This window comes from Enterococcus sp. DIV2449a (assembly GCF_051711225.1).
GTDB classification, from domain to species: domain Bacteria; phylum Bacillota; class Bacilli; order Lactobacillales; family Enterococcaceae; genus Enterococcus_D; species Enterococcus_D casseliflavus.
In genome coordinates this window covers 1,311,823-1,369,037 of record NZ_JBIOME010000001.1, presented here as the reverse complement: position 1 = coordinate 1,369,037, position 57,215 = coordinate 1,311,823, and the positions used below count along the sequence as shown (strand labels likewise).

The following is a 57,215-nucleotide window of genomic DNA, read 5'->3' as shown; positions in this document are numbered from 1 at the left end:
GGCTTTTGCCTCACGAACGATCGTTTCATAGGCATGTTGGGTAACATTACTTGTAAAATGCAGCTTTTCATTCGATAACCCGCGGGTCTCAGCTGCGACCGGTGTCCTTAATTGCTGCTGCACCGCTTGGAGTACCTGCTTCATCTCGGTGGTCCCCCTTTGGCTGTAGCAATTTTCAAGGATGATCGTCAAGGTTTCCCTTTGATGGTCCAGAACGAGAAAGGTTTCAAAAAGCCAAAAGGCCATATCAGGCACCTGCAATTCATCTGTTGGCAGTTGTCCAATATCTTCATAGCAAGCGGCGATATCATAGCCCGCATACCCGATCGCCCCACTTTGCAACGGCAGATTCGGTAAAGCGGTGGTTTCTTTTTTGACTACATACCGTTCCATTTCTTTTAAAGGGTCCTGACAGGGATACTTGTTGACCGTTTTTTCCAAAAGATCCTCTACTTGAAAAACACCATCTTTAAAGGTCAGTTTCTGAACAGGATCAAAAGTGAGGATCGAATAGCGTCCCGTATCTTCTTCTCTGGGAATACTTTCTAGTAAACATTTATGCGCCCCTTGAATCCGTAAAAACACTGAGACAGGTGTCAAACAATCGCTGTTGATTCGTTCCATTCGATACATAAGCTGCTCCTTTCTTTGTAAACAAAAAGCCCTCAAGCAAACATCATAAAAACGTCTGCTTGAGGGCGAATGACCGCGGTACCACCTCAATTGAAAGTTGCCTAAAAAAACAACTTTTTCTCTATCAACCGTCTAACAACGGTCTTCCTCTATAACGGGAGTTCCCGCATTTTCCTACTGCCAAAAAAGGGTTCAAAAAATGATCGGCTAAGGCCATTTCCTTGATTTCTTGGTATCGGACTCTCATCACCGCCGACTTTCTGTAACCAAAAAAGACTCAAGTACTTCTCTTAGTTTGATTTTACGTTTATTTTTCTATTGGTTGAAGGGCAAGAAAAACAAAAAAGCCCTCATGCAAACAAACTCGTCTGCATGAGGGCGATTACTCACGGTGCCACCTCAATTGGTTCTCTAGATCGTCTATCAACGATCGTTCTCTGTAACGGGAGATCCCGAAAAAAGCCTACTGATTTCAGCCTTTCGACACAAAAGTCCATTTCTGAAGCGTCAATCTGCTGATTTACACCACCATCAGCTCTCTGCAAGACGAACGTCCTCATACTTCTCTTTTGTTTGGTCTTTACTAGTTATTGGTAGCTATATTACGTGGCTTTTGCTGATCTGTCAACAGAAAAAAGCGAATTTTATTTTTTTGACTCCTTTTGACAATACAAGAAAACAACCTACAATGGGTTGCCTTAACCAAAATAAAAAGACATTCTTTAGGACAAAAATCTCCTTCACTTCTTTCAGCGTACTTTATTATAGCTGCCACTCTATTTAAATAATATTTGTTTTTTTATAACCCTTGCGTGAAGATCAAAGAGTGAAAACTTTGCTATAATTTTGCCAAAAAATCGACATTTATCCAAAATTTTCATAACATCATGAAAAAACAAAATTGTTATTTGAAATATTCTTCTATATGATTGAACCGAATGTAAGAAAGGGTGATTAAATGCACATAGACAAATTATATTTTTCCACCTTTATTTATAAGATGAGCTGCTTAGAATTTACTTACTCTCTCATTCAATCCAATGAGAAAAAAGTCGAATTATCCGAGGAAGAACAAGCAGAAATTGAATGGATCATCAATTCTGCGCTCCATCGAAAACTCTACGCCTCTCGCAAAAAGAGTCTTTTTTCCTCAAAAATAAAATTGTCAAAAGAAAGTTATTCTATGTATTTGCGAATGAAGAAATACGAACATATGATAGATCTCTAACCGTTAAAACACATAAAACAAACGCATTCCTTTAGACAGTTACTCAGAAGGTTGCCGATCCCATCTTTTTTAATAAAAAAAACATCCTCCAGTGAATTGGAAATAGCAAAACTTGCCTTTTTCGTATAAAATCAAAAAGAACACGAAAGAGTTGTCTTTCATCAAAACAGTCAATGTGACTCTTTTGACCTTCAAGACTCGGAAAGGAAGTTTTTGTCATGGATGGGATGATGAAAAAAATCATTACGGAGAAGGATTTATTACGTCAGATCCTTCTCTTGGAACAACTGGCGAATCACAAAATGATCACTGCCAAGCAACTAGCAAAATTGATCGATACGACGGAGCGAACCGTTTTTTCCGATCTAACCTATATTCGCCAACAATTGCCTGATGGTTGGCAGATCGAAGCTGCCAGTAGTGGCTTTGCTCTGACCCATGATGGGCCATTGTTGATGAGTCAGCTCTGGGAAACGTTTTTCCCTCAATCGATCGGTGTTTCTTTGATGAAAGCATTGCTTTTTTCCAGCGAACTCCGTACGCAAGATATTCTTAGCCAAACAGGGACATCTTATGAGACCTTGCGACGACATGTGACAAAATTAAACAAAAGCCTTACTGATTTTTCGTTGCGGATTCGGATCACCAATCGCATGATCCGCTTTGAAGGAAGTGAGATCAACATCCGTGTTTTTTTTCATCGCCTGTTACTGCCATACACCCATAACAATTACTTTTTTGAGGAATATACGATTCATGAGTCCCACTATTATCATTTCTTGGATCGCTTAGCAAAAGCCAAGCTGCAGATCGAGGTGGAACAAATCTACGGTACCTGCTGGTTTTTTATCAATACGATCCGCATCAAAGCCAATTGCCGTATCGATTCCTTTGAATTTCAGGGGGACGATCCCCTTTATAGCCTTTTCCAACAGCCATTAAGCCAGCTGTATCAAAAAGAAGGCGTTTATTTAGAACGCAGCGAACACTTCTTTAGCTTCTACTGCTTCTTAGAAAGTTGGAACTACAATAACGACTGGTCCGCAACGATCCAAGCAACCCTTGAATCCTACCAAACCATTTATCAGAAAACGACCCATTTTGTTGGAAAACTAGACCGCTTGTTGCAGTTGTCTTTAGCTAGTGATACACAACTGATTGAGAATCTACTGTTGCTTTTGATCAAATCGCAAGAGTCAGCCAAGCTCTCAGAATTGTTCGGGCTTGAATTTCACGAGATCCAACGGTTAAATCAACCCTATTCGCTACCGATCGAAGCAACGATCCATGACTTTTTAGAAGAACAAACAGCCAGTCAATCGGAAATGAGTTTTCCATTATGGTCAACCACCACCTTACTGATCCAACAAGCGATTTTACAAATCAATCCCATTCGCGCAAAAGGATATTTTGTTTTCCAAGGTGAGCCTGCCTGGAAAGCTTATCTCCTGCAAGAATTGAATGACTTCCTCGGTGCCCGCATCCTTTTATCGGCGATCGAGCCTGGTCAACTAGAAGCGTTGGCGAAAATCGAGGTTGATTTTATTCTCTCAAATTTCCCTTTAGAGGAAGTATCTGTTCCAGTCTTTTATTTATCGATGGTACCAACGAAAAATGAGCTCAATCAAGTGACTGAGCTCATTCAAACCTATTATTTAAGCTATCGCTAGAATAATCAAGCTGCCGCTACTGCTTCACTGGAGCGGCTTTTTGCCGTCCTTGCAGCTTGTTCGTAATAAATTTCTCACCCTCAACGACTGCGAAAAGGAGTGCGCCGTTAGCAGCGATACTCAACTGCTGCATCAAGGTCAAAGAACCGATCCCTAAAAGCTGGTGTCCAAGAGGGGTTAGGAAAATCGCTGCCTGTAATACGATCAGCAGTGAAAGAGAAACTAATAGCGCTCGGTTGGCAAACAGTTGGCGATTCAAGGCTGGCTTGACCAGCTCCCGACAGTTCAACAAGTAAACCGCTTGGGCAAAGACGATACTTTGCAGTAGCATGCTTTGCTGAAGGACCGTTCCCTCAAATTGAACCGCTAAGACGTAAGAAGGAATCATGATCAACAGCGAGACGTAGAAGATGCGGAACAGACTGTACAAAGATAAGATACCTTCTTTGATTGGCCGTGGTGGTCGATTCATGACATCCGCACTTGCCTTTTCAAAACCGAGTGCGTAAGAAAGCGTGATGGTTGTCACCATATTTACCCATAAAATTTGGACAGGTGTTAGTGGCAGTGGTCGGTTCAACAAGAGTGCCGCAATAACGATCAATCCTTGGGCAACCGCAGTTGGTAAGAAGAAGTTGATGGTTTTCTTCAAATTATCGTAGATTCGACGACCCACTCGGACGGCATTGGCGATCGTATGAAAATTATCGTCTGCCAAAACCATATCGGCTGCTTGCTTGGTTACTTCACTGCCTTTGATCCCCATAGCGATCCCAATGTCGGCTTTTTTCAGCGCTGGTGCATCGTTTACACCATCGCCGGTCATTCCGACAATCTCTTCATTCGCCTGCAAAGCACTAACGATCCGCAATTTATGCTCTGGGGTCGTTCGAGCAAAGATATCTGTCTTTTGGACTGCTTGCTGCAACTCCTCCTCAGACAGCAGATCGATTTCCAGCCCTTCCAACACGTGATTCGTGTGCTTCAATCCAATTTGCTTGCCGATAGCTTGAGCGGTCTTGCCATGATCTCCTGTGATCATTTTGACTTGGATGCCCGCTTGCAAGCACTCTTTTACTGCTTTGATGGCACTGTCTTTCGGAGGATCAATGATGCCAGCGATCCCAACAAAGGTTAAATTGATGAGTGCTTCGTGGGACAAGGACTCCTGTGCCGACAGCGTCAGATGCGCAAAGCCGATCAGCCGCTGCCCTTTCGCTGCTAATTTTGCACTTTCATCTAACCACCATTGCTTTTGATCTGAAGTCAGTTGGCTTTTCTCAAGCAACACTTCGGGCGCACCTTTGACAAACACTACCGAGGCATTCGGCTCTTCTTGATTTTGATGGCGTGTTGCCATGTACTTGTAAGAGGAACTAAAAGGAATTTTATCGACTGTTTTACGCAATGGTTGCTGCGCTGATTCTGCGTATTGTAACAAGGCTTTTTCGGTTGGATTTCCAACGAGTTCAGCCGCCTTTTGTCCTTCGTCTTGCTTCAAATCTTGACAATTTGCCATGATATCAAGCACCGTTGCTTTATCCACGTTTGACTCAACTAAGACATCGACGACCGTCATTTCATTTTTGGTCAAGGTTCCTGTTTTGTCTGAACAAATCACCGTCATGGCACCTAGTGTCTCTACTGATGGCATCGTTTTGATGATTGCTTGCTCCTCAGACATTTCCTTGACACCCATCGATAAAATCATGGTCAGCACGGCTGGCAAGCCCTCAGGAATCATCGCTACCACTAAGGCGATACCTGATGAGAACAAGAGATCAAGATCAAAGCCGTAGCGGAAGGTAGTAAAGAAGATCAAGAAAACCACTAATCCGATAATGCCTTTAAAGATTTGGTGATTCAATTGCTTCATTTTTTTGATCAACGGGGTTTCTTGCGCTTTCACAGACTGAATCGCTTGATTGATCTGGCCGATTTGCGTATCGTCGCCTGTTTCAACGACGATCCCGCTGGCAGTTCCGCTTTCTACATGGGTACCAGAAAACGCCATGTTCCGCTGGTCACCAATCGTACTTTCTTGAGTAATAGGCTCGGTCATTTTTTGAACAGGCTCAGATTCGCCAGTTAAGATAGACTCTTCAATCACAAGATCATGGGTTTCGATCAAGCGCATATCTGCTGGTACGACATCTCCTGGTCCTAAAACGACTAAATCTCCGTTTACTAAGGAAGAAACAGCAGTTTTCTTCTTGCGGCCATGAACATAAATTGTTGCTTCTTGCCCCATGAATTGCTTCAACCCATCCAGTGACTCTTGGGCTTTACGCTCTTGCCAGTAGCCGACTAATCCATTGATGACGACGACCGCCATAATAATGCCGCTTTCGATATAATCACCCGAAACCCCTTTTAAGACGGCTGCGACGATTAAGACCAACATCAGTAAGTCTGTAAAATGCTTGCCGACTTTCTTCCATGTAGGGATCTGCGCTGCCTCAGTAATTTTATTTTCACCTTGCTTTGCTAAACGCTGGTTGCGTTCTTCGGAGGAAAGGCCCTGCCGTGTTGTTTGCAACGTATGTAATAGTTCTTCTGTTGTGTTTTTGTACCAATTCATATTTTTTTCCTCCTTGTTTATTTATTTGATCTGAACATAGTATAAGACATTAAAACCATAAAATTCTGGCGATAATTTCAGTGGAGCCTGAAAAAAATGAGTGTTTTTATTAAAGGGGAAGGGCGGCTTCGTCCCGTGGTTTCACAAAACCAACAGAAAACGTTTGTTGATTGTTTTTGCAGGTGTAATCAAGTAAACTAAGACACACCCAATCAATTGCTATCTGTCCCCATCATCCAAAGGTAAGATAGAAGAAAGGAGCCAAATAAATGGCAATCTATACCGATACAAAAATCGCTCAAGGACCTTTTCTTTTCATTTCTGGTCAAACGCCGTCGCAAGACGGAGCCACACCTGAGGACCCGCAAGAGCAAACAACCATCGTTTTGAAAAAGATCGAACAGCTACTATCAGCCAATCAGTTGACTTGGTCATCAGTGGTCAAAATGACCGTCTTTTTAACAGATGCTGCCTACTTAGCTGCTGTCCGTACGGCGTTTACAACTATTTTGGCAGAAAACAAACCAGCCATGAGTCTTGTCATCGTTGCCGGCTTGGTTGCCCCTGAATTTAAAGTAGAGATTGAAGCACAAGCTACCTTGGCTTAAGCACAGAGAGAAACACCAAAAAAACTTCGTACAAAAGGCAGTAGCCAATACGAAGTTTTTTTGGTGTTATCTTCTTATTCAGTCCTATTTGAAGCGTCTGATTCAGTCTTTTTTTGCCACTGTTCCACAAAACCAGCGATGGCTTGAGCAGTCTGTTGAGCATTCACTAAGGTCCGCTTTTTCTCCATCGCTTCTGTCAACGAAATCGGACCTTGCTGGATACAAAAGACGGCAGATAGTAGTTGCGGCAGTTTTCCTAGATCGTCGCTTCGGGAGCCGCAGATGGCAACAACCGGGACCTGATGTTTGTGGGCGAGCAACGCGACGCCATAGGGTACTTTTCCCCCAGCGGTTTGCCCATCGATGCGTCCTTCACCCGTGATCAACAAATCTGCTTCTTTGATTTTTTCCTCAAATCCAATCAATGAAGCGATCGTCGCAAATCCTGGAACCAATTGACCACCTGCCAAACGAACAGCACCACCAAGCCCACCTGCCGCACCAGCACCAGGGACGTCCAGATCGATCCCCGTGGTCCGCTTGATGTGCTCAGCCAAACGCTTTGCCTGCTGATCCAACTGCTGGATCGTTTCTTGGGATGCCCCTTTTTGCGGACCAAAAACCGGCGCAAATCCCTGATTGCCAAAATAGGGATTCGTTACATCGGCCAATGCAAACAGGTCAATTTGTGCAAGCAGAGGGTTCAACTGGCTGAGCGCCAGAGATTCTGCTTGCAGCAAAGGATTGTTTTCCATCCGCTCGTTTCTTTGAATGGTTGCTCCTAGCGCAAGTAAAAAGCCTACGCCCCCATCAGAAGTGCCGCTACCGCCAAGGGTCAGGTAAATTTTTTTCACACCTTGCCTGCAAGCTGCTAAGACCATTTGGCCTAAACCAAAAGAAGAGCTATTGCGGGTGGTCTCGTCACTAGGTTCCACGAGTTGCAACCCAATCACTTCTGCAGATTCAATCAGGGCAATTTTTTCTTCCTTGATTTTGGTGACCAACATACGGGCTTGCAACTTACCGCCTAATGGAGCGGTCACTGAAACCGTTTCGTAATTGCCTCCCAGCGCAGCAATGACTGCTGCCATTGACCCTTCTCCCCCATCAGCGATTGGGATACTGCGTTTTTCCCACTGGTCTGAAAACCCGCTTAAGACGGCTTGATTTAGTTCTGCGGAAGTGGCACTTCCTTTGAAGGAATCGATCGCTGCTACAACTTTCATTTTTCTACCTCTCATTTACGATCATCTCTTTCCCAAAGATTGGAATACTTCGCCTTATAATCAACTTTTAGTTAATTAAATCAACCAAAAATTAACTAGCAATCCATTGTAAGTCATCCCTTCTCCTCTTATGATAGAAGTATACCAAACAAACCTATCGGAGGTGCACTATGGACTTACCAATTGGCGAGGAAATCGCTCGGAGAAGAAAACAACGAGGTATTACCCAGCAAGAATTAGCAGTGTTTATGAATGTGTCCAAAGCATCCGTTTCGAAATGGGAAACGGGGCAGTCTTATCCAGATATCACCTCGCTGCCCTTATTAGCAGCGTATTTTGATTGCAGCGTCGATGAATTATTGATTTTGGACTCGCAGCTATCCCCTAAAGAGATCCAGCGAATCTACCAATTACTAAAAGACGCCTTTCAAACAAAAACACCAACGGAAGTTCTCGCACTTGCTCAAAGTTTTACCAAGCGCTATTACTCTTGTTATCCATTCTTATTACAAATGGGGTCCTTTTACTTGAATCATTGGGATCTGCTGCCAGATGTCCCCGTAGAAGGCGTCCCGAAAGGGCAAACTTACGAAGACGCTTTGATGGAAGCAAAGAAAAATACCTATTTGAAGGAAGCAGAAACCCTGTACCAACGCATCATGGACCAAGGCGACAGTGAGCTGGCACAACAAGCGAAACAGATCGATGCTTATTGTCTTCTGATGAGAAACAAGCCAGAAGAAGTCTTGGCGATCCTTGGCACGAAAACTCTCTCGTTTTTACCCAGCGAACCGTTGATTGCCGCAGCATTTCAGCAAAACAATCAGTTGCAACAAGCTGAGCTCGTTACGCAAAGTGCGATTTACCAGTACTTAATTATTTTTATGAGTTTGCTAACGAATTATTTAGCAATGCTCACACAAGACGAGGAGCAACTGGAAAAAACCTTTGCACGTGGGCTGGCACTCAGCGAGAGCTTCCAACTGGCCCAGCTGCATCCTATTTCTTTACTGAATTTTCTAGCCGCTGGGATGGTTTCGTTTGCGGCTTTAGGAAAGGAAAGCTTATTGCTGCAAGCATTAACACTGTATATCAAAACATTAGCAGACACGCCTGAGGAAATCGTTTTGAAAGGAGACGATTATTTCAACAGCATCGATGAGTGGATCAGCGAATTAGAATTAGGCAGTCAGATCCCGCGGAACTCAGGTAGTGTCAAAAAACAATTTCTTGCAGTAGCACAGCTGACACCCTTGTTTGAACCGTATCAAGAAAAACCCCCATTTAAAGAGTTGTTTCAGCGCTTGAGCAATCTGGCTGAACAAGTATCTAATTCTCAAAGGAGTGACTCACATGAATAGTTTTTCACTAAATATACCAGAAAATATGTCTGATTATTTGCCCGTACTGATCCCCTTGATTGTTTTGCAATTGGTCCTGATCATCTTGGCGGTTCGCGATATTTTAAAACAAGAACAGTTTAAATTCGGCTCCCGCCTTCTTTGGCTTTTCATCGCCTGTTTTGTTAGCCTGATCGGTCCTATCCTTTATTTTGCTTTCGGAAAAGAGGGCCAACAATGAAGATGATCGAGATCAACCATTTATCCAAGCGTTTTGGGCGCAAACAAGTGCTGCAAGACCTAACCTTTTCGGTTCCAAAGGGCAGCGTTGTGGGGTTTGTCGGGGAAAATGGTGCTGGCAAAACAACGACCATGAAGGCGATTTTAGGATTGCTCCCCATTGATGAAGGCGAAATCACCGTTTGCGGCGAAGTGGTGCAATTCGGCTCAGCCAAGACCAATCGCTGGATCGGCTATTTACCAGATGTACCGCAGTTTTACTCGTTTATGACAGCTGTAGAATATTTGACTTTTTGCGGAAAGATCCAGCCCAATCAAGAACCTTTTCAGCCTCAGCGGGTGATGGAAGTTTTAGCGTTGGTAGGCCTGGAAGCTTCGAAACAAAAAATCGCTGGCTTTTCTCGAGGCATGAAGCAGCGTCTTGGATTAGCTCAAGCATTGATCAACCGACCAGCTATCTTGATTTGTGATGAGCCGACCTCTGCACTCGATCCTTTAGGTCGCAAGGCCTTTCTTGATGTATTGGCTAAAATCAAAGAAGAAACGACAGTTCTTTTTTCATCCCATATTCTCGCAGATGTCGAGCAGCTGTCAGATTACATTGCGATTTTGCACAAAGGCCAGATCCAGGCGTTTGAACCGATGGATTCCTTAAAAAACCGTTATCGAAAAACCGCCTTTGGGATTGTCTTTACCAACGAAGGTGACCATTCGAAATTTGCCAATCTGTTAGCATCCCACGGCATTGCGGCAGAAAGAAAGAACAATCAATTACTGATCGACGAAACTGCCGACACGAATGTTGGAAAGCAGTTGCTGCGATTGCTCAATGAACAACAGATAGTACCTGAATCCTTTCAACGGATCGAACCGACTTTAGAGGCGATTTATTTGGAGGTGATCAAATGAAGGTGTTTCTTGTTTTCTTAAAAAAAGAATTTCTCGGTGGTCTTCGCAGCAAAAAACTGCTGATTTGTTTGATTCTGTTTGCGCTGATTGGTATGCTCTCTCCCTTTACCGCGAAAATCATGCCCGATTTGATGGCCAGTATGATGCCAGAATCGATTGAGGTCACGATTGCTGATCCGATTGCGATCGATGCATGGCTGCAGTTTTACAGCAATATTGGAACGATTGGTCTGCTAGTATTTGTGGTTCTTTTTACCGATACGCTCTCTGCCGAAATCGCCCAAGGGACCTTTATTCAGCTGATTACGAAAGGATTACCGAAAACGACGATCGTCTGTGCCAAAGCTGGCTATTTAACGATTCTTTGGTCTTTGAGTTACCTCCTAAGTGCCAGTGTCAGTGCTTTTTATACCTTGATCTATTTCGATGATTCCAGCGCTGCTCAAGTCCCTAGCGCATTGTTCAGCTATTGGCTGTTTGGTTTACTAGCGATCAGCATCCTGCTGCTAGGCTCCAGCTTTGCCAAAAGCATCTATCAAGGACTGTTGTTTATTGGCGTCTGTTATCTGATGGGCATGTTAGGCAATCTGTGGAGCCAATTAACAAATTGGAATCCTTATTCCCTATCTAGCCAATTTCCTAATTACTTAACCAACCAAATCAAACTAGGAGAACTGCTGCCAGCACTGTTGTTAAGTTGCTTTTTGATCATCGCTTGTTTGACTGGTTCCATAGCTGTTCTAAGAAAAAGAAAATATTAAAAAACATCGGTGCAGATTTTTTGCACCGATGTTTTGCTTCTGATATGTTACTCTATTTTGCTGTTCCTTGGACTTTCACAGATTTCTTGGCCTGCATTTTTTGTTCGATTCTCATGAAGAGCCGCATGAAGAAGGCAATCAAGTAGATTGAAAAGGCAGAAATAAGTGCTTCTTGCCAAGAAAAGATCAGGAGGTTCAATAAGATGATGATCAAATTGGTCAAGAAAACCCCACTGGACCTGCGAATGCCATAGTATTTTTCCAAAATTAGTGGCGGAATTGTCACGCCGCCATTAGACGCGCCGATTTTGTAGAGGGAAAAGATACCAAAGCTAAAGAAGAAACTACCTAAAATCAATGAGATGGAATAAAAGCGCAGCAGCATAATTTCTGGTAAAAGCGCCAGAAGAACGGGAAATGCCAGACTGCCGATAACCGTATTGACAAAGACCTCTCGCTTTAAAAGCAAAAATGCCAACGCCAGCATCAATAAATTAATCCCCCAGACAACGATATGACGATTGATCGACCAGCCGGTTTCGATCAGATAGCCGATCGACCCGACACCAGCAGAAGCAATACTGTGAGGCAAAAGGAAAAAGTTTAATGCGATGCAGATCCACAGCACCCCAAGCAATAAAGCAAGATTTTTTTTGATAAGTGATTCCATCAACGTTCTCCTTTCAATCTGGCAACTAATTTTATGGATAAAAGCTTCTGTCTATTCTATCAAAAAAAGCTCAAAAGAAAGAACCATTTTTTTCATGAAAACATGAAAAAAATGATTCTGAACTTCAAGAAAGCATGTTGGTTTTCATCACAAATGCACAGGCTTTAGGCTGTATAGCAGTGATACATCGCAAGCATTTCTTCTGCGACTGCTTCTTGCCATCCCCCTGGCTGTAACATGCATTCTTCCATTGATGGCAAATGAACAAAGCGAACAGCCAACTCTGAGCCTACAATCAATTGGTAGGACATCAAGCGATTTTTTTGCTGCAAGAGCAGCTGATGCTTTTTCGGGGAAAGGGAAAGATCAGTTGCGGACACCAATTGCTTTAATGCCTCTGGATGACAAAGGTTTCTTTCTGGTGCGACACTGATCAATTGGCTGACCTCTGCTAATTTCATCGCCTCGATCACCCGCAGCGTTGCCCGCGGATCATGGATATCCGTCAAAAAAACCGACTGGCAACCTTGCAATGCTCGAACGAGTCGTCCTAAATCGAGAAAGTCACCATCAATGATCGTCTCACGCGCAGCATCAACCTGTTGCAAACGCTCCGTTGCCTGGCGGGCATAGAGTACTAGGGAGAAATTGGTTCTTTCTAAAAGTGTTTGGCGTGTCAGCTGCCCAATCGTTCCAGCAGCACCTAAAATCGCAAGTCGTTTCATAAGCTTCCTTTCTATTGGATTCCATTGAGCAGAACGTTTCAATTTCCATAGTAGCGAATTCAGACATTAAGACTTAGTGACCAAATTGGCTTTGCGTTGACGCAGTCGTTCTTCAGTCGGCAGAACATGCTCGTCGTAATGTTCCAGTTTGTATTCTAAACGTTCAACAGCTTCCGTCATATCTGAGATTTTCTCCCGCAAAACTGCAATTTGTTCGGCTAACAGCTGCTTGCGCTCAGGAACCGTCCCTCGACCTTCTTCAAATAAAGCCAGGTAATGACTCAGCCCATCAATCGATAGTCCAGCGTTGCGCATTTGCCTAGTAAAGGTGATCCATTTTAAGTCGTCATCATCAAATTCACGAACACCGTTTTTATTGCGTTTGACCGGCGGAATCAGCCCAATCTTTTCATAGTAACGGATGGTATCAGCTGAGACACCGCTCAGTTCACTGACTTTTTTGATATTCATGGCTTCACTTCCTTGTTTTACATTTTTTCCTAGATCGTTTTGTATGCTACGAGCCAGAAGCCCTTTTGTTACTCGTTATTCCGCTCCTACCACTGCATGAGGCAAGTAAGGCTCTTCCAAATACGCAATCTCTTCGGCAGTCAGCTTTAGATCAAGGGCAGGTAAAGCATCCAATAAATGGCTTTCTTTTGTTGCGCCAATAATTGGTGCGACCACTTGTTCTTTTTGTAATAACCAAGCCAAGGCGATTTGCGCCCGTTTGCTTTGGTGTTTGTCAGCAATCTGAGCGACCCGTGCCACGATCTCCCGGTCTTGTTCCATCGTTTTGTCGTACTTTTGATTGGCGGTTTTATCCGTTAAGTACCGTTTGGTCTCTGCACCCCAATCTCTTGTTAAACGTCCAGCAGCCAATGGACTATACGGCGTAACAGCAATTTTTTGATCGGCACACAAGGGCATCATTTCTCGCTCTTCTTCTCGATAAAGCAAGTTCAAGTGATTTTGCATCGAAACAAATTTGGTCCAGCCATTTTTTTCAGCGACTGCTTGTGCTTTGGCAAATTGCCAAGCGTACATCGCAGATGCGCCGATATAGCGTACTTTTCCAGAAACCACCAAATCATGTAAGGCCTTCATGGTTTCTTCAATTGGCGTGTGGTAATCCCAACGATGGATGATATACAAATCAATGTAGTCCATTTGCAGGCGTTTTAAGCTTTGTTCGACTTGATAAAAAATCGCTTTTCGAGACAAGCCTCCACTGTTTGGTCGCTGTTTCATTTTAGAATATAGTTTTGTGGCAACCACGATCTCATCCCGGGGCGCAAAATCATTCAATGCTCGACCGACGATTTCTTCGCTCGCTCCATAAGAATAGACATTTGCCGTATCAAAAAAGTTGATGCCCAGATCCAAGGCTTTTTTGATGACTTCACGACTGTCGTCTTCTTCTAACACCCACTCATGAAACCCGCTGTTGGGATCGCCAAATCCCATTGTCCCTAAACACAAAGGTGACACATCAAGTCCTGTATTGCCAAATTTTACATAGTCCATTTTTACGTCCTCCTGTTTTTTTAAGTTACACTAAGCATACAGGTTGAAGTGCACTCTAAGTCAAGCGAATCTATAAACTTTTTTTTATTTTACTGTCAATTGACTCAAAAGGACATGCTTTTTGTCGTGCGTTTCATTTCAAATCAGCTTTTGGTACACTAAGATCAGATATTGATACGCTTTTTAGCTGAAAAAAAGGAGTGGAAAATTTTGACTTGTATTTTTTGTACTGCCTCAAAACATGCGATCATTGAAAACGAACGCTTTTATGCGATCCCTGATAAGTACCCCGTCACCCCTGGACACTTGCTATTGATCCCCAAAGCGCATCGCAGGGATTATTTTGCTCTCACCCAAGAGGAATTACAAGACTTGCAGGCTTTGTTGCAGGAAGGCAAAGCTTATTTATTGGAAACCTATCGACCAGACGGCTTCAACATCGGCTTCAATTGCGGGGAGGCTGCTGGACAGACGGTCTTTCATTGCCATTGTCATTTGATCCCACGCTACCAAGGCGACGTGGAGCAGCCAAAAGGTGGCGTTCGAGGCGTGATTCCTAACAAGCAAGCCTACTAAACACAAACAAGCCGTTTCTCCAGCAAAGGAAAACGGCTTGATTATGTTTGTTAAAATGAGGACGCTTAGGAATTGATCGCTGAATGATTCATCAATCGATTGATATGAACGCCTAGATAGACGATTTCATTGACAGGGATCTTCGTTTGGTATTCTTTATCGATATAGACTTTGACTTTTGTCGCAATCTCCATAGCATTCGGATAAAGAGCCCACATTTGACGGTATAGTCCTTCATCTTCTTCTTGCAGCAGACCATCCAAAAAGAATCGGTCAACGAAGAAACGCACGTGGGTGATAAAGCGATTGTAATGGATCGAATTGGTGTTGACGTCTTGCTGGATCGAGTAGCGCACCATATTGACGATCAACCCGATCAATTTGGCCTTTTTCAACCCATCTTGATTTTCCTCGGTGTTCGACTGGGCATTGATCAAATGAAACGCGATATTGGAGGCTTCTTCTTCTGGCAGCTCAATCTGATACTTCTCTTTCAACAAGCGCAGTGCCTGTTCGGCGGCTCGAAATTCCTCTGTATAGTAATTCTTGATTTCCCAATAGAGCCGATTGGTCACACTCAAGCCTTTTTGCTGACGTTCTACAGCAAAGTGCAAGTGATCCGATAAGGTGAGGTAAATCGTTGAATTTAGCGGATATGGCAGCATTTTTTGCGCCAGCTGGACGATTTCTTTGGTCATTTCAAAATAGTACAACGGAATCTCATCCACTAAATCGGCAAACTGACCTGATTTTTTTTCATCGATTGGCAGAAAAACTTGATCGATCTGGGTATCGGCTATGCTGTCGCCGACTTTCTTTCCATAGCCGATGCCTTTCCCAAGTGCAATCATTTCTTGGCCTTCCTTATCAACAAGTACGACACTTGAATTTAAGACTTTCTTGATGTAAATCATGCACTCTCGCTCCTCACTGTTTATTCTGCCAAACTTGCGCCATTGGTGGCGATCACTTCTTTGTACCAGTCGAAGGAATCTTTTTTCAAACGGTCATAACTGCCGTTTCCTTCATCATCGGCATCCACATAAATGAAGCCATAGCGTTTCGTCACTTGTGACGTCCCAGCACTGACCAGATCGATCGGTGCCCAAGAAGTATAACCAATCAAATCGACCCCTTCATCGATAGCTTCCTTCATTTGTTTGAAGTGTGCCTTGAAATAATCGACCCGATACGGATCATGCACTTGGCCGTCTTCAAGGACATCCACGGCGCCCATACCATTTTCAACGATCATTAATGGCACTTGATACCGATCATACAATGAAAGCAAGGAGATTTTCAAGCCTTTAGGATCGATCTGCCAGCCCCATTCGGTTGATGGCAGCTTGGGATTTTTTACCCCTAAAACCGTATTGCCCGGTGTCCGTTCGGCATTTGGATCACCTGATTCGGCCATAGACATATAATAACTAAAGGAAAGAAAATCAACGGTGTGATCTTTTAAGATTTGGCGGTCTTCTGGTGCCATTTCAATTTTGATGCCGCGTTTTTCCAGATCTTTTTCAATCATTCGGGGATAAGCCCCCTTGACTTGAACGTCCGCATAAAAATCATTTTCCAAGTTTTTCTTTAAGGTCAATTCAACATCCAATGGGTCACAAGTCAATGGGTATGTCATTAGCTTCGTTAACATGCAGCCAACTTTATTGTTTGGGTTTTTCTCATGAGCGATTTTGGTCACTAATGAGCTGGCAACAAATTGGTGATGGAGCGCTTGATACACCTCTTGCTCTTCTTTGCCTGCTTCTGATTGTTCTGGAATGATGCCTGCTGTTGTAAAGGGATGACGATGGATACTGTCGATTTCGTTAAAGGTCAGCCAATATTCCACATACTCCCCAAATTCTTCGAAACAGACGGTTGCAAAGCGTACAAAGTCATCGATCACTTTGCGTTCCACCCAGCCATTGTACTTCAAGCTAAGCGCTAGCGGCATTTCATAGTGAGACAACGTTACGATCGGTTTGATCCCCAAGTGCTGCATTTCTTGAAAGACATTGCGGTAAAAAGCGATCCCTTCTTGATTGGGTGTCGTTTCTTCCCCGGTTGGGAACAAACGGGTCCACGCAATCGACAATCGCAACACTTTAAAGCCCATCTCCGCAAACAAAGCCAAATCTTCTGGATAGCGGTGATAGAAATCGATTCCTCGCCGTTTTGGATAGATGGTATCTGTTGGATCTGCCATCGCTTCTTTGACGGCTTCTACGGTCACGCTCATGTGCGCCGCATAATCTTTGTTATCGACATGAGGTTTGTAGGTCGCCACATCTGCCACCGACAAACCTTTGCCGCCAAGATTCCAACCTCCTTCTACTTGATTTGCGGCGATTGCGCCACCCCATAAGAAGTCCTTTGGAAAAGTTGTTTCAGTCATTTTTTCAATCCCCTTTTACATTGTTTTTGTTGCATTGCTCATTTGTTTAGACGAGCGGTGCGATCGATAGGACACCTTGGTCGCTTTGCTCATCGGTTGATTCGATCGTTTTGACCATAAAGTTTTCTTGATTGGTGACCACACAGATCACGATTGGATCAAAACCAGCTGCTTTGATGGCATCTAGATCGAATTGGATCAGCGGTTGCCCTTGTTTCACTTGATCCCCCGCTTTTACGTAAGGGGTAAAGTGTTTGCCTTCTAATTGGACGGTATCCAAGCCGATATGAAAGAGCAGTTCTGCGCCATTACGGGTTTTTAACCCGATCGCATGGTTGGTTTCAAACAACATCGTGATCTCGCCATCTTCAGGTGCGATCAATTCGCCAGACGTCGGAATGATCCCGAACCCTTCTCCGATCATGCCGCTTGAAAAGACTTCATCGTTGACTTCAGATAAAGCTACCACTTGCCCATCTACTGGTTTGCTCAATACTTCGGCTTTGGGATCGGCAACAGTCGTCTTATTTTCTACCACTTTGTCTTTGAATAAGAAAAGGACAAGGACAAAAGAAACAGCAAAGGATACCCCTAACGTGACCAATGCCCACACAAGATTCATCGGGTTGGCTTCATCCACGAACATAGTGATACTTGCAAGTCCAGGGCCAACTAATGCGAAGGCCTTGATGGCAAACAAACCAGCCACCGCACCACCAACTAGGCTGGAAGCCATCACGCCGTAAAGCACTCGTTTATGCAGGATCGTCACCCCATACAAAGCAGGCTCGGTGATGCCAAAAAGGGCGGAGATGCCTGCAGAAACAGCGGTTGAACGAAGTTTTTGGTCTTTGGTCCGAACACTCACCGCAAAACAAGCACCAGCTTCTGCAATGTTATGTGCCAATGAGGCAGGCAAGTATAACAGCTCTGCCCCCATCTCACTCATGGACGAAACAGCATAGGGAATCATGGCTTTGTGCATACCAGTAACCACCATCAATGGTAAAACAGCGGCTAAAATCCCTGTTGCCACCCAACCTAAATGGGCATACAGCCAAATGATCGCTGCTGAAAAAATCGTTCCGACTTCAAAGCCTAATGGGCCTAAAATCAATAAAGCAACTGGAACCGTAATAACTAAGCTCATCATCGGAACAAAGAAGATACGGATCGGTTTTGGTGAGATTCGGGTAAACAGCTTTTCAATTTGAGCGTAAAATAAAACCGTTAAAATTGCTGGAAATACTTGTGACGCATAGGCGATATTTTGTAAACCGAAGCCCATGAACGTTGCGCCATCTGTCAATAGTGTTGTTAGTTCAGGCAAAATCAAGGCACCGACAGCGGAAACCGCCACCAATTGGTTGACCTTTAATTTATTTGCCGTGGTGATCGCCACTAAAATCGGTAAGAAATACAATGGTGCGCCACCGATCAGATTCAAAATTTGATACGTCTGGCTCGTATTGTCCATCAATCCAGTGACAGAAGCAAGTAACAGTAAGGATTTCAAAACGCCCCCACCAGCGACCGCTGGAATCAACGGTTGAAAAATCGAGATAATAAAATCAAGCAGGACCGCACCCCACGATTGTTTTTGTTTCGCTTCACTTCCTCCATCAGCTGTTAGCTCATGACCTAACACGTTTATAACCTCATCATACACTTCAACGACATCATTGCCGATGATGACTTGGCATTGAACATTTTGTCGCACCCCAATCACGCCATCGACTTTTTCCAGGGCATCTTTTTGTACGAGGCTATTGTCTTTTAAGGTAAAGCGCAAGCGTGTGGAGCAATGTTCCAAATGTGCGATATTTTCTTTTCCGCCAATCAACTCAACGATGGCAGTTGCCGTTTCTTTTACATTCATAATTTTCTTCTCCTTTAATTAGTTTTCCTTTGTTGGCCAAACAAAGAAAAAAGCAGGCAGCACCTACAAAAACATTGAACGGAATCCAACGATCCCTTCCATGTTTTTTATAGGTCCTGCCTGCATTACCAGTCACATGCCTGTTTTATTACTTGCATAATACCATGCTTTATTTGAAAACGCAACCACCGTTTTAAAAATATTTTGCTAAGCCTTTTGCTGAAACGAGAAGTTTGCTACACTTAGTGGATAATCAGTTGTTTCGTCTTCCTTGGCTTGCACCAGAAGCAAGAAGAACATCGCTGGCTAAACGTATCACAAGAAAGGATGAATCGGATGACTCCATTAAATCACTCACTGCATGTTGCCGTCCCAACAGCATTTGATCATGCAGAAAGACTTGACACGAAAAGGACGATCGCTCATATCTTGCAACTGCAAGAGCAAGGGATCAAATCGGTTTTGGTGTGCGGCTCCACCGGTGAACAGCACTCATTGACCTTAACAGAAAAAAAACAGCTTCTACATGACTTAGCGCAAGAAACCAGCTGGGCAGCCGATTTCGAAGTCCTCTTCGGTTTAGCTGGCATCGTATTTCATGAAACGCTCGCGTTGGCAGAAGCAATCAGCAAAAATCCCCGAATCGATGGTGTGGTTTTAGGCTTTCCCCCTTATCTTTGCCTGACGCAAAAGGAAGCCGTCCTCTATGCTCAGGGATTGATCCATACTTGCGAAAAACCAGTTATTTTATACAACAATCCCCGCCGCACGGGCTTTGATTTATCTGCAGAAAGTCTCTTGACCCTGATCGCTAACCCTCGGGTGATCGGCTTAAAAGAAGCTGGCAGGAAGGAGCGAGTGCCTCAACTAAAAACAAAGACGGCTGCCGATTTTCGCTTTTATGCTGGTGGTGAAGCGGACTTGGCGGAAAAGGTCGCACTAGGGTTTAACGGGCTGTCATCAATGGCAGGCAACCTTTGTCCCAAGGAGATCCAGGTGATTTGGCAGGGCTTATTGAAAGATGATGCAACGATTTCTACGTCGAATGAATGGCAGAAAATGGAACAAGCAGCTGCTGGCGATCCAACAGATACCATCAGTTACCTTCCGTGGCTCAAGCAGCAAATCACCATTGATGGACAGCCCTTTGGCTTTTGTCGTCAGCCGCTAGGTCTAGAAACAATTGATCGGTTTGGCACTGGCTCAATTCCCCCTCATCTAGCACAAGAAAGGCAGGAGAACCAGACAAATGAAGATTGATGCACCGATTGATCCACAACTAAAGCACTATATTGAAAGCTCCATCATCCCGCAATACAACCAATTGGATAGCAGTCACTCCCCAGCGCACGTCCACCAAGTGATCCAAAATAGTTTTGAGATTGCTGAAACATTGCCCGTTGACCTAAATATCGTCTATACGGTAGCTGCCTACCATGATATCGGCTTGCTCTATGGCCGCAAAAACCACGAAAGCAATTCCCGCAAGATCGTTGAACAAGATGCTGTGTTGCCACGCTTTTTCTCTCCTCCAGTCATTTCAATGATCGGCGAAGCTGTAGAAGATCATCGCGCCTCGCTGCCCTATGAGCCTCGCTCGCTTTATGGCAAAATTATTTCCGAAGCCGATCGCGATTTAAATTTTGAGCGAATCCTCAAGCGTACCTTGCTTTTTGCTTATGAGAAAAAGCAGCTGACAGATTTAGAACAATTGCATCATGAAGCGTATCAGTACATTTCAAAGAAATACGGTCCTCAAAGTGAGCTGAAGGTTTGGTTGGATTATCGCAAAAACCAAGACGGTTTGGCGATCATCTATCAAAAATTAGCACAACCTGAAAGCTTCCGTCACTCCTTTGAAAAAATCGTGCCGTTAGTTATCGCTACAAGCAAAGAAACTGACGATTGACACTTTGATCCAGCACCAGACTTCAAATAGGAACCCTCTGATTCAGCGCCGCAGTTGTGTCTGCACTGAATCAGAGGGCTTTTACTGTTATCCTAAACGTTCTTTCTCCACTAAAATCCCCCGCTCCTTCGCTGCTCCTACGCGCCTATTCAAATCAAAGGGCAGCAAGTGGTTTTTTTCGATCAACAGACGCCCCTTCTAAATAACCTCCTTTTTTTAACCGAATTTACTCTTTGTAAGCAAGATAGTTTGCTGAAAATAAAAAAAATGGTATTTTTATTTTATCAAGTGATAAAATATTAGGAGGAATCGTTATGTTTTTGGCAATCAATGAAATACGCCATTCCAAATTGCGTTACGCCCTAGTCACAGGGGTCATGTTTTTAATCGCCTATTTGGTCTTTTTTTTAACTGGGTTAGCTTATGGGTTGGCTCAAGATAATCGGATGGCGGTCGACAAATGGGAGGCAGATCAAATTTTGTTGACCGAAGAAGCAAATGATAATTTAAACATGTCGATGCTTCCTCGCAGTCTTTATGATGAAGTCGATGCACCAGAAAAAGCAGTTTTGGCGCAAACCGCTGGAGTTGTGACCAAAGAAGACAACGGTGAAAAAGTCGATGTCACCTTTTTCGGCATTGATCCAGATCAATTTTTAGCACCCAATATTACCGATGGCGAGATGTTTGCTTCAGATGATGAAGCGGTCGCCGACAGCAGTATTGAGGAAGAATACGGGATTTCCATTGGTGACACCATCAAATTAGCAGGCAGTGACAAAAAATTGAAAATCGTCGGTTTTACAGATAACGCCCGCTTCAGTGTCGCTCCGGTCCTCTACACCTCGATCGGTGCCTATCAAGAAATTCGTTTTGAAAAAGAAGATGATTCAGAAAATGCCCGTATCAACGCGATCGTGACTCGTGGCAAAATCAAAGAAGTGCCAGATGATCTAGTCGCTACGGATATCAGCAAATTTATTAATGAATTGCCTGGTTACAACGCACAAGTGCTGACCTTTGGCTTTATGATCGGGTTCTTGATCGTGATCGCTGCCATCGTTATCGGAATTTTCATCTATGTGCTAACGATGCAAAAATCAGAAATTTTTGGTGTCATGAAAGCTCAAGGGATCTCTAGCCGCTACATTGCTTTTTCGGTGATCGCCCAAACGTTCTTATTGGCAACCTCGGGTGTTTTGATCGGTGGTTTGGCAACGATCGGTACCGCCCTCGTGTTACCTGCGGCAGTGCCATTCCAAATCAATCTATTATTCTTTGCTAGTATCAGTGTCATGATGATTCTGATCGCGATGCTAGGTGCTTTCTTCTCGGTGCGAACGATTGTAAAAATCGACCCATTGAAAGCAATCGGATAGGAGGAAAAAACATGAGTGCCATTGAATTCAAACAAGTCAAAAAATCATTTAAAGATGGGGACGCGACAATTGAAGCCTTGAAAGAAACCAACTTTTCGGTAGAAAAAGGCGAATTTGTCGCCATCATCGGTCCTTCTGGCTCTGGAAAAAGTACCTTTCTAACGATCGCCGGTGGTCTGCAAGCCCCCTCTGAAGGCGAAGTGTTTATCAATGATGAACCCTTCAGTAAACAAAAAGAAAAGCAACGGGCAAAAACTCGTTTCAAAAAGATCGGTTTTATATTACAAGCTTCCAACCTTGTCCCTTTTTTGACGGTCAAAAAGCAACTCCAATTGGTGGATAAGGTCAGCAAAGAAACCCAAGAGCAATCAGCAACTGAATTGTTTGAACAACTTGGGATCGAAAAGCTGCAGAACAAATACCCCGATGAACTTTCTGGTGGCGAAAGACAGCGTGTGGCTATTGCCCGAGCGCTCTATCATGATCCCACCATCATATTGGCAGATGAACCAACGGCGAGTCTTGATTCAAAAAAAGCCGTCGAAGTCGTCAAAATCTTAGCAAAAGAAACCAAAGAAAAACAAAAAGCCACCATTATGGTGACCCATGATACCCGTTTAACAGATTATTGTGATCGGGTTCTCGTCATGAAAGATGGCGTTTTAGAAGAAAAAGAACACACGAAAAAAGAAGCCGAATCAGATGATTCGCAGAAGGAGCAAGCATGAAAAAAATTATTGTTGTCGGTGCGGGCGTGTCAGGATTAGCTGCTGCTGTCCGTTTGCAAAAACTTGGCTATGACGTCACCCTCTACGAAAAAGAAGGTCAACCTGGGGGCAAAATGAATCAGATCAAGGAAAACGGCTTTACCTTTGATGTGGGCCCCACCATCGTGATGATGCCTGAAATTTATCGTGAAGTGTTTGAATTTGCTGGCGTTGATCCGAATGACTATATTCCTATGGAGAAAGTCGATCCGATGCTGCAGCTGTATTTTGCCCAAGACGAACCGCTGACCTTCTCAAATGACTTAGTAGAATTGACCAAAACGCTAGAAGCGATCTCAGAAGAAGATGCTCAAGGCTATTTTGCCTTTTTAGCAGATATTTACAAACGCTATGTGATCGCCAAAGAGTCCTTCATCACCAAGTCGTTTCGGACATGGCGAGATTTTTACAATCCCAAATCATTATGGGCAGGGTTAAAGCTGCGAACGTTTAGTGACGCCTACTCTTCCATTTCTAAATTTGTCAAAGATGATCGCCTGCGTAAATCATTGGCGTTTCAAACCTTGTATATCGGTGTCTCCCCTTACCAAGGGCCGTCCCTTTATACGATCATCCCTATGATCGAGTTGATGTATGGGGTCTATTTCATCAAAGGCGGCATGTATACGTTAGCCACTGGTATGGCACGTTTGTTCCAAGAATTAGGCGGTACGATCCATTACAATACGCCGATCGATGAATTATTGATCGAAAACAAGCAAACCAAAGGCGTTCGTGTCAATGGAGAAACGATCACCGCAGATGCCGTGATTTGTGCGGCTGATTTTCCTTATGCTATGGAAAGCTTGATTCCTGATGAATCAAAACGCGGCAAATACACCAATCAAAAAATCGCTTCGATGGATTATTCTTGTTCTTGTTTCTTGCTTTATTTAGGTCTGGACAAAAAATATGAGGATAGCGCACTCCACAGCATTTATTTTGCCAATGATTTCAAACGCAATGTAGATGATCTTTTCGAGGCTGGTAAGCTGCCAGAAGATCCTTCCTTCTACTTGTATCGCCCAACCCTGAAAGATGCTTCCTTAGCACCTGATGGTCAAGAAGGTCTTTATGTTTTAGTCCCAGTACCTGAATTATCTAAATTTGATCAATGGACGGATGAAACGATCCAAAGCTACCGCCAGCAGATCATTGGATTATTAAAAGAAAAAACGATCTTTACGGATATCGATGAACACATCGTGTATGAAAAAATGTATACGCCAGATACGTTCAATGATCGGTTCAATGCCTACAACGGTGCGACATTTGGCTTGAAACCGACCTTAGCCCAAAGCAATTACTATCGTCCCCATAATAAATTTGATTATGCAGAAGGCCTATACTTCTGCGGCAGCAGTACGCATCCAGGAGCGGGTGTGCCAATCGTGATACAAAGTGCCAAGTTAGCTGTGGAGGAGTTGTTAAAAGATGACCGTTAAATCATTAAGCGTCTTTGATGAATACGACAACGATTTTTTATACTGTGAGGCCATCATAAAAAAGCATTCGAAAAATTTTCATACCGCCTTTTCTCAATTGCCAAAAGACAAAGCCCGCGCCGTCTATGCCGTCTACGCCTTTTGCCGACGTGCCGATGATGCCGTCGATGAAAAGCAAGACCCATTGTTGATCGAAGCCATGAAAAAACGCTTGGAAGAAATGCAAAAACAAGTATCAGACGATACGATCGACTTGCCGCAAGCCGTCAAGGAAGAAGATCCTGATGAAGCCATTTGGCGGGCATTGACCCTTTCTTTCCAACAGTTTGATCTGCAATTTCAACCCTTTTTCGATCTATTGGTGGGGCAAAAACAAGACCTTGACTTCCAGCAGCCCACCTCTGAAAAAGAGCTTTCTGACTATAGTTACTACGTAGCTGGCAGTGTAGGTCTGATGCTCTTGCCGATTCTCTCGCAAGCAGCCGCTGCGATTCAAGAGCCTGCCATCAAATTGGGTGAAGCGATGCAGCGCACCAATATTTTACGTGATATTGGCGAGGATCTGCGGATGGGCCGCATCTATTTGCCGCAAACGGTCTTGGCGCAATACAACCTTTCGCGAGAGGCTTTAGCAGCTGGCAATCAAAACCCGCAGTTTATCGAGATGTGGGAACACGGAGCGCAACTGGCAGAGACGCTTTATCAAGAATCTTTTGTCATGATGCCGCAAATCGATGAAGATTGCCGTGAAGCTCTATTAGCAGCTGCTTTGATCTATCGGGAAATCTTGACTGTGATTCGCAAAAACAACTATCAAGTATTTGCTGAAAAAACAGCGGTACCGAAACAACGGAAAATCCAACTTTTGTTTACCGCGAAAAAAATGCTTCGTCAGGAACGTTGGGAGGGCTGACTTTGAACTTGCGAGAAAAAATATTACGAGTGGCAGAGAACCTGTTTATGCAGCAGGGGTATCAAGCAACTTCTACTAGACAGATCGCAGAAGCCGTCGGCATCACCCAACCCAATCTTTATTATCACTTCAAAGGCAAAGAAGCCATCTATTATGAAGTGATGGTCTCTTTGGCACAAGAGGTTTCTGGAAAGCTAAATCAGACCGTTGAAGATACTTCCTTGACGATCTCTGAAAAAATCTTGAACATGTTTCTTTTTTTAAGAAGTCGGCATCGGATCAATTTTTATATGATGATGCACGACATTCAGCATACCGTTTCTGAGGACACTTCTAAAAAACTGTACTTGCTTTGGCGGAAAAATTACAAAGAACCGTTTCTTGACTTGTTTCGTCGCAGTGATTCCAATCTCCGTTCGGATGTCGACCCGGAATTTGTCACCAGTCAATTGTTAGTACTGATGGCGGCTCATTTGGACTCACCAGAAAAAGAAGACAAGATGCCAGAAGCGATCGATTTGTTTTTATTCGGTGCACTAGGCAATGGGCCAATTGCGAAATAGCTGGAACGTTGGCTTTTGTCCCGAGAATAATCATTCGACGAATTTCTGACAATCGCGTACACTGATCCAGTAAACAGAAACTTAAAAGGATGGATGTACATGTCAAAAAATCGAATCGAAGCCTTTACCGATGCGGTCATTGCGATCGTAATGACCTTATTAGTATTGGAATTGCACCAGCCCGAAGGCGATACCTTTGCTTCTTTTTTAGGAGTGGAACAGCAATTTATTATTTATTTGATCAGCTTTGTGATGTTAGCGATCTACTGGAACAATCACCATCATCTATTTCAAGTAGTGTCTAAAATCGACGGTTGGACCTTGTGGGCGAATCATTTATTGATCCTGGCACTGACCCTCTTTCCTTTTGTAACGTCATGGGTCAGTCGTTATCCAGTCGCTCTTGCCCCTCAGCTGCTATACGGGGCTGTCATTTTATTGACGGATTTCAGCTATTTCCTTGTAGGAAAGTCCTTGGTTCGTGCCAATCCTGACAATCAAGCCATCGTAGAACTGTTTCGCGGATACAAGAAACTCTACTTTACGTTGTTTATCAACGTGCTGGCATTGCTCCTCGGCTGGCTGATCCATCCCCTATTCATCATCACTCTGGATAGTCTCGTGCTATTGTTGTGGGTGATCCCTGAGAAAAAAGTAGAAGCCTTTTTAAAACAATAAAAACACTTGCGTCCTTCTCCTAAAAGCGGTGAATGATTGCGCAAAAGCAGCCGATTGGTCTACTTTTGCACAGTCATCCATCAAGAGAAGGACGCAAGTGTTTTTTCTAGCGAATCAAGTCTTTCCCAGGTGCCCGTAAGACTTGTTCCACTTGTTCTTTGGTGGTTAAGGGGACATCTCCCAGCATCGTATGAGCCAATACTGCATTCGTGATAGCAAAATCAGCGGTGCGTTGGAGTGACCATTTTTCGGCGTAGCCTAATAATACGCCAGCAGCATAGGCATCCCCTGCCCCGATCCGATCCAATACTTGCAGCAGCTGCGGTGCCGTTTCGTAGGTATCTTGTGCCGTAATGATCCTTCCACTGATAAACTGCTTGTCTTCCACGGCTAGACGCCGTGTCCCGCAGAACCATTCGAGTTGATACTGGTCAATAAAGGATTGGATCAACGCAAGCTCTGCGCCTTCTGTTTCCTCTAAGGGATAAGCCAATAGCTCCTCCAAGTCACGGACAGAGCCGAAAACTAGGTCACAATAGGGTAGGATCGTTTCATACCGTTGTTTCAGTACCTCCCGATTTAATTCTTCATTCAAGCTTGGACGGAAGTTGAAATCAAAGCAGACGCGAATCTGCTTGGCATGGGCCTGTTTCGCCAAAGCCAAAGCTGTTTGCCAGGTTTTCTCAGTCAAACTAAGAGAGATCCCGCAAATATGAATGAGATCGACCGTTTCTAAAAATCCATCGATAGCGTATTCTTCTGGACCAGAAACGCCAAAGGAACTATGATGGCGATTTTGATACGTCACATAGGTCGGACGAGCGCCGTAGCCGATCTCGGCGAAATAACTGCCGATATGACTGTATTTTTTGCCAACAAATGCCGTCTGGATTCCATAGGAACGCAAGCTGGCTTTTGCCGTATCTCCTAATCGGTTGGCTGGCACCTGTGTCAGCATCGACGTCGTCAAGCCGAAATGCGCCAAATTACCTAACAGATTGACCCCTGTTCCCGTAAAATCCATTCGCAAAGAGTGAGTCTGTTCCAATGTTCGATATTCTGGTGGCGTCAACCGCATCATTACCTCACCGTAAGCACCGATCCGCATCATTGATCCCCCCTATTTGGCTGCTGCCAACACCTTTTTCGTCATTTCTGCTAATGTCTGTACATCTCCAGGGCGTGTGTCCCCTGTTTCTCCATCGATGATCGAGCTGTAAATATGCGGAATGATTTTTTTCACGCCTGCATCAACAGCGATCTGCAAGATTTCTTCGAAGTTTTCTAAATCGATACCGCCGGTCGGTTCCAAATAAAAATCATTCGCAGCACAAGCCTCGGCTACCGCTTGATATTCTGCTTTATGAGCCAACCCTTTCATTGGAAAATACTTGATAGAACTAGCGCCCATGTCTTTTAATAAAGCGATCGCTGTTTCGACTGGGACTTCTGCAGCTGGAGTTTGTGAACTCAATGGACCAGTCGCAATATTGACATAGCCGACTTTTCCCGTTGGTGAAACCAGGGCATTGACGATCGTTTCAGATTGTCCTAGCAAAGCTCGTGAGGTCCCCGCTCCCGTGAACACTTGGTTAACATGCTGTGGTTGAAGAACAGCGGAAATTCGGGAGACCATTTCACTTTGATTGGGGTCGCCAGCACCAAGCCCTACAGAAAGGGCATTATTTGTTGCCGCTTGATAGTTCTTCATGTCAGCGATAGCCGCCTCGTCACTATCATAGTTTTTTGATAAAACACCTAGGACGATGTTGCCCTCTGCTGCTTCGTAACAAGCTTTCGCATTGTCGATGGAGTTTGCTAACACATTTAGACAGACACGGTCAGCGAAATAATTGGGTGAAGTTTTCATTTTTGGGTTGCTCCTAACATAATTTCTTGTAAGCGATCAGTGATCACTGCCATTTCTTGTTCATTGACTGCTCGGATATCAAATTCAATAATGCCGTTATTGGCTTGGTACTCACGGGTATAAATCGCTGGTTCTCCTACTTTTAGCGCGTCGATCACTGCTTTGGCACTTGGTTCTTTCACTTTAACACTCGCCCGATAAATGTCTCTGCCCGCGCTGTCTTGAACGATTTTTGCTTCGAAACCAGTGATTTCATTGATTGCCGCAATAAATGGTTGCAGACGCTCTTGCATCGAAGCGCCAGATTCTGTTCCCTCCGCTAGATAATCCGTCACGGCTTGGGTAAATCCGAGAATATTGTCTTTACCGATTTTCATTGCTCGACCTATCCCTTTGGATTGCAGGCGCACCCAAGAGACATAGGGCTGCTTGCCGATCACTAAGCCAGCACTCGGTCCTGACAGTGCTTTCGCACCTGAATAGATCACTAAATCAGCACCAGCTTGGGTATAGGCAAACAAATCTTCCTCAGCAGCCGCATCAACGATCAATGGAAGATCGTGTGCCTTGGCAACTTGGGCCGTTTCTGCTACCGTCAGCATACTTTTTTGAACGGTGTGATGACTCTTTATGTAGAGGATCCCCGCCGTTTCGGGCGTAATCATCTCTTCAATGTGCTCGGGTGTACACATATTGGCATAGCCTGCTTCCACGACCTTCCCACCGCCTTGTGCCACCATCACTTCCACTGGTGTGCCATAATCTACGTTGTGGCCTTTGGGCAAAATAATCTCCCGCTTACTGATTTTCTCACTATATGGATGATACAAATGATAGCTGTCGCCTTGACCAATGAGCGCCGCCACTGATTGGGCGATCCCCGCTGAAGCGGAAGAAACGATCTGTGCATCTTCCGTGTTCAACAATTCTGCTAAATAGGCTCCGGTTTTTTCTGCTAGATCTGCCATTTCAAAGAAATGCTCCCCGCCATAGCGCTGGGCTGCAAGCACACTTTCGCTGACTTTCGAGACACCTAGAATCGTCATTTTGCCAGAAGCATTGATGACTTCTTTCAAGCCTAATTCTTCAATATTCAGTGTCAAAAAGTTCCCCTCCTATCACCGCTTTTTGCGGCACGATCTGTTGTCTCGTGATTCGACGATTGCCGTTAGAATCCGTCAATTCCTTTTCGCCCGCTTCAAAGCGGAAAATCGTAAAATCAGCATCATACCCCAATGCGATTTCGCCTTTGTTTTGTAAATGAAATTGCTTCGCAGGGGCACTGGTCACCTTCTCGATGATCTCACGCCAATCATACCCTACGACCGCTAATTTTTCCATAGTCGTCGCTAAATCAAAGACTGGTCCATTGGTACGATTGCGGATGTAGATATCCGTACTAATGGAAGAAGACTTCAGCTGATTGGCAAAGGCCGTCTCCGCCACGTCAAAATTGAAACTGTCTGTCCCATGACCAATATCAAAGACCAAGCCTTTTTCATAGGCGTCAAAGACGAAAGGCTTGATGGTTTGGTTCGTCTGATCCAAAATCCCATTGGCTTTGCCGTTAAAGCAATGGGTCACCACATCGCCTGCTTCCAATTCAGCGAGAATCTCTGCTAAATTCGGTGGTGCTGAACCAATATGGACCATCAGAGGCAGCGGTTGATTTTCAGCTTGGATCGCTTTGGCTAATTTCAACGGCGTGATGCCATTTTCGCCGATCACCGTTTTGCTCATTCGGGCTTTGATCCCAACGATAAAGTCAGGAAACTTCTGCAGCGCTTCTTTGACCAATTCTTTTTTGACTTTTGACAGATCCGCAAGTTCATCCTGCTCTACGATCCCCCATTTGGAAATGTTGACTAAAGCAAAGACATTGGTTTTGGCTTCTTTGGCTAAATCATAAAACCGATGGATATTTTCGGCGCCAGTCGTCCCCGCATCGATAACGGTCGTGACGCCTTGTTTGACACCAATCTCGTCTGGATAATCATAATAGAGCGTCATTTCCTCGAAACAATGGACATGGTCATCGATCCAACCAGCTGACAAGAACTCCCCTTCTACTAAGGTCAGCTCTTGTTTTGCCGGCTCCTGCAACGTGGGTGCCAAAGCAGTGATTTTCCCGTTTTGAATCCCAATATCAAATACTTTTTCATCGATTGTGCGAGCTTGACGAATAATCAAATCAAACATCTTGCTACACCTTCCTCTCTGTGAAAGTGAATTTCGACCAAGGATGGATAAAGGGCAGCAGAACTAACTCTTGTTCGACGATCGAACCGATTTTATTTTTTCGTGGATCTGAGTGAGGCTCCAGCACGACTTGCAGCTCGTTTTTGTACTTGCCAAAATGATCGTTGCCGATCACAACGTCCCCTCGTTGAAAGACGCCTTCGTGGTCATGGACAGGATTGTCATGGTTCTTATACTTTTTACGAACTTCTGTGGAACGGATCATCCGATCGGTGATGTCGCCTCGACGATAATGCTGCTCGTCCAGGGCGATTTGGCGTTCAACTTCATTGATTTCAGGCACAAATCCAATAGCAAATGCAGTCTGGTAGCGATCAATCGCTCCTAGCGCTGCCAATTCTGCTTCAGAAGCATAAGCATTTCCGATAATGACATCGTCGATCAAGCCTGTGGCAAACAAATGCTTTGCGGCAGTTTCTACAGGGATTTTCCGGTGCATTTCTAAGGTCGGTAAGCCATCATTGATATCCCAAGGACCGATCGTTCCCGTTTGAGAAGAGATAAATGCGGCGGTTCGAATGCCTTTTTCCTTGAAACGACGACTGCATTTTTCAAAGAAATCATAGGGCAAGGCAGTCCCTTCTTGCGGATAGAAATTGTGGCAGCCATATAAGTAAGGAATGTTGGCTTGATAGGTCAAAATATTGTCTAAATACGCCACATCATTGCTCATATTCAATTCAACAGCTAAGCCAAAGGGATTGTAGGTCAACATCGCTTCTTTATTGCCGTCAAAGCCTAAATCTAAACGAATCCCATCGGCACCTAGTTCATGGAAAAAGGTCAAGTCATCATAGGAGATGCCTAGTTCAGAAAAGATGGCTGGTGCCACGTCTAAAATCGTTTCATAGCCTAATCCTTTGGCAAAATCAATCAACGCTTTAAATTTTTTCTGTACGTTTTCTTTGCCGTCACTCACTTCCAGCATACTCATAAAAATGCGGCTAAAGCCATATTCATGGGCTAATTGCAGATAGGCTTTGTCTGTTTCAAAATCACTGTGATCGGGATACACCGATACTCCTAGTTGTCTTTTCAACTTATCTCATCCTCATTTCTTCATAAAAAGCAGTAAAACGTGTCAGTAAAAGCGAACTGCAAACAATCGTCGCCGTCATCGTCAAAAATGGTCCCCACGGAAACTGACGGCTCAGTAGGATCGCTGCAGCAACGCCAAGAATCCCAAACAAAAGCATCCGCCAAAACGGCACTTCTTGAATTTTTTTCCTTTGTGCTGATTTTGTTAACCAAATTTGACAACCAAAAAATAAACAAATGGCATAAATCCCCATGTTTGCACCTCACTCTTTTTTTTCTTGCTTAAGCGGCTGTTTCTTCTTCTTGTTCGCGGGCAATCTGCTGTTTCTCAAAGACTTTAAAGAATGGGTAGTAGATTGCGAGTGTGATAAAGAAGTTGACGATTACTAAAATCGCTGCTGCGATACTCCAGTCCGTACTCATCCAGGCGGCGATTGGTGCTGGAATGGCAAACCCAAGTCTGGCAGCCATCATAGGTACGACACCCGTAATAGTCGCGAAGTAAGAAATCGTTGTCGTAATCAATGGTGCCACCAAGAACGGAATGCCTAAGATTGGGTTCATTACGATCGGTGCACCAAAAATCACTGGTTCATTGATATTGAATAGGCCTGGCAAGATGGACAAACGGCCCAATTGTTTCAAGTATTTTGATTTGGAGAAGAAGAACAAAACGACCAACGCTAAGGTCGTACCGGCTCCACCGATCCAGACGAACCATTGTAAAAATTGTTCCGTAAAAATATTAGGCAATTCATGCGCATTGCCAGATGCTTGGAACGCTTCCATATTTTCAGCAATGGAAATATCCCAGAATGGACGAATGACAGGACCCATGATGGCTGGTCCATGAATTCCCAGTACCCAGAAGAAACAGATCAAGAAGACAGTCAATAAACCACCAAACAAGCTGTTACCAGCTAGCACGTCTTTTAACGGCATCAACAAGTTACTTAAAAAGCCATTGATGTCAAAGCCTAACATATGACGGATCACCCAGAACAAAATCAAGATCGCTCCTCCAGGAATCAACGCCATGAATGAATTGGTCACTTCTGGTGGCACGCCATCTGGCATTTTGATGGTAATGTTTTTTACGATAAAGAAATGATAGATTTCAACGGACAAGATTGCCGTGACGATCGCGCCAAACAAAGAGCCTGACCCTAAATTTGCCACATTGATATAACGTCCCGCATCAATGATGCCTTCCACAGAATCAAAGACTCGCAATGGTGGTGCAGCGGTTACAAGAAAGGACATCGTTGCTAAGATACCCGCAGTCAATGAATCCAGCTTGTAGCTTTTGGCTAGCGATGAAGCAATCCCATATGTTGCATACAATGCCAATAATCCGACTGTATAACGAAAGGGAATATCCAAAACTTCCCGATACGGTTCGATCACCGCAGCGACTGATTCGATGGGAAAATTCAGCAAGATCGTGAAGAAAGACCCAACGATCGTTAACGGTAACGTAGCGATGATCCCCTTACGAATCGCTACCATGTGCCGTTGCATCCCCACTTTATTTGCAATCGGCATCAACTTCTGTTCAATAAATTCTACAAACCCTTTCATAATTGCCTCCTTAGTTTATAACATTATAATGTTTATACAAGGATAATAGCACAGAGGATCTGGGTTCGTAAATAGTTTTTTAAACAGTAGATAGAATAATCTTTTCGCAATATCATTTCCTACAGTAACCATCAAGCGTCCTATCGTTGTCTTTTCGGTCGATACTGATACATAAAACGATTTTGGATGACGGTACAATTGATAATAAGTAACAAAATGAAAACTGGTGCCAAAGGAGTGCGGATCAACAAGAAAAACAAACTGAGTAAGAAAAGTAAGGAAACAAGTAACAGTTTCCAAAAAGCCAGCGTGATTTTGGCATTATTTTTTTCTAAAAGAAGATGGGTCAGAAAAATCAAGAGCAAACAACTCACTACTAGAACCATTCTACTCACCTTCTTTAGCTGTTTCTAGCTCTTGCGCCACTTGAAGTTTCTCAAATGCTTTAAAGAATGGATAGTAAATCGCTAATGAAACGAAGAAACAGACGAAGACCATCAAACAAGCAACCCAATTCCAATTTGAGGTAATCAATGCGCCAAGAGGTGCGGGAATCGAAAATGGTGGTTTGACCATCATCTTAGGCATCCAATCTAAAGCGGTAACGATATAGACTAAGATAGTATTAGCGATTGGCACAAGAATAAACGGAATTGCCAACAGTGGATTCATCACAATTGGCGTCCCAAAGATCATCGGTTCATTAATATTAAAAATCCCTGGTAAAATGGAAAGACGACCCAATTGTTTTAAATAGTTTGAACGAGAGAACATAAACAAAACAACCAATGCAAGCGTTGATCCAGTACCACCCATTTGCGCATACCATTGATAAAATTGTTCGGTAAAAAGATTTGGTAGATCAAAGGCAGACATACCGTTTTGGAATAATTCCGCATTTTCTAAAATTGCTTGATCCCAAAATGGACGAATGATGGGTCCTAAAACGGCATGGCCATGAATACCCAATACCCAGAAAACGCAGATAACAAATTGTGTGATGATTCCGCCTATCAAATTATTACCTGTTAAGAAACCTTTTAAAGGAGAGATGGCGATCGTCAGCAATCCATTTAAATCAAAGCCGAAAAAGTGGCGCGGAATCCAAAAGACTAAGATAACCAGCAAGGTTGGTAGGAGTGCCGCAAAGGATTCGCCTACAACAGGCGGTACGCCTTCTGGCATCTTGATTTCCAAGTTTTTTGCTTTTGTAAAATGATAAATCTCTACTGAAACTAGCGCCGCAATGATCGCACCGAATAATCCTTGGGATCCAAGGGAAGCGATGGGTAAATACCTTCCTGCAAGTACGGCATCTCCTGTCGTGCTGATGCCTTCCGCCAAATTGATCGGAACGACCATTAAAATCGTCGCTAACATGGATAAAAACCCACTTGTTATCCGATCGAGTTTGTAACTAGCACCTAAGTTGGAGCCAATCGTAAATGAGGCATAAAGAGACATTAACCCCACCGTAAATCGAAAAGGAATGTCAAGTGCCGGTAAACAAGGAGCGACCCATTCGGTATAACCAGGAATCGGCAAATTTAAAATAATAGTGAAAAAAGAGCCAACGATCGTGAGCGGTAAAATAGAAATCAACCCATTTCGAATAGCCTGCAAGTGCCGCTGCTGTCCAATAGCATTGGCAATCGGTAATAACTTCATTGCGACCGAGTCTAAAACTTTCATTATAAAACCCTCCTAAAATTCGTTTGAAAAACCATTTTTTTGAATCACTTCTTTAAACCATAGGCCAGACTTTTTCATCGTTTTTTCTCCAGTTTCTAAATCCAGACGATAAAAGCCATAGCGATTTTTGAACGCATTCTGCCAACTCCAACAGTCCACAAATGTCCACATGTGATACCCCAGACAGTTACTCCCCTCCATCATTGCTTGATGAAGCTCAATTAAATGCTCTTTTAAAAAAGCAATTCGGTAGTTGTCTTGCACTTGCCCCCCTTCGATAAATGTTTCTTCTCCCTGGATTCCGATGCCATTTTCTGAAACAAACCAATCAATATTCCCATATTCTAACTGGATTTTTTTAGCGATATCATACAAGCCATGAGGATAAATCTCAATCCCCCTTGAAGTATTCATTCTTCTGCCAGGCATCTCGTAATCATCGTAAAACCATTCTGGTGAGAAAACTCCCTCGGGATTAGGCAAAGATTCTTTGGCTTTCACTCGCCGTGGACGGTAATAATTGATCCCTAACAGATCAATCGTTGTTTCAGCAATCAAAGCAAGATCTTGTTCTTCCACTCGTGGCATTTGGTCGTAGCGCGTTAAAATAGCCTTTAACTCCTGTGGGTAACGACCTTTTAAAATCGCTTCATTAAGGGAGCGAGTATAGAAGAGGTCTGCCATTTCCGCTGCTTTTAAGTCGGCAGGATGCTGGCTTCTTGGGTAAACTGGGATCACATCCATGATGATACCGATTTTTCCTTGATAAGTTCCTTGTCGAAAGACCTTAACTGCCTCACAGTGAGCAAGGATGATATGGTGAAGTACTTGTGCCGCCCGTTTAAAATCTACTACATAAGGATAGTGTCGGTCATGCAAATAGCCGGCTTCTGCTGGAATCATCGGCTCATTAAAGGTAAACCAGTACGCAACTTTCTCATGAAATAGATCAAAACAAATTTTCGCATACGCCCGATACGCTTCGATGACCTCACGATTTTCAAATCCGCCGATTTCTTGTAATTTCATTGGCATGTCAAAGTGATAAAGATTGATAAACGGTTTGATGCCTCTTTGATTTAACCCATCAAGCATTCTGGTATAAAAGTCAACAGCTTCAGGATTAACTTCCCCTGTACCTTCGGGAATAAGACGTGACCAAGAGATCGAAGTCCGAAAAGAATTAAAAGAAAGTGCCGCCATTCGATCCAAATCCGCTTCCATTTCCTGATAAAACCTTGATGTATGTTCTGTTGTAACTCCTTCAAAAAACCGATGGTTATAGTTTTTTGAGGCATAATCCCAAATGTTTTCTCCTTTATTGTCTCCAGCTATCGTTCCTTCTGATTGTGTCGCACTCGTTGCTGCACCCCAGAAAAAGTCCTTCGAAAAATTATACGCCATGTCGCCCTCCTACAATTCCTTTTTTACTAAGCGAAGCATCCGCTTACATTATTGAACAACGAAAGTATAGCATGAAGTAAAATCAATATAATGTTATAATCCTAAATAGAGAACGTTTTCATCCCTTGTCATTTGTTCCACAAAAAAAACACTTTGTTACGGAGGTGCATCATGCTTTTTCTTGACTACAATCCTGAACTTACTGCACTAGAATACGAGGTTTACCGATTTGTATCAAAAAACTTGGCTTCAGTGTCTAAAATGAAGATGAAAGAACTTGCCAAAGAGACCCATACCAGTACTGCTAGTATTAGCCGTTTTTGCAAGAAATTTGAATGTGATACGTTTACTGAATTTAAGATCAATTTGCGCTTTTACTTAGATTCTCTCGTAAAATCTAAAATATCCGATAGTGATGAATCCCAAACAATTGATTTCTTGAAGCGAGTAAACCAGCCCTTTTTATCTGAAAGAATCGATCGAGCAACAGAGATTCTTAAGAACAAAAGCTTCGTGCTATTTATTGGATCAGGCTTATCTGAAACGATTGCGGAATATGGCGCACTCTATTTTACTGACTTGGGAAAAACGGCATTAAAAGTTGACGATCCCTCAAATTATCCTATCGACTGGTTTCCAGAAGACATATTGTGCAAAACCGGTATCATTGTTTTGTCTATTTCTGGGGAAACACAAGAAATGATTCGATACTTACAAAAGTTAAATCAAAAAGATTGTCAGATTATTGCCATCACGAATACTGAAGATTCAACCATCAGCCAGTTATCCGACTTAACGGTGCCCTATTACATCGAAAGAGAGACTATTTTTAAAGCCAGTCAGAAAAAAGAGAAAACCATTGAACTGACTTCTCAACTACCAGCAATCTATTTAATTGAAAAAATTGCCAAAAGAATACGCCTATCAGAAGAACTTCTCTGATAGGCGCAGGTAGTTTCATTTATTCAGCGATCTTCACAATCTGTAACTAAATCAAATAAAAGTTCCACCAAATAAATGGCTGGAATTTGTGAGGACAATGAATCAGCTGCTTGATTATCGGAAAAATAATAAGCAAAGTTTCGCTCAGAAAGTTTGGCAATTGACGTTGTTGAACGATTTGTTAGTGAAATGGTCGAAATTCCAGCGGTGGTACATTCAGTAATCAAGGATTCAAGGAATGGATCGGCGCCTTTATTAGAAAAAACCAGCAACGTGGCTTCGCTACTTAAGGTTCGCCAAACAGATTTAATCGGTGCTGCTTCTTCCTCTACGCTCACGATCTTATCTAAACGTGCAAACTTTTGTTGGGCATAGGTCAAAGCAAGTGTTGATTCCCTATCACTGGCTAAGATCAAAAGTTTTGTTTTGCTTATTCGTTTAGCAATCGTTAATAATGTTTCTCGATAGAAGGATTCATCCATACGTTCAAAAAAATAGTGCAGGGCTTTTTTATCTTGTTTGAATAATCGATCAGTCTTTCCTTGTTTCTGTAACGTCTTTTTCAGCTTGATTTTAAATTCTGAAAAACCTTCGCAATCAAATTTTCGACAAAACCGTAGAACAGTCGTTGAGCTAGTTTTTGTTGCATCCGCCAACTCACGAATAGACATCGAACAGACTTCTGCTTGCTGATTTAATACGTACTGAAATAGTTGCCATTCTTTCTTACTAAATGACTTATTCTCGGCAGTGAGTTCCATCAGTTTTCTCCTTGCTGCGCACCTTCGCCTTCAAACCATCTTCTTCTCATAAATAAAATCATCCATCACAAACCCCGAACCAATCGTAACAGTACGTTCAGAAACACGCGTAAAGCCGCGATGCTCATAAACAGCGATCGCCTGCTGGTTTTGTTTGTTGACGTTTAAATGCAGTGTTTTGCCTGAGGCGATCTCCTCATACCAATCAAAGACTTGGCTGGCATAGCCTTTGCCTCTAGTGGATTGATGGAGATACAATTTACTTAAATAAATCTGTTGCTGCGTTTCTTCATACGCTGTATATCCTACTGCTCGGTCTCCTTCTAATAACAAAAGATAGACTGCTCCTTGCTGGACTTCGTTTTGAATCGCTGCTGGTGATTGGTAATGAGCCAGCATATACGCGACTTGATCGGACCCAATGATAGGTGTAAACACTTCGGGCCAGATTTCTTTGATCAAACGATCCAACGTTTGGAAATCTTCAGGTGATTGAACGATTTTTTTTGTGATTGCCATAAGAACCCCTTCTTTCTGCTGCACGAAACAAAAACTCGTTTATAAATATCTCTATTATAAGGGATAAGGAAAAAAAAGAAAGGGCACGTGGAACAAAGACCCCAAAATGTCTCAAAAGATGGTAAACTAGAAGTGAAAAAATGGTGACGAAAAGGAGGTAGCAACACGATGCAGCTCTTGCAACTACTTTTACTGGCAATCATTTTTGTTTCGTTCTTCATGGCGTTGATTGGCTGGGTTTTATCGATGACCAACGGCTTGATCTTCTCTCGTTCTCCTCAGCAATTTAAAGCGCATGCCCATGATCCTAACTATGAAAAAGAACGACAAGCAGGCAAGCGCTTGAAAGAGATTATATTCCGACGCATTGTTCCTCTAGGAATAGCCTCTTTGATCATCTATGGGTTAATCGCACTATTAAACGTCCTTTAAAAGTTTTTAAAAAGACTCAAACAAATTTAAAAAAAACCGGCATCTTTTCCTGTTGATCAATGCGCCTTTCGCTTTCGCTGAGGGGAACATCAATGCATAAGATGCCGGTTTGTTTTTTATTTACTTACTGCTGCTTTTGAGGCTTGAACTTTTTTCAGTAAAGCGAAGAGGACTTGGCTATCATCAATAGCCGCAATATATTGTTGGCAAAGTGCCATCATTTCTGTTTCATCCATTTTATCTAAAGAAATAACTAATTCATTTTCTACTACCTGCTTATTATTCATAGGGCTCCCTACTTTCTTCCTTTGTTACCTCTAGTTTGCCATGAATGAGCAGGTTCCGTAAGAACTTTTCAGTTTACAAACAGGAAACGGGTAGTTTACATCCTTGTCCTATCAAGGTTTTGCCAGAAAATTTATTCGGTAGCAGGCTCGATGTGGATGTCAGTATCAAACACCTGAAAACGATCAGCTAAGAGATCTTCAATAGCATCTGCAACGTTATGACTCTTTTCAACCGTCAAAGATTTGTCCATCGTCACGACGACATCGAGAAAAACATTGGCGCCATACATTCTTCCTCGAATCGATTTGACAGATTTCACTTCAGAAAAACCAGCGATTGCCGCTTCATACTCCACGACTAACGATTCATCAAACCCATCAGAAAGTGAAAAGGCACTCTCACGAAAAATATCGACGGCGGTTTTGATAATCAAAAGAGCTACCACGATCGCAGTCAAACTGTCCAACCAACCGATACCAAATGAGGCGGCAAAAATAGCGATCGCAGTTCCAATACTCGTCCACGCATCGCTGCGGTTGTCTTTCGCAGCTGCTAGCAGAGCGGAGCTTTTTACGCGAGCGGATAATCGCTTATTATAGTAATACATGCCATACATCAAAATAGCTGAAATGATACCGACGACTGCCGCGATCATATCGGGACTTTGCGTTTCTCCGAGTAGAATCGTTTGAATGGAGGACCATAAGACCTGCAGACCGACTGCCAGCATAATCAAGGATGTTACGAGACTTGCCACATTTTCTGCTTTCCAATGACCATATTTATGGTCTTCATCTGCTGGCTTTTGAGCCAAACGCAAACCAATCAAGACAGCGATCGACGCTACGATATCCGTCGCATTGTTCAACCCATCTGCCCATAGTCCTTCAGAGTTTGCCAAACGACCGATGGCAAGTTTGGCGATGGAAACCAAAATGTAAGCAACGATACTTAAGATGGCGCCTCTTTCTGCTTGTTTTAATTCTGCGTATCTTGTTTGATTCATGTCATCCCCTCCAAATAGTCAACTTGAAAATAATAGCTGAAATTTTCACAGTTTGCATCATTTATTTGAGAGATTTTATTTTTTAGGAGCGGCAAACATTCACTTCTAGTGAAACGAATTTCTGTTCTGAGGACACCAAAAAAGCAGGACCCATAAGGGACTCCTGCTTTTTCTACTTTTTCTTTCACAAAGAAGCATGGCTACTCATTCACCAACAACTGGCGATTTCTTTCACTGAATTTCTCATTGTGGGATGAAACCGTCGCCTGTGGGACACTGGTCGGCTCTAAATAGTGTTTGATTTGGTTGACTGCTTGCGCAGCATCTTGAAAGGCTCCCGCCAAAAGATTCACTTTGCCTTTGAAATAATGAATGTCGCCTGCCGCAAAAACACCAGGATGGCTAGTTTTTGTAGGAATCTCGCAATTGAGGTAAAAGTCTTCATGGCGTGCAAGATCAAAGGAGACTTTATCTAACAAGCCACTGTCACGGTCATACCCGTGTTGGATCAGTAGATGATCGCATAAAAAATCGATCGTTTCATGGTTGGCACTGTTTTTTAGTCGTAGAACCATATTGAATGTTTCGGCTTGATTCACCCCATCGATGGTGTGATTCATCAGCACTTGAATCCCTTCTGCTTTCATCTTCTTTACTTGTGCTTCATGAGCTTTCAATTTTTCTCCTCGGTAACACAGGGTGACTTTGGCACCATAAGACACTGCTTCGATCGCATAATCCACTGCCGCATCACCGCCGCCAGAGATCACTAGATGCTTGCCTTGGATCGCTTGCTGGTCAGGAAACTGATAGTGGATATAGTTGTCGACATTATTATGGATGAAACATGGCAATTTTTGCGGAGAAACGACACCGCCGCCGATACAGACTAAAACGGTGCGTCCAACATGGGTCCTCCCTTGGTCATCCACTGCATAAAAAAGGTCGTCTTCCTTGGTCAATGAAATGATTTTCGTTTTCAGATAGATCGTTGGATCAAACAACTTGGCCTGTTCAATCAAGTGTTCTTTGACTTTCTTTCCCTTGGTGGGCGGCAATGCACCCACATCCCAGACCATTTTTTCAGGATAGAAATTGATCTTCCCGCCTAATTCGGCTTGTGCTTCAAACAATACGACCGATAGATCACGTAATCCAGCATAAAAACTCGCATAGAGTCCAGTGGGTCCTCCGCCGATAATCAGAACATCTGCTATAGTGGTCATTGGCTAGCCTCTCTTTCGTAAATGAAAATCATTCTCAATTAGTTAGTTCGATTATAGACAACGATCGTCCGTTTGTAAAGAATTTTCTGAAAACAAATTAATTATGTTTACCAATTATTTTTCTTTACATTGTAAAGAAAAAAGCCTTTTCCTGAACTTCTGGTAAAAAAAAGATGAGCAGATTGTTATTTTTTCTCATTTTATCTAGTGATATATTTGTGATCGTCCCTGACTTCAAGGTATACTCTTAGAAAGTAGGTGAAAAAATGGAAGTTGAAAAATGTTACGCGCCCTTACCGGACGGGTCTGTCCTCTATTACGAGAAAACCGGTTCAGGACGCCCTCTTTTTTTATTGCACGGAAATGGCGGCAGCAGTGCCTATTTCTCAAAGCAGGTCGACGCCTTGCGTCAAAAACATCAACTGTATTTAATCGATAGTCGAGGGCATGGCAAATCCACTAATACGCAGAAGAAAATCGATTTTTTTAAAATGGCAACAGATCTTTTAGCAATTATTCAGCAAGAAAAGCTAACGAAAATCGCCTTACTAGGATTTAGCGATGGTGCCAATCTGGCGATGGTCTTTTGCCATCTCTACCCAGAGCATGTCAGCTGCATGATTTTAAACTCTGGCAACACGGAACCGCGAGGTGTGAGGCTCTTTTCTCGAATCGGCAGTGTCTTGCAATATCTGATCGTTTGGCTTTGTTCCCCATTCTCCAAAGGCATGCGGGGCTTTCTGCCTATTTTGGGATTGTTGTTTCGTCCAATCGGTTTATCTACAGCCGATTTGAATCACCTCAGTGTGCCGACATTGATTTTGGTCGGCAAACGTGACTCGATCAAGCTTTCCCATTCTTTTTATATTGCAAACAGTATTCCTCAGTCCAATTTTATCGTCGTCAAAGGACAAGGACATAGTTTTGCACGAAAAAATCCAGAAGTATTTAATACGAAAGTTTTATCTTTTTTAGAAAAGGTCGGTGAATAACTATGAGAATCTTTACTTGGCTCCGCGACCACCGCTCACTGTTTAAAACCCTCTTCTTAATTGCAGTCGCCGTGATCGTGTTCGGCGAGCTGCTTTCGTTAAGCAAGACGATCTCGATTGATCAACTAAAACAATTGTTTGCGCAGCTATCCCTTTGGCGAGTGGCATTAATGGCGGTCATTGGCTTACTGTGTGTCTTTCCCATGGTCTTATATGATATCGTCTTGAATCGCTTACTAGGGGACAAACCTGAACGCCGCTATTTACTAGAAACCAGCTGGATCATCAATACCATGAACAATTTGATCGGCTTTGGCGGTTTCATCAGTATCGGGTTACGGTCAGAATTTTATGGCAAAGGAAAAAAAGGCAAAGACGTTGCCCAAGCAATATCGAAGATTTTTATCTATTTGATGTCTGGTCTTTCGATATTATCGCTTGCTGCGCTGGCATTCGTCCTCTTCGGTCCCACGACCGATTATCTCCAACAGTATTGGATCTGGCTTTTAGGCGGCAGTCTTTATTTTCCAATCGTCTATGCGCTTAGTTTTTCCAAAAAAAATGCCTACTTAGGTGGGCTGCAACGACGCGATCGTCTGCAGCTGATCGCCGCTTCCTTATTGGAATGGCTAGGTGTTTTTGCCGCCTTCTTTACGACGGGTCTGTTGATGGGTCTCTCGGTCGATGTGTTTCAACTGTTGCCGCTTTTCATCGCTGCTTCTGTGATTGGGATCGTCTCGATGATTCCTGGGGAACTGGGAACCTTTGATGTCATGATGATTATGGGAATGGGTTCACTGCAGATTCCCCGTGAAAGTGTCATTGCCTGGCTCTTGCTGTTCCGTCTGTTTTATTACATCATTCCCTTTTTGATCGGTTTGCTTTTTTTCTCAAAAAATGTCGGTGTCTCCCTCAACCAGCGCTTTTCTGGTATTCCAAAAAGCTTGTTGTTGGAAGTGTTCCACAAGATCGAAGTGTTGTTGCTTTATCTGACTGGAACGATGTTGGTGCTTTCCGCCACGATCCCAGAAGCCTTCGATCAAATCAAATGGTTAGCCCACCTCAATCCGATTCGCTTGAATTTTGTGATGCAGTACCCGAGTATCTTTCTCGGCTATCTCTTTTTGATTGCCGGTCGAGGGATCTCTGCCCGTGTCAGTCGCGCGTATGTGCCGACGCTTTTGTTGATTGCAGCAACGATCGGCTATGCTATTTTTGCGGGTTTCCGCTTTTCGACCATGCTGTTTCTTCTATTATTACTGGCGATCATGATTTTTTCAAAAAGCGAGTTATTCCGAAAGCAACTGGTTTTCGCTTGGGAATGGCTGACAATCGATGGTTTGCTGATTGGTTCGTTGACGATCCTCTATGTCATTATCGGGGTCTACAACATGCCCCATATCAATCGGCATCCGACGCATCACCATTCGATGGATTTTTTGCTTTTCCCTTCTGAAAAATTATGGCTCCAAGGCTTCGTTGCAATTTTATTCGTCGCCGTTGCGATGCTGTTGTTTGCACGCTACTTGATGGGACCAAAGCACCAACTCGGTGTCAGTGCCGCCACCGATAAAGTGAAGCATGTTTTGAACACTTATGGCGGCAATAGCGATAGCCATCTTGTCTATTTAAAAGACAAGCAAGTGTACGTTTATCCAGAAATCGGCGAGCCGACGGTCTTTTTTCAATTTACGACCTTTAATAATAAATGCTTAGTCATGGGGGATCCTTCTGGGAAGCAAGCAGACTTTCCCCAGGCACTGGAAACCTTTCTAACAGAGATGGATCAGTGGAATTACTTGCCAGTCTTTTATGAAAGTAGTGAAGAAATTTTGATGCTACTGCATGAATTCGGGTATGACTTTATCAAATTCGGTGAGAAAGCCTATGTGGATCTGCCTAGCTTCACCCTCTCAGGAAAGAAAATGAAGGGACAGCGGGCATTGAACAACAAGATCACCAAAGAAGGCTTTACCTTTGATGTGCTCACTCCACCCTTTTCAGCCGAAACCTTTGCCACCCTTAAGGAAATTTCTGACAACTGGCTAGATGGACGGAAAGAAAAAGGGTTCTCCCTTGGATTCTTTTCAGAATCCTATCTGAGTACCGCACCAATTGCAGTCGTCCGTAATCAGCAACAAGAGATCGTCGCGTTTGCCTCCTTTATGCCAACTTATCAGACAGGCTTAGCTTCCATTGATCTGATGCGTCACGATCCTGAAAAAGCCCCGAACGGAACGATGGATTTCTTGTTTATTCAGCTGTTTGATTATTTTAAAGAACAAGGCTACCAACAATTCGATTTAGGTATGGCACCATTAGCCAATGTTGGTACTTTCCGCAGTAGTTTCTTGCAAGAGCGGATCGCCTATCTCGTTTACACCTTCGGGTCTCGCTTCTATTCCTTTGAAGGATTGCGGGAATACAAACAGAAATATGCCGCTTCTTGGTCCCCTCGCTACATCTTATATTCTCGGGACAGTTGGATCGGTTATGTCATGATTGCCCTGTTGATTGTCGATAATCAAGCGGCAGACAAAACGAAATAAAAAAGCTCAAATGCGCCGGTTTATTCTCGGAGCATTTGAGCTTTTTTAATTGTTACGCTTAGAAGTTATTCTGCTGATTTAGATGGTGCGTTTTCCCAAAGTTGTTTGACGACTGGAATATTTCCTAGTTCCGTCATATTGGATGGCAGAATGACCGTGTTGGTATTGCTGTTGACCACGTCTTTAAAGGCTTCGATCCCTAGATAAGATAAGGAGCGCTCGTCTAGCTGGCTTTCTTTGATTGCTTCATTGATAGCTAAAATCCGTTTGCGTTCAGCTTCAGTGATTTTCGCGATTCGTTCCGCTTCTGCCTCAGCATCGATCCGTACACGTTTTGCCCGCGCCTCTGCATCGATTTGGGTTTGTTCTGCCCGAGCTTCGGCGTCGATCGTCATTTGCGAAGCTTTGGCTTCGGCACTTAAGACTGAAGAAGATTTCTCCCCTTGGGCTCTTGTGATCATGGATTCTTTGTCTCTTGAAGCTGTGATCAATTTATTCATTGATTCAATGATTTCTTGGGAAACTTTGATTTCCCCGATATTGATCCGGTCGATCGCTAACCCATAGCCAGCAGTGATGTCTTTGATTGAAGTAAATAGAGCCACGTTGATTTCTTCAGTTCCATTTAGAACCTCGTTCAGATCCATTTTCCCGATGATCCCCCGTAAGTTTGATTGGGCATCTTGAATCATTGAGATAACGGAGTTTTCATTTTCGTAAACAAAGGCACGAACATCTGTGACGTGGTATTTGATTGCTTCATCGATCTGCACGATTACGTTGTCTTTTGTAATTGCACTTTGCGGTTCGATCTCCAGAGGAATCTGTTTCAAGGACACTCTTTCTCTTACGGTATATAAAATCGGAACAAGAAAATGAAGACCTGGTTCCAACGTTCGAACATATTTCCCAAAACTTTCCACAACTTTGACTTCCCCTTGACGAACGATCACAGCAGTGCTTGCGATCAGCCAAATCAGAATCACTAATACGAAGATAACTAAAATAATTTGGATAATGATCATTGTAAAAACCCTCTTCCATTTTCAAATAATGTATTGTTAACACGGGTCAATAAGACACCGTTTTCAACCCCGATAATCTCTAACATGACATTTTCAGCAGGAATCCCTGCAATCACCCGATATTCTGTGTAGGTGCCATAAAGACGGATATAGCCTGAATAATGATCCGTCAGCGATCGAAAATAACGTCCAACCGCTCGTTGTTCCATGTAGTCTACGATGATTTTCCACCCTCTTTGCCTTCGTGCAGGTTATTTTTCGTTTCAATTGATTCGTTCATTCTATGACAAGTGTTACTAACTATAATAGCACGTTTCACCCAAGAGGACAGTATACATTTCATAATTCCCTCCTTTTTAGAAAAAAAGACGAGCTGAAAACAAATCCCTTGCATTTACCAATTAAATTGCATACAATCTAATTGTACAAAATATAAAAATCAGGAGTGAAGAAATGATGAAAAAAATGTATTCAACAAAAATGATCAACACTGGTGGCCGTTCAGGAGAAGTTCATAGTCCCGATCATTCATTTGAACTAAATATTACTGCACCTGGCAAACGTGTTGAAAATGCCACCAATCCAGAACAACTTTTTGCGGCTGGGTTTAGTGCTTGTTTCAATAGTGCCCTTGAATTAGTAAAAAGCAACAAAGGAATCGACGGTGCTTCGACTGTCAGTGCACAAGTGACGTTATACGCAGAAAGTGAATCAAGCTTTGTTTTAGGCGTTGAGATCGAAGGTCAAATCGAAGGTTTATCAACAGAGGAAACACAAGAATTGCTTGAAATCGCTCATACCGTATGTCCTTACTCAAAAGCTACAGCTGGCAACATTGAAGTGTCTGTCAAAGCCGTTAGCGAGTAGACTTTCGTTGAAAAAACAGCTATGATAAGAGGCGGATGTTAGAAAAAGGGGTGAAAACATGAATGTCTTAGCGTTAGAAAACCAATTGTGTTTTCCTCTATACGCCGCTTCAAAAGAAATTATCAAACAGTACAAAGACTTACTGGACCCGTTGAATTTGACCTATACCCAATATTTAGTGATGTTGGTGTTATGGGAAGATGAAGCGATCAGTGTCAAAGAATTGGGGAAGCAATTATGTCTAGATTCTGGCACACTGACACCGGTTTTAAAAAAGCTTGAAGCAAAAGGATACCTAGTAAGAAATCGAAATCAAGACGATGAACGTTCCTTGCGGGTCACATTGACTGATTCAGGCAAAAGACTCCATGAACAAGCACTAGAGATCCCCTACAAAGTAACTGAATTCTTGCCTCTTGAACCGGAAGAACTGTCAGTCCTCCACGAATTGACGACCAAAATGGTCCAAAAATTTCAAGAACAAGAAAAATGATCCGCTGTTTTCACAGCGGATCATTTTTTTATCTTTTAAACCTTCACTAACAAACAGCGAAGAAAACGGGATGACCTACGAAGCTTTGGTTTTCAATTCGCCAATAACATTTCGCAACTGAGTTAATTGTTCTGGGTCTTCAATTTTTTTGATCGCAATTTTTACCAATTCAAAAATTTGTTCCTCCGTCAAACCACTTTGCAAAATCTCCAATTCGGTGACAGCTGGTTGGAAACGACGAGCCAAAACTGACCCACTCATCTTGATACTTGCGATCTCAAGTATCCCTTTATTGACTAACTTACGAATCACTGACAATGACGTGTTGCGATTCAAGCCGAAGCGTTCACTAAATTCGGTACAGCATAGCGGCTCATCCACAGCCCAAAAACAAACTAAGACTTCCCACTCTTTTTTTGAAAAACTCAAGTAATCCATAACTGCTCCTTTCCATGCCAATCAGGCTGGTTCTTATTTTCTAATCAAAACAATCGCAGCTATTGACATAAGCTATCTATCCTCTTCATTTTACGATTGTTTTTTCTTTCACTAAAAGGATTATATACCAATAATAATCTATTTTATTCATAATTTCAAAATAATTTTTATTTTAATGATAAATAACACGTTTAATTCTCCTTCTTCTCCATAAAAAAAAAGCGACTAGATGCGCTAGTCGCTTTCTTTTCTATCAAGTGATCCTAAGAAGAACCGCTTATTGGATGTTGAAGATCAGGCTTTCGTGCTCTTTTTCTTTTAAGGAATAGCCACAAAACTCTTTATTCAAATTCGGATAATCGCGTTCGATCATCTGAATAACCTCGATTTCCGTCAAAAATTTGTCTTCTGACAATTGCAACGAGTTCAACAAGACAAAGCGTGAATCATAGCCTAAAATCTCTGGCATCAATTGCCAAAAATTTGAGTGATCAATTTGTTGGATCGTTTCTTCAAAGTTAGCAATCAATTGTTGTACATGATCATAGACTTTGGGATAATCAGATTTTAACAAATCCAACAGTGCTTGATCGACCACCTTATCCAAATAAGCCTTTGTGTCCGTATAGATTATTGAAGAAATCACTTATTTCATCAATCCTTTCATTCAAATGCCATATTCGACATCGTCAAGGATGGCTCCCTGTTCCTATATATAGCATACTATCGGTGATTTTCGTTCTCAGATTAAGGATAGAATCAAGAAAAAAAGGAGAAGTCGTTTTTTGATTCCTCAATCTTACTCCACAATAGCAAAATTTTGCTGAACTGATAAGCAAAGCGAATCAGCAACATCTGAAAATGAGAAATTTGTCAGATTTCCCTCCTTTTTTAGATAGATTGCCTCTCTTCTACAAAGAAAAATGAGCAGCCAAGGATCGCATCCTTTAGCGCGATCGATTTGAACCAAACAACCAGCAGCCCAGATTGCCCTTCACAAAAAATGGAGACAGCATAATCTCAGACAGAACCTTCAGCAACATGTATAATTAAAGTAGAGAAAGTCATCAAAATAAACGAGACGAGGAGTGGAGCAAAGATGAAGAACCATTGTAAATGCGGCAAGAAGTTAACTGGCAATGAAAAAAGCTGTCCGGACTGCAAACGCAAAAAACAGCAAACTTTAGATTCCTTGGAAAAATTCGTTAAATACGGCAGTTTTGCTTTAGCAGGCCTATCATTAGTTTTAAAAATTGCGAAAAGTCGACAAAGTTAGCAGTGATCGACTGAGAACTTTAATAAAAAAAACGCCGTAATGGCGTTTTTTTTATTAGTCTACAATCGTACTCTCCAACTGCCAATTGACCGTACCAGTATACGTCCCCGGTTGAATCAAATCAAAATCAGGAACAAATCGTAAATAGCAGTTGTATTCATTTAAAGCAAGGGTCAAATCAGCCTCGCCGTCGGGAAGCTGCTGAAAAAGGATCGTTTCTTCTTTCGTAACTGTTGCCACCAAGTGATCGTCGAGCGGATCATAGATCACGAATTGGACTTCTTCTGCCAACTGCTGCTGGTCTTGCAAGAAATCAGTCATTTGCCCACTAAGCTGCCAAGTCCCTTCACTGCTGTTGCTGATAGACAGCAGTGCCGAGGTTTGATCAAACGAAACAGGAAGATAGGCAAAGCCATCACTTCGGATCGATCGTGCGAGCTCATTTACATTGATTGTCGGTCCGTTGATCGACTCCGGCGCACTGAGAAATTGTACACTGCCTCGAAAATCAATGCCATAATAATGGGTTTCTGATTGATTTCCCTCTGCATCGATCACAAAAGCAGCAAGATAATAAGTCGTTCCCGGCTCCAGATTCGCGGTATCTCGTTCCAATGTGTATGTAAAGGGATCTGCCAATGTGGCTCGCTCTATCTGTGCCGTTTCTAAGAAATCTGCTTCCGTCACCGTCTCTTCTTCCGTAAAAAAATCCGTAACATACAAGCGTGCTTGCGTTGAATTGCGGTCATCGATGGTAATCGGGGTAAAGCACAAACGGTTTTCCCGCACGAGCTGCTGGGTTTCTTTCGCTTCTGCTAAGGTAGGCACACCCGTTGTCAGCGTAGGCGGAAACACACCGGTCATTGTGTAGGAATGCGTCTCAGGGCTGCCAGATACGATACTCGAGACAAAGGCATTCCCTTGAAAGGTCGTTTGCACAGGCACCGTTTGATTCAAGTTCTCATTGAGCGGCGCCCCCGTATAGGTAATCGAATAGTGGATAAGATAGTCATTCCCTTTGGCTAATGCAGGTAGGGTCGCGACCAACTCACCAGCTTCAACACTAAAATCAATCGGCGTGCCGCCTTCTGGCATACCATTTACCATCAAATCAGGACCACCAAAATACACTGTCTCATCGACTAAAGAAAACCCTTCTGGAAATATCGAACTCAGCTTGATACCTGCTTCTAAATCTGATAAATCACTGGAGTCTTTGTACGAGAGATACGTTGCATAGGTAATTGTTTTTTCTGCATCAACTATTGCTGTCTGACTAAGAGCTGTCTCGGTATCCAGTAACAACTTGTTGGGGTCGCGTTCGAAGACACCGGTTCGCATATCAATAGCGACTAGTCCTTCTACGTCAATAAAAGCAACTGCTTTTTCTTGGACGTTTCCACCATTTGCACCGGTAAAGCCAAAGTATACGGGCGCATTGTTTGTCAAATTCAAATTGGTTCTAAAAGTATCGTCCACCGGTACAGTAACATCGACCCCAAAATCAGGGACAGAATAGTGTAATGTTTGATTCGTCTGATTGAATTCAACAGAAAATGTATGCCATTGGCTATCAGAAATATCGGTGACCGCAACAAGGTCCTTATGGTTGACGACCTTGTACGACGGCAGCCAGCCTTCTGTCGTATAGGCGTCGTTTGACCCTGGAAAATTCCATGCGATATGATGGCTATTCGGTGCATCGCGATCCATGGCACCATGGACCCCCAGACTACCAGAATTGTAGTAAGTATCGAATTCGATGGCAAAGCTTTGCGGAATCGCTCCGGTATTCAGTGGGTCGGTTCCCCCTACATTCGACCAAACACCAATCGTTGGACCTGCTTGTTGAGCGAGTGCATCTACACCACTGCTTTGCATGACAAAAGCTAAGCCATCGCTATCAGTAGCTGTATTTTCGATGCAAAAAGCCATTTCTAAACGAAAAGATCGGGTAAAAGAAACCGCTTTGTTGAACCAAACGCCCCCACTGACATTTGATGTCACGCCATCATTGATTTGAACATAGTTATAGCCATCCGATCCTTGCGGAGAACCAGCTTGCCCCACCGTAGTGATCAAGGTCTCATCGATCGGTAACGTCGCAAAATCTGGCTCCACGACGGTCGCCGCAACAGATGCGTTTCCTGTATGAAATAAGGCGATACCTAACAAGAAGAAAAGTAAAAAACGTGTCGTAAAAATTTTTTTCATCGTCATCCTCCGCTTTATTTGATCAAGAACTTAAATGAAGCCCTCTCATTCCTGCTCTGTTGTTTCCTTTGATTTTTTTCGTCGCAAATACATCAGGAGCAATAGACTGGAAATAAGCAGGAGAATGACCACTGCAACAATATATACCCAACGGTTGCTGTGAAGAGAGCCTGATCCCACGATCGTTTTTCGATTGATCGTTTCAGCTTCTGGGCGAGAAACAGTGACGCTATCCTCAAAAACCCACGTTCCACGTGGGGCACTCAGCTCGATTTGAATGTGGTAGGTTCCCGGCTCTACGATTTCTTCATCAAAAGCGCTATAAAGATCTAGTGTGGAGTTTGGGCCAAATTGAAAACTTTCCGCAGTAAATCCCCCCACAACGCTGTCACTGTCTTGCTCACGAATCACTGTCTTAACAGCAATTCTCCCAAAAGCCACTGGCTGATCATTTTCAATGCGGCTTTTTAGGGATGCGATGCCGTCTTTTTCTACCGCCTCACTTTCGATCAAGGAAAGATCAGGATCAGGTAGCGCATCTAACTGCTGGCGAAGGCGGACACCTTGGACGATTTTATAGGTTGACGTAAGACTTGTTTCCTCAGCCTCTTGCCCCTCCATTTGTTCTTCTTCAAAAGAAAAGGCACCTAAGATTTCACCTGTAAAACGCTTGTCATTCATTGAAAGAGGAAATACCACTTGGCGTGTTTCCCCTGGTGCAAGCTGAATCATTTGATTTGGTTTCTTTATCAAAGTCGTGAAAGACACACCGCCAAAATCCTCTGCTGTTTCGGCTGCCTGATAAGCGATGATCCCAGTAGCAGCTGTGTAACTATTCAGTGCGGATGCTTGTATCGTAAGGGTTTCCGAACTCGTGTTATGAAGGGCAACGGTCAAATTCTGTTCGGTCTCATGATTTACCAGTAAGTCGAAATAACTGACGTCACTGACTTGATTTTGGGGAAGTTCTGGGGTTACAGTGAACCGTGTGGTCTGTGCATGACCGGTGACTTTCATAAAGCAACACAAACTGATAAAGAAACTAATGAGTACGAAGCACTTGATTTGTTTTTTCATTGTCGCCCTTTCCTTGCTATTCTGCTTGATAGGTGTTTGATAAGGTCCATGTGATCGTGCCGCTATAAGTGCCGCTGTTCACATTTTGCTTCGGTACGGTTAATGAAGCATTGGAAAAGTTAAAGTCATTGGTTGCTAAGCCAGTTGTGCCATTAGCAGAAGCAATCAGCGTTGGGTCTGTTGCCCCTACCATCAATTCGGTGCCCGAGACTAGCGCTGCATCGCCAGAAGCCGTTGTACCATTTAAAGTGACTTTGGCATTTACCAGCTTGTTATCGCTAGCATTCGTCATTTTCGATAATTGCGCCGTCAACTGCCAGCCAGCTTGATTCGGTCCACGGTAATCCGTGATCGATGTCACTTCATTCGACGTTGCTTGAATCACTTGTTCATCGGTAGCAATCTCTTGGATACTGCTTGTACCGAAGTTAAAATTAGTCACCTGATCCAGTGACAAGATTCCTTGTTCGATGGTTAGAGTTGCTTGACTCGTCATTGAAGCCGTTGGATTCGCTTCTGCTGCAGCTGCCACAGTTGGCGCCATTCCTAAACCCATTCCGACCAAACCTAACATTAGTACCTTTTTGTTCATTTTCATCTCTTCTTTCACTTTTTTTAATGAGAAACCGAGGGTAATCGAAAAAACAGCCTTAAAAAATAATAATTTAATTGGTGTTTTTTCATTCTATTCTCATCTATCATAAGTATAATCCATCATGGTTATCATACGGTTCACAGATTTAGCGTAAAAAAAACGCCAAAAAGGAGAATCCCTTATGTATCGAGAATTCATTTCTCCCGCAGAAGAAAAGAAATTAGAGATTTTCAAAGTTGTCTGCAATTCCAATGGGGTGACATTGGTCCAACTGTCAGAAGTTTTGAATATCCCGCAAAAAAGCCTGCAAAAATATATTTATTTTTTAAATGAAGATTTGCAGTTGCTTTCCCCTCACCTGCTTCTATCAAAAAATCATTACAATCAGTATTTTGTTGAGCGAGCAGAGGATGATGAACCTTTCTATGCAAAATTGATGTATCATTATTTGCTCAACTCCACACAATATACCTTGATTCACTACTTGATTGGGCGCCCGCAAATGACCTTGACGCAATTATGTTTGGATTTGCATATCAGCCAATCGCATATGTATCGGTTGATCAAGAAAATCAACCAACTATTGGAAAAGTTTCAAATCCAAATTCGAACAGACCTGAATAACCGCATCGTTCTTGCTGGAAAAGAGCTTGATATCCGTATTTTCACATACAGTTTCTTGACCCAAAGTGCGCCTGCTGATTTGTGGCTATTGCCGAGCGTTTCCCATAAAAATATCGAAGAGTTTACAGCGTTCTTTGCTGTTTCTCACTTTGATCCGTTGACGAAAAATAAACTCGCTGCATTTTGGCAAGCAGTAGTCAGCCGAACGATCCAGAAAAAATATTTGCCGCCGATTCCTGATAAATACATGGGATTGATGAATTTCTATTGTTTTTTACCAGAAGAAATCCTCGAATCACTTTTTTTGAGTGCCGATTATGCCTCAGAAAAGACGCTTCAGTCAGAATATCTTTACTTAAATTTCTTTTTGCATGTCTTTTTGCCAGGGGTGATTCCCCAAGAGAAGAATCAAGCGATCATCCAAGAGATCAAACATTCTGATACCGATCTTGTGCGCTTTTTCACTGCAATGATCAAAGACTGGCACGATACCTTTGCTCCAAGTCAGGAAGCCGCCGAATTCGAAAAATTATTAAGCAGCTGTCTGCTGGTCTTCAATCTTTCGATCATTATCGGCATCGATCTTCTGGAAGTGTGGCAGCTCGAACACCAACTGTTGACTGAAAATGCTCCTTCGAAAGACAGAACCTATGAAGCAATCTGCAAGCTTTTACTGACCCATGTTGAAAGGTATCCATTTGCTGACTTGGACAAAGAGTATTTTGAACAGACACAGTTGCCTTATCTCGCGCATCTCTTATATTTGGAAACACAGATGAATACGCCCCCGACCGTGTCGATCTATATTCAAACGACGATCCAATACCGCACGAAGCAAATGATCGAGACAAGGATCCGTTCGATTTATTCCAAAGCTTCAGTGACTTTTGTTAACCAGATGGAAGCAGCCGATCTTTTGATCACCGATAGCTATGAAGAAGTGATTTTTTCCGAAAAATTAGTCTTACTGTCTAACCTGCAAGCCGAACAAGAGTGGGCAGCCGTTTTTGCAAAGATCAATCAACTGATGATGACCAAGATGTTTGCCAAACAAGGAAAGTAAGCTGCCGATTCCATTTTCATCCGCAAAAAAAGCCCGAGCATCTTTGCTCGAGCTTTTTTCCTACAAGTTTATCCAGGGATTGTTAAGCAAAGAAGCTACCACCCGTTACACTGTACACTTGACCAGTTACATAGCTTGCTTCATCAGAGGCTAGGAAAACATAGACTGGCGCTAATTCGACTGGTTGTCCAGCACGTTTCATCAATTCTTTTTGACCAAATTCTGGGATCGCAGATTGTGGTTGTCCACCAGAAATTTGAAGTGGCGTCCAAATTGGACCAGGCGCAACGGTATTGACCCGAATGCCTTTTTCACTTAATTGCGCAGCTAGCCCTTTACTAAAGGAAGTAATGGCACCTTTCGTGGCTGCATAGTCTAAAAGATGGGCGCTTGGTTCCGCACTTTGGATCGAAGTGGTCGTAATGATGCTTCCACCAGCTGGTAAGTAATCCAATGCTTCTTGGACTGTCCAATACATCGAGATGATATTCGTTGTAAAGGTATCTTGAATTTGTTGCGTAGTCAACTCTTTGATGTCCTTCACCGCTTGTTGCATCCCAGCATTTAGAACCAACGTATCTAACCCGCCTAATTCTTTGGCTGCTTCATGAACCAATTGACGAGCGAAGGTTTCATCTTTCAAGTCTCCTGGAATCAAGACTGCTTTGCGTCCAGCTTTTTCAATGACTGCTTTGACTTCTTGCGCGTCTTCTTCTTCAAAAGGAAGATAGTTGATTGCAACATCGGCGCCTTCTTTGGCAAAAGCGATCGCTGCTGCTCGACCAATACCAGAATCACCACCGGTCACTAATGCTTTGCGTCCAGCTAATTTGCCTGAACCTGCGTAGCTTTCCTCCCCGCAATCAGGTACTGGCTGCATCTTTCCTTGAATCGCCGGTGCTTCTTGCACCTGTTTTTCAAATTTGCCATCATAATACTTCGTTAACGGATTGTTGATTTTTTCTGACATGCTCGTTTCCTCCTTGATTATTTCTACTTCTTATTTGTCATCGTTTGTTATGACCTTACTTAAAAGTGTAAAGGAAGATGGAGGGAATGAGAAACGAAACGCTCAGTAGAAAAAACGAAACACCGAAAATAAGGAGGCTTGTTCATGCTGGAAACCGTGCTAAATCACGATCAAAAACGTCGCCTCATCGAAGCCTTCCTCTAGGGATGACTCGTCGACGGCGACGCTTAAGAAAATGATTATTTTACCAAAAGTGTGATAAGTGCCTGACGAAATGCCTCCATCTCCTCAGCGGTTTGCAAAAAAACATCGGGATGACTATGATGGCTGTCGATCATCCAACGTTTGGTATCCGTGATTTTTAGAAAATCTGCTACCAAATCGTCCGTTTGCTTCGGTTGAGCAGCTTGGGCTGTCTTCAAAAGATAAAAATCTTCAATTCCCCGTTGGAGTTGCTTATATCTCAGAGACAACAATATATGTCCGTGATTCCCAGGATAGACGAAACAAAGATCACCGATCGGTAGTGAGCTCGTATTGTATCGAATATCGGTCCGAGCCTGTTCTGGCCAGCAATTGTATGCCCAACGCAGAAAGCCGTCTGTTTTGAACTGATACGATAAGATTCCTTGCATTCGCGTTTCTAACAAGGGACTATGCAAAAAGGTATTCGGTTTGTCGGGATAATTGCAGACATAGTACTGCATCTTCCCTGGATGGCTTTTTATCAGTGTTTCGTAATGGTTGCAAGTACAGTAATAGGAAGTCACAGGATGATCGATCACTGGCAGCAGCTCAAATAACACGTCTTCTTTATCAAAAGCAGCTTTGATCTGGATCGACGGATCAATTTCTTTTAAAACAGCTAACGAGGCTCGGAAACTGTCGATTTGATGTTTCTTCGGTTCGTCAGAAACGATGCGAACCTTCTCCCACAGATTCTTTCCTTTAAAATAATCAAATACTTGGCGTAGATACTCCTGCAACTCAGCTTTTTGATTAATAAAGCCAAAGGTGCCTTTCCCCTCATCATAAAAGCGAATCACCAATTTTTCTGGATGGTCCAAGTTGACTAACGGAAAAAATGGCGGTTCCCAGACCCCTAATAAACCAAACACATCAATTTCTTCTTTGATGCCCGCAGCAAAAAAACAATCAAGGTAACGTGTCAGCACAGAAAAATCGCAGGACAGTTCTCCGTCTGGCGTCTTTTTGACCTTGACCATCGAATACTCATATAAATTGGCGGGATAATCTTTGACGATGTAATTGAACCAGCCCTTCCAAGGGATCTCTCCGGCGATCACTGTGATCGCTTTTTGTCCGATCGCAGCGAGACTCTCAGCCATTTCCTTGATCAAGTCAAAGTGCGCATCGCTCCATAACGGA

Annotated in this window: 56 protein-coding genes and 2 other annotated features (2 of these 58 only partly in view); of the genes, 22 read left to right on the top strand and 34 right to left on the bottom strand. The window is 43.1% G+C overall.

What is annotated here, in order from left to right; all coding sequences use genetic code 11:
• Positions 1-633, bottom strand: partial view of an anthranilate synthase component I gene (gene trpE / locus IGI76_RS06390; protein ID WP_086295050.1) — the beginning only. The gene continues 774 nt to the left of window position 1, outside the view; the window shows 633 of its 1,407 coding nt (coding positions 1-633); its start codon is at positions 631-633; its stop codon lies beyond the left edge, outside the window.
• A 58-nt stretch (positions 634-691) separates the two neighbouring features.
• Positions 692-938, bottom strand: a binding site (T-box leader).
• Positions 939-1,004: 66 nt separating this feature from the next.
• Positions 1,005-1,217, bottom strand: a binding site (T-box leader).
• 862 nt (positions 1,218-2,079) lie between these two features.
• Here trpE and IGI76_RS06385 point away from each other — a divergent pair.
• Positions 2,080-3,531: a helix-turn-helix domain-containing protein gene (locus IGI76_RS06385; protein WP_151195345.1), complete on the top strand. Its 1,452-nt coding sequence runs from the start codon at positions 2,080-2,082 to the stop codon at positions 3,529-3,531.
• A gap of 16 nt (positions 3,532-3,547) precedes the next feature.
• On the opposite strand, the gene IGI76_RS06380 is transcribed toward IGI76_RS06385, so the two are convergent.
• Positions 3,548-6,112: an HAD-IC family P-type ATPase gene (locus IGI76_RS06380; RefSeq protein ID WP_194192945.1), complete on the bottom strand. Its 2,565-nt coding sequence runs from the start codon at positions 6,110-6,112 to the stop codon at positions 3,548-3,550.
• Positions 6,113-6,381: 269 nt separating this feature from the next.
• Between IGI76_RS06380 and IGI76_RS06375 the strand changes: the two genes are divergently transcribed.
• A complete protein-coding gene (locus IGI76_RS06375; RefSeq protein ID WP_074535663.1) occupies positions 6,382-6,720 on the top strand; it encodes a RidA family protein in 339 nt (112 codons plus the stop codon).
• Positions 6,721-6,794: 74 nt separating this feature from the next.
• On the opposite strand, the gene IGI76_RS06370 is transcribed toward IGI76_RS06375, so the two are convergent.
• On the bottom strand, positions 6,795-7,946 hold the full coding sequence (locus IGI76_RS06370) for a glycerate kinase family protein (protein WP_151195346.1): 1,152 nt from the start codon (positions 7,944-7,946) through the stop codon (positions 6,795-6,797).
• 170 nt (positions 7,947-8,116) lie between these two features.
• Between IGI76_RS06370 and IGI76_RS06365 the strand changes: the two genes are divergently transcribed.
• From IGI76_RS06365 to IGI76_RS06350, 4 genes are read left to right on the top strand one after another with little or no spacing between them, the layout of a single operon-like run.
• A complete protein-coding gene (locus IGI76_RS06365; RefSeq protein ID WP_194192946.1) occupies positions 8,117-9,307 on the top strand; it encodes a helix-turn-helix domain-containing protein in 1,191 nt (396 codons plus the stop codon).
• Positions 9,300-9,527 (top strand): PLDc N-terminal domain-containing protein, encoded by a 228-nt coding sequence (locus tag IGI76_RS06360; protein ID WP_086295040.1) that lies wholly within the window; start codon positions 9,300-9,302, stop codon positions 9,525-9,527. The genes IGI76_RS06365 and IGI76_RS06360 overlap by 8 nt, the downstream gene beginning before the upstream one ends.
• A complete protein-coding gene (locus IGI76_RS06355; protein ID WP_194192947.1) occupies positions 9,524-10,435 on the top strand; it encodes an ABC transporter ATP-binding protein in 912 nt (303 codons plus the stop codon). Before IGI76_RS06360 ends, IGI76_RS06355 begins: the two co-directional genes overlap by 4 nt.
• Positions 10,432-11,196, top strand: coding sequence for an ABC transporter permease subunit (locus IGI76_RS06350; protein ID WP_194192948.1), 765 nt, complete (start codon positions 10,432-10,434; stop codon positions 11,194-11,196). The genes IGI76_RS06355 and IGI76_RS06350 overlap by 4 nt, the downstream gene beginning before the upstream one ends.
• A 52-nt stretch (positions 11,197-11,248) precedes the next feature.
• Here IGI76_RS06350 and IGI76_RS06345 read toward each other — a convergent pair whose 3' ends face one another.
• The 4 genes from IGI76_RS06345 to IGI76_RS06330 form a co-directional block, all read right to left on the bottom strand.
• A complete protein-coding gene (locus IGI76_RS06345; RefSeq protein WP_151195351.1) occupies positions 11,249-11,866 on the bottom strand; it encodes a YitT family protein in 618 nt (205 codons plus the stop codon).
• A gap of 164 nt (positions 11,867-12,030) precedes the next feature.
• Positions 12,031-12,591 carry an NAD(P)H-binding protein gene (locus IGI76_RS06340; protein WP_194192949.1) on the bottom strand — a complete coding sequence of 187 codons (561 nt, stop codon included), beginning with the start codon at positions 12,589-12,591 and terminating at the stop codon, positions 12,031-12,033.
• 66 nt (positions 12,592-12,657) lie between these two features.
• Positions 12,658-13,062: a MerR family transcriptional regulator gene (locus IGI76_RS06335; protein ID WP_005235261.1), complete on the bottom strand. Its 405-nt coding sequence runs from the start codon at positions 13,060-13,062 to the stop codon at positions 12,658-12,660.
• 75 nt (positions 13,063-13,137) lie between these two features.
• Positions 13,138-14,118 carry an aldo/keto reductase gene (locus tag IGI76_RS06330; RefSeq protein ID WP_005225721.1) on the bottom strand — a complete coding sequence of 327 codons (981 nt, stop codon included), beginning with the start codon at positions 14,116-14,118 and terminating at the stop codon, positions 13,138-13,140.
• Between the two features lie 210 nt (positions 14,119-14,328).
• Between IGI76_RS06330 and IGI76_RS06325 the strand changes: the two genes are divergently transcribed.
• Positions 14,329-14,694 (top strand): HIT family protein, encoded by a 366-nt coding sequence (locus IGI76_RS06325; RefSeq protein ID WP_142437079.1) that lies wholly within the window; start codon positions 14,329-14,331, stop codon positions 14,692-14,694.
• 65 nt (positions 14,695-14,759) lie between these two features.
• Here the strand turns inward: IGI76_RS06325 and IGI76_RS06320 are convergent, their stop codons facing one another.
• Genes IGI76_RS06320 through IGI76_RS06310 form a run of 3 tightly spaced genes read right to left on the bottom strand, consistent with a single transcriptional unit; the run spans position 14,760 to position 18,971 of the window.
• Positions 14,760-15,608, bottom strand: coding sequence for a PRD domain-containing protein (locus IGI76_RS06320; protein ID WP_438781230.1), 849 nt, complete (start codon positions 15,606-15,608; stop codon positions 14,760-14,762).
• A gap of 20 nt (positions 15,609-15,628) precedes the next feature.
• Positions 15,629-17,092: a glycoside hydrolase family 1 protein gene (locus IGI76_RS06315; protein WP_194192950.1), complete on the bottom strand. Its 1,464-nt coding sequence runs from the start codon at positions 17,090-17,092 to the stop codon at positions 15,629-15,631.
• A gap of 46 nt (positions 17,093-17,138) precedes the next feature.
• Positions 17,139-18,971 carry a beta-glucoside-specific PTS transporter subunit IIABC gene (locus IGI76_RS06310; protein ID WP_438781228.1) on the bottom strand — a complete coding sequence of 611 codons (1,833 nt, stop codon included), beginning with the start codon at positions 18,969-18,971 and terminating at the stop codon, positions 17,139-17,141.
• A gap of 336 nt (positions 18,972-19,307) precedes the next feature.
• On the opposite strand from IGI76_RS06310, the gene IGI76_RS06305 reads away from it, so the two are divergent.
• From IGI76_RS06305 to IGI76_RS06270, 8 genes are all read left to right on the top strand, one after another.
• Complete coding sequence (locus IGI76_RS06305; protein ID WP_194192952.1) at positions 19,308-20,231, top strand: dihydrodipicolinate synthase family protein; 924 nt, start codon at positions 19,308-19,310, stop codon at positions 20,229-20,231.
• Positions 20,221-20,880 carry an HD domain-containing protein gene (locus IGI76_RS06300; RefSeq protein ID WP_194185273.1) on the top strand — a complete coding sequence of 220 codons (660 nt, stop codon included), beginning with the start codon at positions 20,221-20,223 and terminating at the stop codon, positions 20,878-20,880. Before IGI76_RS06305 ends, IGI76_RS06300 begins: the two co-directional genes overlap by 11 nt.
• A 314-nt stretch (positions 20,881-21,194) precedes the next feature.
• A complete protein-coding gene (locus IGI76_RS06295) occupies positions 21,195-22,259 on the top strand; it encodes an ABC transporter permease (RefSeq protein WP_005235249.1) in 1,065 nt (354 codons plus the stop codon).
• Positions 22,260-22,270: 11 nt separating this feature from the next.
• A complete protein-coding gene (locus IGI76_RS06290; protein WP_005225713.1) occupies positions 22,271-22,987 on the top strand; it encodes an ABC transporter ATP-binding protein in 717 nt (238 codons plus the stop codon).
• A complete protein-coding gene (locus IGI76_RS06285) occupies positions 22,984-24,471 on the top strand; it encodes a phytoene desaturase family protein (RefSeq protein ID WP_194192954.1) in 1,488 nt (495 codons plus the stop codon). Before IGI76_RS06290 ends, IGI76_RS06285 begins: the two co-directional genes overlap by 4 nt.
• Positions 24,461-25,384: a phytoene/squalene synthase family protein gene (locus IGI76_RS06280; RefSeq protein WP_194192955.1), complete on the top strand. Its 924-nt coding sequence runs from the start codon at positions 24,461-24,463 to the stop codon at positions 25,382-25,384. The genes IGI76_RS06285 and IGI76_RS06280 overlap by 11 nt, the downstream gene beginning before the upstream one ends.
• A 2-nt stretch (positions 25,385-25,386) precedes the next feature.
• Entirely contained in the window at positions 25,387-25,947 is a 561-nt protein-coding gene (locus IGI76_RS06275) for a TetR/AcrR family transcriptional regulator (protein WP_010747950.1), read from the top strand.
• A gap of 99 nt (positions 25,948-26,046) precedes the next feature.
• The gene (locus IGI76_RS06270; RefSeq protein WP_074535651.1) at positions 26,047-26,625 is read left to right on the top strand and encodes a TMEM175 family protein; all 579 of its coding nucleotides are present in this window, start codon (positions 26,047-26,049) and stop codon (positions 26,623-26,625) included.
• Between the two features lie 106 nt (positions 26,626-26,731).
• Here the strand turns inward: IGI76_RS06270 and IGI76_RS06265 are convergent, their stop codons facing one another.
• From IGI76_RS06265 to IGI76_RS06220, 10 genes are all read right to left on the bottom strand, one after another.
• The gene (locus IGI76_RS06265) at positions 26,732-27,736 is read right to left on the bottom strand and encodes a sugar kinase (RefSeq protein WP_194192956.1); all 1,005 of its coding nucleotides are present in this window, start codon (positions 27,734-27,736) and stop codon (positions 26,732-26,734) included.
• Between the two features lie 9 nt (positions 27,737-27,745).
• The gene (gene dagF / locus IGI76_RS06260) at positions 27,746-28,495 is read right to left on the bottom strand and encodes a 2-dehydro-3-deoxy-phosphogluconate aldolase (protein ID WP_081116733.1); all 750 of its coding nucleotides are present in this window, start codon (positions 28,493-28,495) and stop codon (positions 27,746-27,748) included.
• Positions 28,492-29,598 (bottom strand): DgaE family pyridoxal phosphate-dependent ammonia lyase, encoded by a 1,107-nt coding sequence (locus IGI76_RS06255; protein ID WP_194192957.1) that lies wholly within the window; start codon positions 29,596-29,598, stop codon positions 28,492-28,494. The genes dagF and IGI76_RS06255 overlap by 4 nt, the downstream gene beginning before the upstream one ends.
• The gene (locus IGI76_RS06250) at positions 29,582-30,694 is read right to left on the bottom strand and encodes an amidohydrolase/deacetylase family metallohydrolase (protein WP_194192958.1); all 1,113 of its coding nucleotides are present in this window, start codon (positions 30,692-30,694) and stop codon (positions 29,582-29,584) included. Before IGI76_RS06250 ends, IGI76_RS06255 begins: the two co-directional genes overlap by 17 nt.
• A 4-nt stretch (positions 30,695-30,698) precedes the next feature.
• Positions 30,699-31,793: a DUF871 domain-containing protein gene (locus IGI76_RS06245; RefSeq protein ID WP_194192959.1), complete on the bottom strand. Its 1,095-nt coding sequence runs from the start codon at positions 31,791-31,793 to the stop codon at positions 30,699-30,701.
• Between the two features lies 1 nt (position 31,794).
• Positions 31,795-32,046 (bottom strand): hypothetical protein, encoded by a 252-nt coding sequence (locus IGI76_RS06240; protein WP_438781223.1) that lies wholly within the window; start codon positions 32,044-32,046, stop codon positions 31,795-31,797.
• Between the two features lie 28 nt (positions 32,047-32,074).
• Positions 32,075-33,373, bottom strand: coding sequence for a PTS sugar transporter subunit IIC (locus IGI76_RS06235; RefSeq protein WP_438781221.1), 1,299 nt, complete (start codon positions 33,371-33,373; stop codon positions 32,075-32,077).
• A gap of 140 nt (positions 33,374-33,513) precedes the next feature.
• Positions 33,514-33,759: a hypothetical protein gene (locus IGI76_RS06230; protein ID WP_060792480.1), complete on the bottom strand. Its 246-nt coding sequence runs from the start codon at positions 33,757-33,759 to the stop codon at positions 33,514-33,516.
• Position 33,760: 1 nt separating this feature from the next.
• The gene (locus tag IGI76_RS06225) at positions 33,761-35,065 is read right to left on the bottom strand and encodes a PTS sugar transporter subunit IIC (protein WP_413130788.1); all 1,305 of its coding nucleotides are present in this window, start codon (positions 35,063-35,065) and stop codon (positions 33,761-33,763) included.
• A 12-nt stretch (positions 35,066-35,077) separates the two neighbouring features.
• A complete protein-coding gene (locus IGI76_RS06220; protein ID WP_194192961.1) occupies positions 35,078-36,469 on the bottom strand; it encodes a glycoside hydrolase family 1 protein in 1,392 nt (463 codons plus the stop codon).
• A gap of 171 nt (positions 36,470-36,640) precedes the next feature.
• On the opposite strand from IGI76_RS06220, the gene IGI76_RS06215 reads away from it, so the two are divergent.
• The gene (locus tag IGI76_RS06215) at positions 36,641-37,411 is read left to right on the top strand and encodes a MurR/RpiR family transcriptional regulator (protein ID WP_015509458.1); all 771 of its coding nucleotides are present in this window, start codon (positions 36,641-36,643) and stop codon (positions 37,409-37,411) included.
• A gap of 23 nt (positions 37,412-37,434) precedes the next feature.
• Here IGI76_RS06215 and IGI76_RS06210 read toward each other — a convergent pair whose 3' ends face one another.
• Positions 37,435-38,172 (bottom strand): MurR/RpiR family transcriptional regulator, encoded by a 738-nt coding sequence (locus tag IGI76_RS06210; RefSeq protein WP_015509457.1) that lies wholly within the window; start codon positions 38,170-38,172, stop codon positions 37,435-37,437.
• 30 nt (positions 38,173-38,202) lie between these two features.
• Positions 38,203-38,691 (bottom strand): GNAT family N-acetyltransferase, encoded by a 489-nt coding sequence (locus tag IGI76_RS06205; RefSeq protein ID WP_086338388.1) that lies wholly within the window; start codon positions 38,689-38,691, stop codon positions 38,203-38,205.
• A gap of 168 nt (positions 38,692-38,859) precedes the next feature.
• Here IGI76_RS06205 and IGI76_RS06200 point away from each other — a divergent pair, with 168 nt between their 5' ends.
• Positions 38,860-39,123, top strand: a complete 264-nt coding sequence (locus tag IGI76_RS06200; RefSeq protein WP_015509456.1) for a hypothetical protein — start codon at positions 38,860-38,862, stop codon at positions 39,121-39,123.
• Between the two features lie 116 nt (positions 39,124-39,239).
• Here IGI76_RS06200 and IGI76_RS06195 read toward each other — a convergent pair whose 3' ends face one another.
• The 3 genes from IGI76_RS06195 to IGI76_RS06185 all read right to left on the bottom strand — a co-directional run bounded on the left by IGI76_RS06195 (position 39,240) and on the right by IGI76_RS06185 (position 41,643).
• The gene (locus IGI76_RS06195) at positions 39,240-39,410 is read right to left on the bottom strand and encodes a hypothetical protein (RefSeq protein ID WP_005225698.1); all 171 of its coding nucleotides are present in this window, start codon (positions 39,408-39,410) and stop codon (positions 39,240-39,242) included.
• Between the two features lie 131 nt (positions 39,411-39,541).
• Entirely contained in the window at positions 39,542-40,417 is an 876-nt protein-coding gene (locus IGI76_RS06190) for a cation diffusion facilitator family transporter (RefSeq protein WP_005225697.1), read from the bottom strand.
• A gap of 200 nt (positions 40,418-40,617) precedes the next feature.
• A complete protein-coding gene (locus tag IGI76_RS06185; RefSeq protein WP_438781217.1) occupies positions 40,618-41,643 on the bottom strand; it encodes an NAD(P)/FAD-dependent oxidoreductase in 1,026 nt (341 codons plus the stop codon).
• Between the two features lie 266 nt (positions 41,644-41,909).
• Between IGI76_RS06185 and IGI76_RS06180 the strand changes: the two genes are divergently transcribed.
• Together IGI76_RS06180 and mprF are read left to right on the top strand one after the other, a co-directional pair.
• Positions 41,910-42,635: an alpha/beta fold hydrolase gene (locus tag IGI76_RS06180; protein ID WP_005225694.1), complete on the top strand. Its 726-nt coding sequence runs from the start codon at positions 41,910-41,912 to the stop codon at positions 42,633-42,635.
• 2 nt (positions 42,636-42,637) lie between these two features.
• Entirely contained in the window at positions 42,638-45,184 is a 2,547-nt protein-coding gene (gene mprF / locus IGI76_RS06175; protein ID WP_438781216.1) for a bifunctional lysylphosphatidylglycerol flippase/synthetase MprF, read from the top strand.
• Between the two features lie 65 nt (positions 45,185-45,249).
• On the opposite strand, the gene IGI76_RS06170 is transcribed toward mprF, so the two are convergent.
• The gene (locus tag IGI76_RS06170; RefSeq protein ID WP_194192964.1) at positions 45,250-46,209 is read right to left on the bottom strand and encodes an SPFH domain-containing protein; all 960 of its coding nucleotides are present in this window, start codon (positions 46,207-46,209) and stop codon (positions 45,250-45,252) included.
• Positions 46,206-46,418 (bottom strand): hypothetical protein, encoded by a 213-nt coding sequence (locus IGI76_RS06165; RefSeq protein WP_005225691.1) that lies wholly within the window; start codon positions 46,416-46,418, stop codon positions 46,206-46,208. Before IGI76_RS06165 ends, IGI76_RS06170 begins: the two co-directional genes overlap by 4 nt.
• A 247-nt stretch (positions 46,419-46,665) precedes the next feature.
• Between IGI76_RS06165 and IGI76_RS06160 the strand changes: the two genes are divergently transcribed.
• Both IGI76_RS06160 and IGI76_RS06155 read left to right on the top strand, forming a co-directional pair.
• The gene (locus IGI76_RS06160; RefSeq protein ID WP_060792506.1) at positions 46,666-47,076 is read left to right on the top strand and encodes an Ohr family peroxiredoxin; all 411 of its coding nucleotides are present in this window, start codon (positions 46,666-46,668) and stop codon (positions 47,074-47,076) included.
• A 58-nt stretch (positions 47,077-47,134) separates the two neighbouring features.
• Positions 47,135-47,569 carry a MarR family winged helix-turn-helix transcriptional regulator gene (locus IGI76_RS06155; protein ID WP_015509453.1) on the top strand — a complete coding sequence of 145 codons (435 nt, stop codon included), beginning with the start codon at positions 47,135-47,137 and terminating at the stop codon, positions 47,567-47,569.
• A 75-nt stretch (positions 47,570-47,644) separates the two neighbouring features.
• Here IGI76_RS06155 and IGI76_RS06150 read toward each other — a convergent pair whose 3' ends face one another.
• The 5 genes from IGI76_RS06150 to IGI76_RS06130 form a co-directional block, all read right to left on the bottom strand.
• Positions 47,645-48,007, bottom strand: a complete 363-nt coding sequence (locus IGI76_RS06150; RefSeq protein ID WP_005225688.1) for a hypothetical protein — start codon at positions 48,005-48,007, stop codon at positions 47,645-47,647.
• 277 nt (positions 48,008-48,284) lie between these two features.
• The gene (locus tag IGI76_RS06145) at positions 48,285-48,653 is read right to left on the bottom strand and encodes a DUF7006 family protein (RefSeq protein WP_015509452.1); all 369 of its coding nucleotides are present in this window, start codon (positions 48,651-48,653) and stop codon (positions 48,285-48,287) included.
• 684 nt (positions 48,654-49,337) lie between these two features.
• Positions 49,338-51,497, bottom strand: coding sequence for an L-type lectin-domain containing protein (locus IGI76_RS06140; protein ID WP_194192965.1), 2,160 nt, complete (start codon positions 51,495-51,497; stop codon positions 49,338-49,340).
• Between the two features lie 45 nt (positions 51,498-51,542).
• A complete protein-coding gene (locus IGI76_RS06135) occupies positions 51,543-52,574 on the bottom strand; it encodes a DUF916 and DUF3324 domain-containing protein (protein ID WP_194192966.1) in 1,032 nt (343 codons plus the stop codon).
• A gap of 16 nt (positions 52,575-52,590) precedes the next feature.
• Entirely contained in the window at positions 52,591-53,166 is a 576-nt protein-coding gene (locus IGI76_RS06130) for a WxL domain-containing protein (protein WP_228095012.1), read from the bottom strand.
• Between the two features lie 184 nt (positions 53,167-53,350).
• On the opposite strand from IGI76_RS06130, the gene IGI76_RS06125 reads away from it, so the two are divergent.
• Positions 53,351-54,856 (top strand): helix-turn-helix domain-containing protein, encoded by a 1,506-nt coding sequence (locus IGI76_RS06125; RefSeq protein ID WP_194192967.1) that lies wholly within the window; start codon positions 53,351-53,353, stop codon positions 54,854-54,856.
• Positions 54,857-54,938: 82 nt separating this feature from the next.
• Here IGI76_RS06125 and IGI76_RS06120 read toward each other — a convergent pair whose 3' ends face one another.
• Positions 54,939-55,826, bottom strand: coding sequence for an SDR family oxidoreductase (locus tag IGI76_RS06120; protein WP_005235175.1), 888 nt, complete (start codon positions 55,824-55,826; stop codon positions 54,939-54,941).
• A gap of 239 nt (positions 55,827-56,065) precedes the next feature.
• Positions 56,066-57,215: the 3' portion of a DUF4091 domain-containing protein gene (locus IGI76_RS06115; protein WP_194192968.1), read on the bottom strand. The gene runs 551 nt beyond the window's last position; only the last 1,150 of its 1,701 coding nucleotides appear in the window; its start codon lies beyond the right edge, outside the window; it ends in the stop codon at positions 56,066-56,068.

Bases quoted from the DNA above. Each gene is read 5' to 3' on its own strand.
- IGI76_RS06385 (WP_151195345.1), top strand. From the start codon at position 2,080: ATGGATGGGATGATGAAAAAAATCATTACGGAGAAGGATTTATTACGT.
- IGI76_RS06380 (WP_194192945.1), bottom strand. From the start codon at position 6,112: ATGAATTGGTACAAAAACACAACAGAAGAACTATTACATACGTTGCAA.
- IGI76_RS06375 (WP_074535663.1), top strand. From the start codon at position 6,382: ATGGCAATCTATACCGATACAAAAATCGCTCAAGGACCTTTTCTTTTC.
- IGI76_RS06370 (WP_151195346.1), bottom strand. From the start codon at position 7,946: ATGAAAGTTGTAGCAGCGATCGATTCCTTCAAAGGAAGTGCCACTTCC.
- IGI76_RS06365 (WP_194192946.1), top strand. From the start codon at position 8,117: ATGGACTTACCAATTGGCGAGGAAATCGCTCGGAGAAGAAAACAACGA.
- IGI76_RS06360 (WP_086295040.1), top strand. From the start codon at position 9,300: ATGAATAGTTTTTCACTAAATATACCAGAAAATATGTCTGATTATTTG.
- IGI76_RS06355 (WP_194192947.1), top strand. From the start codon at position 9,524: ATGAAGATGATCGAGATCAACCATTTATCCAAGCGTTTTGGGCGCAAA.
- IGI76_RS06350 (WP_194192948.1), top strand. From the start codon at position 10,432: ATGAAGGTGTTTCTTGTTTTCTTAAAAAAAGAATTTCTCGGTGGTCTT.
- IGI76_RS06345 (WP_151195351.1), bottom strand. From the start codon at position 11,866: ATGGAATCACTTATCAAAAAAAATCTTGCTTTATTGCTTGGGGTGCTG.
- IGI76_RS06340 (WP_194192949.1), bottom strand. From the start codon at position 12,591: ATGAAACGACTTGCGATTTTAGGTGCTGCTGGAACGATTGGGCAGCTG.
- IGI76_RS06335 (WP_005235261.1), bottom strand. From the start codon at position 13,062: ATGAATATCAAAAAAGTCAGTGAACTGAGCGGTGTCTCAGCTGATACC.
- IGI76_RS06330 (WP_005225721.1), bottom strand. From the start codon at position 14,118: ATGGACTATGTAAAATTTGGCAATACAGGACTTGATGTGTCACCTTTG.
- IGI76_RS06320 (WP_438781230.1), bottom strand. From the start codon at position 15,608: ATGATTTACATCAAGAAAGTCTTAAATTCAAGTGTCGTACTTGTTGAT.
- IGI76_RS06315 (WP_194192950.1), bottom strand. From the start codon at position 17,092: ATGACTGAAACAACTTTTCCAAAGGACTTCTTATGGGGTGGCGCAATC.
- IGI76_RS06310 (WP_438781228.1), bottom strand. From the start codon at position 18,971: ATGAATGTAAAAGAAACGGCAACTGCCATCGTTGAGTTGATTGGCGGA.
- IGI76_RS06305 (WP_194192952.1), top strand. From the start codon at position 19,308: ATGACTCCATTAAATCACTCACTGCATGTTGCCGTCCCAACAGCATTT.
- IGI76_RS06300 (WP_194185273.1), top strand. From the start codon at position 20,221: ATGAAGATTGATGCACCGATTGATCCACAACTAAAGCACTATATTGAA.
- IGI76_RS06295 (WP_005235249.1), top strand. From the start codon at position 21,195: ATGTTTTTGGCAATCAATGAAATACGCCATTCCAAATTGCGTTACGCC.
- IGI76_RS06290 (WP_005225713.1), top strand. From the start codon at position 22,271: ATGAGTGCCATTGAATTCAAACAAGTCAAAAAATCATTTAAAGATGGG.
- IGI76_RS06285 (WP_194192954.1), top strand. From the start codon at position 22,984: ATGAAAAAAATTATTGTTGTCGGTGCGGGCGTGTCAGGATTAGCTGCT.
- IGI76_RS06280 (WP_194192955.1), top strand. From the start codon at position 24,461: ATGACCGTTAAATCATTAAGCGTCTTTGATGAATACGACAACGATTTT.
- IGI76_RS06270 (WP_074535651.1), top strand. From the start codon at position 26,047: ATGTCAAAAAATCGAATCGAAGCCTTTACCGATGCGGTCATTGCGATC.
- IGI76_RS06265 (WP_194192956.1), bottom strand. From the start codon at position 27,736: ATGATGCGGATCGGTGCTTACGGTGAGGTAATGATGCGGTTGACGCCA.
- dagF (WP_081116733.1), bottom strand. From the start codon at position 28,495: ATGAAAACTTCACCCAATTATTTCGCTGACCGTGTCTGTCTAAATGTG.
- IGI76_RS06250 (WP_194192958.1), bottom strand. From the start codon at position 30,694: ATGTTTGATTTGATTATTCGTCAAGCTCGCACAATCGATGAAAAAGTA.
- IGI76_RS06240 (WP_438781223.1), bottom strand. From the start codon at position 32,046: ATGGGGATTTATGCCATTTGTTTATTTTTTGGTTGTCAAATTTGGTTA.
- IGI76_RS06235 (WP_438781221.1), bottom strand. From the start codon at position 33,373: ATGAAAGGGTTTGTAGAATTTATTGAACAGAAGTTGATGCCGATTGCA.
- IGI76_RS06230 (WP_060792480.1), bottom strand. From the start codon at position 33,759: ATGGTTCTAGTAGTGAGTTGTTTGCTCTTGATTTTTCTGACCCATCTT.
- IGI76_RS06225 (WP_413130788.1), bottom strand. From the start codon at position 35,065: ATGAAAGTTTTAGACTCGGTCGCAATGAAGTTATTACCGATTGCCAAT.
- IGI76_RS06220 (WP_194192961.1), bottom strand. From the start codon at position 36,469: ATGGCGTATAATTTTTCGAAGGACTTTTTCTGGGGTGCAGCAACGAGT.
- IGI76_RS06215 (WP_015509458.1), top strand. From the start codon at position 36,641: ATGCTTTTTCTTGACTACAATCCTGAACTTACTGCACTAGAATACGAG.
- IGI76_RS06210 (WP_015509457.1), bottom strand. From the start codon at position 38,172: ATGGAACTCACTGCCGAGAATAAGTCATTTAGTAAGAAAGAATGGCAA.
- IGI76_RS06205 (WP_086338388.1), bottom strand. From the start codon at position 38,691: ATGGCAATCACAAAAAAAATCGTTCAATCACCTGAAGATTTCCAAACG.
- IGI76_RS06200 (WP_015509456.1), top strand. From the start codon at position 38,860: ATGCAGCTCTTGCAACTACTTTTACTGGCAATCATTTTTGTTTCGTTC.
- IGI76_RS06195 (WP_005225698.1), bottom strand. From the start codon at position 39,410: ATGAATAATAAGCAGGTAGTAGAAAATGAATTAGTTATTTCTTTAGAT.
- IGI76_RS06190 (WP_005225697.1), bottom strand. From the start codon at position 40,417: ATGAATCAAACAAGATACGCAGAATTAAAACAAGCAGAAAGAGGCGCC.
- IGI76_RS06185 (WP_438781217.1), bottom strand. From the start codon at position 41,643: ATGACCACTATAGCAGATGTTCTGATTATCGGCGGAGGACCCACTGGA.
- IGI76_RS06180 (WP_005225694.1), top strand. From the start codon at position 41,910: ATGGAAGTTGAAAAATGTTACGCGCCCTTACCGGACGGGTCTGTCCTC.
- mprF (WP_438781216.1), top strand. From the start codon at position 42,638: ATGAGAATCTTTACTTGGCTCCGCGACCACCGCTCACTGTTTAAAACC.
- IGI76_RS06170 (WP_194192964.1), bottom strand. From the start codon at position 46,209: ATGATCATTATCCAAATTATTTTAGTTATCTTCGTATTAGTGATTCTG.
- IGI76_RS06165 (WP_005225691.1), bottom strand. From the start codon at position 46,418: ATGGAACAACGAGCGGTTGGACGTTATTTTCGATCGCTGACGGATCAT.
- IGI76_RS06160 (WP_060792506.1), top strand. From the start codon at position 46,666: ATGAAAAAAATGTATTCAACAAAAATGATCAACACTGGTGGCCGTTCA.
- IGI76_RS06155 (WP_015509453.1), top strand. From the start codon at position 47,135: ATGAATGTCTTAGCGTTAGAAAACCAATTGTGTTTTCCTCTATACGCC.
- IGI76_RS06150 (WP_005225688.1), bottom strand. From the start codon at position 48,007: ATGGATTACTTGAGTTTTTCAAAAAAAGAGTGGGAAGTCTTAGTTTGT.
- IGI76_RS06140 (WP_194192965.1), bottom strand. From the start codon at position 51,497: ATGAAAAAAATTTTTACGACACGTTTTTTACTTTTCTTCTTGTTAGGT.
- IGI76_RS06135 (WP_194192966.1), bottom strand. From the start codon at position 52,574: ATGAAAAAACAAATCAAGTGCTTCGTACTCATTAGTTTCTTTATCAGT.
- IGI76_RS06130 (WP_228095012.1), bottom strand. From the start codon at position 53,166: ATGAACAAAAAGGTACTAATGTTAGGTTTGGTCGGAATGGGTTTAGGA.
- IGI76_RS06125 (WP_194192967.1), top strand. From the start codon at position 53,351: ATGTATCGAGAATTCATTTCTCCCGCAGAAGAAAAGAAATTAGAGATT.
- IGI76_RS06120 (WP_005235175.1), bottom strand. From the start codon at position 55,826: ATGTCAGAAAAAATCAACAATCCGTTAACGAAGTATTATGATGGCAAA.